This is a genomic window from Roseomonas alba (assembly GCF_019430885.1).
Taxonomy (GTDB): Bacteria; Pseudomonadota; Alphaproteobacteria; order Acetobacterales; family Acetobacteraceae; genus Neoroseomonas; species Neoroseomonas alba.
Genome location: NZ_JAHYBZ010000004.1, coordinates 169,719 through 225,826 on the forward strand (window position 1 = coordinate 169,719; position 56,108 = coordinate 225,826).

Sequence of the window (56,108 nt, forward strand, 5' to 3'; positions counted from 1 at the left end):
GCCCGCACGAAGAACGCGATCATCGTGCGCAAGCGCGACCTCGATGCCCTGCCGGCCGAATTGCAGGCCATGATCCGCAGCGCGGCCGCGGCGGCCGAGACGCGCGGCTGGGACCTGTCCGACAAGGCGACGACCGATCAGCAAGCCATGCTCGGCCAGCACGGCATGACCATCGCGACCGCGACCCCCGCGCTGATGCAGGGGTTGCGGGCGATCGGCAACACCCAGACCGACGAGTGGGTGGCCAAGGCCGGCGACGATGGCAAGCGCCTGATCGACGCCTATCGCGCCGCCATCGCCTGACACCACCGGGGCCCGCTACAAGGCGGGCCCCGTCCTGCCGCGTATCGGAGCGTGCCCGTATGACCCTTCCCGCCCCTTCCCGCCGCTCCGCCTCATGAGGCTGCTGCGTCGCGCGCTGGACGCGCTGTATCTCCTCGGTGGCATCGGTGGCGCTGTCACCCTCGCCGCCATCGCCGCCATCATCGCCACGCAGGTGATCGGCCGGCAGTTCGGCGTCGCCGTGCTCGGCGCGGATGACCTGACTGGCTTCGCGGTGGCGGGGTCGGCGACCCTGCCCCTTGCCTATGCCTTCCGGCATGGGGCGCATATCCGCGTCGACCTCATCATCGGGCATCTGCGCGGCGCACCGCGCTTCGTGCTCGAGACCATCGCGCTGCTCGCCTCCTTTGGGCTCTGCGCCTTCTTCGCCTATTCCATGCTCGACCTCGCCTCGGACAGCTTCGAATTTGACGATGTCGCGCAGGGGTCGATCGCCTGGAAGCTGTGGATGCCGCAGCTCATGGTGGGCACCGGCGTCGCGCTCTTCGCGCTCTGCCTGCTCGACGACCTGATCGTACATCTGACGGGGGGCACGCCCTCCTATCGCAAGGCGGCCGAGGCCTCGGCGCTCGAACGGGCCGGGGAGGAACTCTGATGGAACTCGCGCAGACCGAGGCCGGCGCCCTGATGCTGGGGCTGCTGTTCCTCTTCCTCGGCTTCGGCATCTGGATCGGGCTGGCGCTGGCCCTGGTGGGCCTGGTCGGCGTCACGGTGCTGCCCATCCTGATCCCGGCCATGCCGACCATGCCGCCCGAAAAGGTCATGGGCACGGCGATCTGGCAGTCCCTTGCCTCCTGGACGCTCGCCGCGCTGCCGCTGTTCATCTGGATGGGCGAGATCCTGTTCCGCACGCGCCTGTCGGAGGACATGTTCCGCGGCCTTGCCCCCTGGGTGCAGCGGCTGCCCGGTCGCCTGATGCATGTGAACGTCATCGGCTGCGGCATCTTCGCGGCGGTGTCGGGATCCTCGGCCGCGACGGCGGCGACGATCGGCAAGATGTCGCTGCCGGCGCTGACCCAGCGCGGCTACCACCTGCCGATGGCGATCGGGTCGCTGGCCGGCGCGGGCACGCTCGGGCTGCTGATCCCGCCGTCGATCGTGATGATCGTCTATGGCGTGGCCGCCGAGGTTTCGATCGTCCGGCTGTTCATCGCCGGCGTGCTGCCCGGCATCATGCTGATGATCCTGTTCAGCGGCTACATCGCGGTGTGGTCGATGCTGAACCCGGACAAGACGCCGCCTTCCGACCCGCCCATGTCCTTCGGGAAGAAGCTGCGGGAGAGCGGGCAGCTCATCCCCGTCGTGCTGCTGATCGGCTTCGTGATGGGCAGCATCTACCTCGGCTGGGCCACGGCGACCGAGGCTGCGGTCTTCGGCGTGGCCGGTGCGCTCGCGCTGTCCGCCTGGGGCGGGTCGCTGTCCTGGTCGTCCTTCACCGGGTCCCTGATGGGCGCGGTGCGGCTGTCCTGCATGATCAACCTGATCCTCGCCGGCGCGGCCTTCCTGACCCAGGCCATGGCCTATTCGGGCATTCCGGCAGCGATGGCGTCCTGGGTCGGCGCGCAGGGCTTCAGCCCCTACATGATCATCGCCTGCCTGACGGTGATCTACCTGATTCTGGGCTGCTTCATCGACGGCATCAGCATGATCGTGCTGACCGTCTCGGTGGTGCTGCCGATCATCCAGAACACCGGCTTCGACCTGGTCTGGTTCGGCATCTTCATCGTGCTGGTGGTCGAAATGGCGCAGATCACGCCGCCGGTCGGATTCAACCTGTTCGTGCTGCAAGGGCTGACCGGCAAGGGCATCTTCGAGGTGACGCGCTACACCATGCCCTTCTTCATCCTGATGCTGATCGGCGTGTCGATCGTGACGGTCTTCCCCGCCATCGTGACCTGGCTGCCGCAGACGATGCTGGCGCGCTGACGCACCGGACGGAGTTGGAGAGGGGCTCTGCCCCTCTCCAAGCCTCTCCCCGCCACAGGCCACGGGGCCTTTGGCGGACTTGGCAGCACTGCAGCCAAGGCGCGGGGAGATGCAAAGCCCTTCCCCGGCCCACCGTCGCGCGGATAAGGCAGCGCTCCGCGCAGCCCCAACCCGTGCGCAGCTCAGCGCTCAGTCCAGCCGCGCGCCCGACTCCCGCACGACACGCTGCCACTTGGTAGTCTCTTCGCCGATGAAGTGCTGGAACGCCTCGGGTCCGAGCGGCCGCGGCTCGCTGCCCACTTCGCGCAGCTTGGCCTGGACCTCGGGCTTGGCGATGGCGGTGAGCGTCGCTTCGGCCACCCGGTCGATGATCGGGCGCGGCGTGCGGGCGGGGGCCTGGAGGCCGAACCAGGCCACGGCTTCGAAGCCCGGGAAACCGCTCTCGGCGACGGTCGGCGTCTGCGGCACCGAGAACCAGCGCTGCGCCGAGGTCACGGCAAGCAGCCGGACGGCGCCGGAGGCGATGTGCGGAAGATAGGCCGGCAGGTTGTCCACCGCGATCTGCACGCGCCCGGCGAGCAGGTCCGGGATCAACGCGCCGGTGCCACGGAAGGGCACGTGCTGAATGTCGATCTTGGCCAGCGACTTCAGGTATTCGGCGCTGAGATGACCCGAGGTGCCGTTGCCTGGCGTGCCGTAGTTCAGCGCGCCCGGATCGCGCTTGGCCAGGGCGATGAGGTCGGCGAGGTTCTGCGCCTGGACGTCCTTGTTCACCATGACGCCATTGGCGACCAGGTTCACCATCGCGATGGCCGTCAGGTCATCCTGCTTGAACGGCATGCGGCTGTAGAGGAACTGGTTGATCACCGCCGTGCCGATGGTGGTCATCAGCAGGGTGTAGCCGTCGGGGTCGGCCTTGGAGACGACCTCCGCACCAATGTTGCCGCCGGCGCCGGCCCGGTTCTCGACCACCACGGGCTGGCCCAGCGCGCTGCTGAGCTGCTCGCCGATCACGCGCGCCGTCACGTCGGTGGCACCGCCGGCGGTGAAGGGCACGATCAGGCGGATGGGGCGATTGGGCCAGGCCGGCTGGGCGTGCAGCGCGACGGGAGCCGCCAGCACAGGCAGGGCGCCGAGGGCGGCGCGGCGGGTGATGCGCATCATGTCACCTTCCTTGAGCGTTGTGCCTGCGCGCTAACCTGCGCAAGCCCCGGATGCAAGCATGCGCATATATCGTTTCGAGGCCGTCAACCCAGCCAGTCGCGCGGCACATGCCGCCACGGCAGGGGATGCAGGTCGAGCGCCGCCGGACCCGGCGCGTCGCATTCGACGATGGCGACGCAACGGTCCTTGAAGGCCGCGCGGAAGTGGTTCTTGCCCTTGTTCGCGAGCAGCCGCGTCGTGCCGAGGTCGATGCCATGCAGGGTGAAGAAGCCCGGATCGACCGCGGATTCCTTCAGCGTGGTGCAGATGATGCGGAGATTGCCGACGCGCAGCACGCAGGTCGCGCCGAGGTCGACCGGCGCGCCGCGTTCCATCGGGCCTTCATTGACGAAGCGGCCATCGGTCAGGCGCTCGACGGTGACGTCGGTGATGACCGGGCGGCCGAAGGCCTCGGTGATGGTCGCGCCGAGATGGCGGGTCAGCGCCGCACCCACGCCCGCGTCCTGAGCCGCGGCGACCGAGGCCGGGTCGTGCAGGAAGGCGAAGACGGCGGGCACATCGAGTTGCGCATTCACCAGCGTGCGCAGCATCTCGGGTGTGTCCGCGATGCCGCCGGACAGCGGATTATCGGCCGGGTCGAGCAGGGCGACGAGGCCGGGCGGCGCGTTGAGCGCCTGGCGCAGCGCCGTCACCGGGTCAGGCAGGGTCACGGCGAAGCGGTCGCGCCGCGCGGCGATAGCGTCGGCCAGGCGTTCCGCCACGTCACGCGCCGCGCCGGCATCCTCCGCCCAGACCATGGCGGAGGGACCGGCATGCGGGCTGTCGCCCCAGGCGAAGCCGCCGAAGATCGAGGCGTCGAGGATCGGCGCCGTCTCGGCAGCCTTGGCCTCGGCCCAGACCTCGGCCATGGGACCGGCCTCGTGCCGCATGTGAAAGCTGTGCAGGATCATCGGGCGCTTGGCGATGAAGCCCTGTGCGCGCGGCGCCCCGCCGATCGCGCGTTCCAGCAGGTGCAGTGCGCGCATCCCCGCGGCATCCATGTCGATGTGCGGATAGGTGCGGTAGGCCGATGCGCCATCCAGCCACTCCGCGATCTCCGGCGCCATGTTGGCGTGGAAGTCGAAGCTGGCGACGAGCGGGGTGCCGCGCCCGATCAGGGAACGGACGCGCGCGATGGTGGTGGCGTCTGCCTCCGGGTCGGATTCCGTCACGCAGGCGCCGTGCAGGGAAAGGTAGACGCCATCGAAACGCTGCGCGCGCAGGCCAGCCTCGACCTCCTCCCGCCAGGCGGCGATGGCTTCGTCGGCCATGGGGCCGCCGGGCTGGGCGGCGATGCAGGGCAGCACCGTGGCGCGCCAGTCGGGGCGCTCCGCCAGGAAGGCGGCGACGGCGCCAAGTTCCGTCGCCGTGCCGGCATAGCGAGCGAGATGCCCTGCCCCGCTGCCCCATTCGCGGGATTCGAAGGCCGATCTCGGCGTGGGAACGGGGGTGAAGGAATTTCCTTCGAACCAGAGGCGGGCGACGGCGATGTGCGGCATGGGCGAAGCATAGACCCTCCGCCGGACCACAGCGAGACGAGGCCGGCGCGGTCAGAGCCGGCGAAGGGCGACCTGGCCGTCGAGCGCGAAGAGAAGCATCAGCGGCAAGGTGGCCAGCGCATCGTGAACGGCCCTGACCACGCCATCACCCCACCAGCTGCCCAGCGCATAGTCATCGAGCCCGATGACACCGCCGCTCCGGACCTTCGCGGTGGACAGCACGATGTCCTCGCGCACCGCCTCGTAATTGTGGTCGCCGTCGATATAGACGAAGTCCATCGCCCCGTCGGGCTGGCCCGCAAGCCACGGCACCGAGGCACTGCGCACCACCTCCACCCGTCCGGCGAATGGCGGCTCGCTGAAAGTCCGCAGGATCGAGGCGTGAATCTCCTCCATGTCGTTGGCGCTGCCCTGCGCATAGAGAGATTGCCCGTGCTGGGGCTGGCCGCTGTTCTGCCAGGGGTCGACCAGATACAGGCGGCGTGGCCGCGCCTGCGCGAAGATCGCTCGCGAAAAACCACCCCGGAAGACGCCGATCTCGGCGCCAACGCCGCCCCTCGGCAGCAAGGCCGCGATCGTACGACGCGCATCGACAGCAACCTGCATGATCGTGGCGGACCTTCTGGCCCACAGAATAGAGCATTAACCCCTTCTGATCCGCAACATCATCCTCGCCCGGCGAAGGTGTCGCAGGCCTCGATCCGGCCGCTGTCCAGCCCGCGCCGGAACCAGGTCGCACGCTGGGCCGAAGTGCCGTGGGTGAAGCTTTCCGGCACGACATAGCCGCGGCTTGCGCGTTGCAGGCGGTCGTCGCCGACCGCGGCGGCGGCATTCAGCCCTTCCTCGATGTCGCCGCGTTCGAGGATGCCGCGCGTCTCCTGCGCCCGCCGCGCCCAGACGCCGGCGAGGCAATCGGCCTGCAATTCCACGCGCACCTGAAGGGCGTTGGACGCCGCCTCCCCCTGCCCGCGCCGCACCTCCTCGACGCGCCCCAGCACGCCAAGCTGGTTCTGCACGTGATGCCCGACTTCATGCGCGATGATGTAGGCGGCAGCAAAATCCCCCTGCGCGCCGAGACGCCGCTGGAGGTCCGCCATGAAGTCGAGATCGATGTAAACCTTGTGGTCGCGCGGGCAGTAGAAGGGCCCGACCTGCGCCTGGGCGAAGCCGCAGCCCGACTGCGTCGCGCCGGAGAACAGCACCACCGTCGGATCCTCGTAGCGCCCGCCACGCCGGGCGAATTCGGCGCGCCAGACCTGCTCCGTCTCGCCCAGCACCTGGGCGACGAAGCGGCGGGCGGCATCGTCCTGCGGCGCCGTCTGCTGATACTGGGTCTGCGGCTGGGGGGCGGAAAGCTGGCCTTGCAGCAATTCCCCCGGATCGACGCCGAGCAGCAGCGCGATGACCAGCAGGGCGATGGTGCCGAGGCCCCCGCCCACCGCGACGCCGCGGCCGCCGATGCGCTGGCCGCGCCGGTCCTCGACATTGTCGCTCTCCGGCCCGTCCAGACGCATGATCGCCTCCTTCGCTAGGTATCGCCCCGCAGCAACGCGGCAAGGCCGGGAGAGATGCCAAGGCCCATGCGCCCCTTCGGCGGGGCATAGGACCCGGCCTGCGCTCGCGGCAGGCGCAGCGAGACCAGGAGCTCGGCCATCCGCACCCCACAGGCCATGCCGTCCAGCAGTGCGACCGGACAGGCCGCCTGCAGCCGGTTGTCGAAGCCGGCCAACGCCGCCCCAGCGAGGACCACGGCATTGGCGCCCTCGGCGGCGAGCGCCTTGGCCGCGGCCAGCACCTTTGTGCCGACGCTGTCGGGGTCGGCCACGGCCTCCGGTGCCGATGCGTTCACCGCGATGATGTCCACCAGCCGCTCGGCCAGCCCGTAGCGGGCGATCAGCTCGCGATACATCTCGAGGCTGCCGAAGGTGACCAGGCCGAAGCGGCCGCCCAGCATGCAGGCGGTCAGGCAGGCGGCCTCGGTCATGCCGACCACGGGACAGGGCATGATCTGCCGCGCGGCGTCCAGCGCCGTGTCGTGGCTGACGGCGAGCAGCACCGCATCGACCTGGCCGGCCTGTTCGGCGAGCAGGTCGAGCAGCGCATGGGCGGCGATGACGTTCTCCGCCCGCGTCGTGATCACCGCGGGGCCGAAGCGCGGCGTGGCGGGAATGATCTCCGTCCCCGGCGCGGCGGCAGCACGGGCGGCAGCAGCGCAGGCGTCGGTGATCGCCTCGGTGGTGTTCGCATTCGCGACCAGCAGCCGCATCAGCCAGGTTCCGCCACGGTGCGGCGCGAATGCGCCATGGCGATACGCAGGCGGCGAAATTCCTGCGGGGCCGCTGGCGCATCGGGCGTGGTCTCGGCCAGGCTGCGCAGCTTCCAGACAAGATGCGGGTTGAACAGCAGCAAATCCCCCGGCCGCGGCTCCAGTTTCAGCATCAGGGCCGGCTCGGCGCAGACGGCATCGAGCAGGTCGAAGGCTGGGCGCAGCCCCGCGGAGAGCGGCGCGGCGCCGGGCTGGGGCGTAGTCGCCGCCTCCTCCACCGCCAAGCGAGTGTAGCGCGCGGCGAAGGCGCCGCCGGTCACAGTGAAGACGGCGCGTGGGGTGAGTTCCCCGTCCTCAAGCAGCGGCGCCGGCTCGTAGAGCTCGGCGAGCGCGGTCCGGTCGCGGCGCATCACCTCATTGTGCACCGCACCAGCCGAGACGAGCCCGTGCGGCGGAGCATCCGGCGCATTGGCGAGGCACAGCAGCGCGATGGCGTCGCAGGCTTCGATATGGAAGCGTGGCGTGGCGGCACGCGCCCCACCCCCTTCCTCCGGCCGCCCGGTCAGGCGTGTGACGGGCGAGCCCTGCCCGTTCAGCGGCTTGCCGAGGTGTTCCCCAAGGGTCAGCAGCGCGGCATCTGCCGCCGCGGCGCCATGCCGGTCGAAGGGCAGACCCCGCAGGAGACAAAAACCGCGGCCCGTATCGAGCCGCGTCGCGACATCAGCGAGAATCGGCGCCAGCCGCGTGAGCGGCGGCGGGGGCGCGGCGGCCTCGGCCGCCGTCAGGGCGGCTTCGAGCTCGGCCGCCTCCTCGGTGCCGACAGGCACCATCCAGTCCGCCGCAGTGAGGTCGCCCGCCACCCAGACGGCAGGGCCGGTCTGGGGTGCGGGCCGCGGTCGGGGTCGCGTGAGGGTCGTCATGCACGCAAGGGTAGCACGCCGCGTGAGGCAGGCCACAATCGCGCCGCACCTTGCCGGATCGGCGCGACGGGTGGACCCTCCGCCGCGAGAGTCTGTTTGGAAAGTCCGGCACTGGCCCGCACCCCCAACCCGGCCACCCATTCCAGCATGCTGACGCGGGTGGCCGGGTTGGGGGTGCGGGCCGGTGCCGGACACGGCAACGCGCCATAGGGCGCGTTTCCAAACAGACTCTGACTGCTTGCCGGAGAGAGAGAGAGACCGCATGACCGAATACCCCGCGACCGACCTGCCCTTCGATGCGGAGGAGATCCTCGCCCGCCTGATGCGCTGGTCCGCCTGCGAGAGCCCGACCTTCGACGCGGCGGCGGTCAACCGGATGATGGACATGGCGTCGCGCGACCTGGCGCTGCTCGGCGCGCGGATCGACCGCATCCCGGGGCGGATGGGCCTCGGCGACTGCGTGCGGGCGCGCTTCCCGCATCCGGCGGGCGATGCTGCGCCGGGCATCCTGGTGCTCGCGCATCTCGACACGGTCCATCCGATCGGGACGCTGACGAAGCTGCCGATCCGGCGAGAGGGCAACAAATGCTACGGCCCGGGCATCCAGGACATGAAGGGCGGCACCGTCCTCGCCGTCGAGGCGATGCGCCAGATCATCGCCGCGGCGATGGCGACGCATCTGCCGGTCACCTTCCTGCTGACCTCCGACGAGGAGATCGGCAGCCCGTCGACGCGCGACATCATCGAGGCCGAGGCATCGCGCAACCGCTTCGTGCTGGTGCCCGAACCAGCGCGCCCGGACGGCGGCGTGGTGACCGGCCGCTATGCCATCGCGCGCTTCAACCTCAAGACGACGGGGCGTCCGTCCCATGCCGGGGCGCGGCTCGCCGAAGGGCGCAGCGCGATCCGGGAGATGGCGCGCCAGATCGTCGCCATCGAGGACATGACGACCGAGGATTGCACCTTCTCGGTCGGCGTCATCCATGGCGGGCAGTGGGTGAATTGCGTCTCCACCACCTGCGAGGCGGAATCGCTGTCGATGGCGAAGCGGCAGGAGGATCTCGACGCCGGCGTGGAGAAGATGCTGGCGCTGCGGTCGAACGCAAACGACGTGACGCTGGAAGTCACGCGCGGCGTGACGCGCCCGGTGTGGGAACCGGATGCGAAGGGCATGGCGCTGTACGACCAGGCGCGGAAGATCGCCAACGACATCGGCTTCGACATCAATCCGCAGAGCGCCGGCGGCGGGTCGGACGGCAATTTCACCGGGGCGATGGGCATCACGACGCTCGATGGCCTCGGCGTCCAGGGTGCGCTGGCGCACACGCTGGAAGAGCATGTGATGATCGACAGCCTGGTGCCGCGGGCGAAGCTGCTGGCCGGGCTGCTGACGACGCTCGCATGACGCGCGGGTGAATTCCTTCAGGCGTGGTGGCGATGGCAGGGTCGTGATGTCTTGCCATCCGCGCCCGCAGCGGTGACTTTTCAGCGACCGCGGAGCCGCCGCGGTCGTCACGAAAGGAGAAGGCCGCGATGGCACGCAGCCGGGACGTGATGAGTCTGGCAGCGCTCATCACCGGCGCCGCGATGGCGGCGGGATCGGCGTCACCCGTCACGGCCACGATGGACGCCGCCGCGCCGGTCGTGCCGGCGCAGTATTTCCACGAGGAGAGGCCGGCCTACCAGGCACCGCCGCCGCGGTATTACGCGCCGCCGCCGCCACGGCGCGTCTGCTGGACCGAGAATCGCCGCATCCTGGTGGGATACGACCGCTATCGCCAGCCGATCTACCAGACCGTGCCGCGCCGCGTCTGCGGCTATCGCTGAGGCATCCGGCGCGGTTCAGCGCGGCGGCTGGGCGGCGTTGACGGCGGCGCGGATGGCGGCGGCGGGGATCACCACGGTGTTGCTGCGCCAGCGCGGGCCGAAATTGCTGGTGTCGATCCACAGGCAAAGATCGACCGGGTCGCGCATCAGTTCCAATTCCGCGCGGGAAAACGTCACGCGGCCTTCGGAGCGCTCTTCCCTGCCCTGCTGCCGCAGGTTGATCGCGACGGTGTAGCGGTAGCGCCCATCGATCGGCTGCGGCCACGCCGCGCGCGGCTGCAGGCTGTCGTCCACAACACCAAGTGTGTCCCGCAGCCGGCCGTCAACAACAAAATCGACATTGCGCTCGCTGTCGGGGATATGCGTTCGCCCTCGGCACGTCACGATGTAGACATAGGCGGCGCTGGCATGATCGATCGCCAGGATGCGCAGGTTGCTCGCCGACGACAGTTCCACGATGATGGCCGGGCGGAAATCAGAAGGTCTGGGTGAGGAAAAGTACGGCGTGATGCGCGCGATGTGCGGTGGACTGAGCCCATCCAGCCGCAAATCGGTCACGTCAGGCACGCCGCAGGCTGCCAACAGGCAAGCCAGCGCGAGTGATGCCAAGCGCGTCATCGGCCCATAACCCGGTTGAGCAGCGTGCCGGTCGAACTTGGCAATCGCAATTCCATCATCCGCCCGAACTGCGCATGGGTGTAAGGCGCGTCGAAGTGCTGGGAGGCGAAACCCTGCGACGGGCGGCGCTTTACGGCGGCGTCCCGGTAGCGACCGCTGCGCGGATCGCAGTGGGGGGGATCATCACCGTGTTGCTGCGCCAGCGCGGAGCGTAGCCGACGGTATCGACAACCAGACAGAGATCGACCGGGTCGCGCATCAGGTCGAGTTCGGCGAGGGAGTATTCCAGGCGACCGTCGGAGCGATCTTCCCTGCCCTGTTGCCGCAGACCGATCGCGACGCTGTAGCGGTAGCGCCCGTCGATCGGAGGCGGCCAATCCGAGCGGGGCCGCCGGTTGCTGACAACTTCGAGCTCGTCCCTCAGACGGTCGATGAGGACGACGTCAAAGCGTCGCTCCTCTCTGATGATGTGCGAACGCCCGTAGCAGAGCACGACATATGCGTTCGTGCCTATGGCATGGTTGGTCGCCAGTTCGCGCAAGTCACGGGACGTCGACAGCTCCGCGACGATTGCTGCACGTATGAAGCGCGGATCTGGCGTCATGAACTCCGGCCGAAGGTTCACGATGTGCGGCGGGCTGAGCCCGTCCAGCCGCAAATCGGTCACGTCGGGCACACCGCAAGCCGTGAGAAGGCCGGTGAGGGTCAGCAATACAAGGTGCGGGAGATGGCCGATCACCTGCCCAGGATCCTCTCATACAGAGTGTTCCGCCCATCCGGCAGGATCCGCTTTATCATCGCTTCGAAGTCCCCATGCGCGAAGGGTGCGTCGAAATGCTGAGACGCGAAGCGCTGTGGACGCTGGCCATACTGACCACCCAGCTCCGCGATCTGGTTGCTCGGGTTCGATGGGTTGCGGTCCGCTGCATTCACATTGATCCATTCGCGGGCCCCGGCGCGCACCCGTCTGAAGAAGTCGTCCGACAAGAAAGGACCTACTGGATCTACGGTAACCAGCATATCGATCGGGCGGCCCTCCCTTGCCAGGCGATCGACGATTTGAGCCGCCGTATCCGCACCCCAACTATGACCCACTACAACAACGCGGGTACCGGGCGCTGCTGTCTCGATCAGCGAGCGGATGCGGGCGGGCTGATCATGCGATGCGTATTCCACCTGCGTGTTGGCGAGGCGTGCGCCCTTCGCCTCCTCAGACATATCCCTGACCAGCCCCGAAGTCCCATCGAACAATCCCCCGACAAAGACGACGAGCGCCGGCGGCCTCGGCGCCGCCGCCGGGGCGGGTGCCGGTTCCGGCGCCGCCCCCGGCCAGGCGCTTCGCGCGCCGTGCCGTCGCCCTCGCCACGCGCGGCGCGCCGCCTCTGCTGATAGGGATCGACATGCTCCCGACGGCCATTGCCGACCCTGTCATAGGCCGGCACCTGCACCACGCGCGTGCCGCCCTCGGTGGTGTCCTCCGCGCCATGCAGGCGTTGCCAGCCTTCGGTGACCCAGCCCGCATAGGCGGCACGTTCCGGATGGCCGGACTGCCAATAGTGCGGGTCCCGCATCGCCGCCCGCAGATCGCCTTCAGTCACCCGGATCGTCCGCCATCCGGGTCTCTTGCCCAAGCCTCCAGGGCTAATATTCCCGACCAACCTCGGATGTCAGGGTCCGGACGTCGTTCGCCTCCGCCCCGCCAGCAGGACGACGGCGGCAAGCCCCTGCAAACCCGCCGCCAGGATGAAGATCAGCGCCGGATCGACCGCCCGCAGCAGCCCGAACCCCGCCGGTGCGAAGGCATAGCCCGCCTGGCCGATCGCGGTGATCAGCGCCACCACCCGCGCCGTATCCGCCGGCGTGAAATCCGCCTGGGCGATCAGCGGCGGCAGCGATGTCGCATTCCCCAGCCCCAGCCCGAACAGCGCGATGCCGGCGAGCAGCCACGCCACGCCATCCGCCCCACCCGCCAGCATCAGCAGCGAGCCCAGGAGCTGCACGCCATAGTTCCCCGCCGCCGCGATGCGCCGGTCCACGCCGGGCCGCAGCAGCCAGCCCATGCCGGTCCGCCCGACGATGGCGCAGACCGTCATCAGCCCCGCGACGATGCCCGCGAGCGTCGCCCCGAGCGGCGCGACCAGCATCGAAAGCAGATGCGCGATAAGCCCGACCTGCGCGAACAACCCGATCGAGGCGCCGAGCGCGAGGGTCCCGAAGCGCCGCTCGGCCCAGGGGCTGCGCAGCGGCGCGGCGTCCTGGTTCGCGCGCACCGCGACCGGCGGCAGCGCCGCATCGCCGTCCGGGAACTGGCCGAGCGCGGCCGGGTCCGCCGCCAGGTGCCGCGCCGCGAGCCACCACAGCGCCGCCGCCATGGCGAAGCCGATCGCCCCGGCCGCCACGGGAAAGCCGAACCCAGCGATCAGCGACACCCAGAGCGGCGAGAGCACCACGCCCCCCACGCTCGCGCCGTTATAGGCGGCGCTGAGCGCGGCCGGCCGCCGCCGCACGAACCAGGGCGCCACGATGGCGTTGATCGCCGCCGCCCCCGTCATCGCCCAGCCCGCGCCGCTGACCGCCGTCGCGACGAACAACTGCCAGGGTGCATCCGCCAGCGCCCAGCCCAGCACGCCGACCCCCGACAGCACGCCCCCCAGCCGCGTCACCCCCGCCACGCCGAAGCGCCGATGGATCCTCGGCAGATTTCCCACCACCAGCGCGCCGAGCAGGAAGTGGCAGGTCACCGCCGCCGAGACGAGCGGGATCGGCCAGCCCCGCGCCTCATGCACCGCAAACAGGAAGACTGGCGGCCCGTAGAACCCCACCCCCCAGCCGAAGACGGCAACGATGAAGGCGGCGCGCACCACCCGCCATCCGGCGAAGGGTGTCGTCGTGGTGGGCGTGACAGGCAGGTCCATCGGGCGTTTCCATTGTGGGGCCCGGACACTGGGCCCGTCGATGCCCGGCATGCTGCGGTGCCGACCGAAGCATGGCATGCCTGGACGGGCCGGGGCAGCCGTCGCACTCCGCCCGCCGCGGCGCCGGGGCATGATCGGTTCACGGTCGTTCACCCACCATGCTTCAATCCAGTGTTTGATCGCGTGGTTCAGACCTCCGGTGCATTCGCACCTGCGCTCGTCACGCTCCAGGGAACAGGATACGGCAGGGCATGTCGGGCAATCTCCGCGGCGGGGCGCTGATGGCCGCGGCCGCAGTGTTCTTCGCCTCCGAGGCCCTCGCCATCCGCCTAATGACCGCGCGCGGCATCCCGGTCGAGGTGCAGGTCTTCTTCCGCGCCGCCGGGCAGTTGCTGTGGGTGGCGCCGATCGTCGCGCGGTCCGGCCTCGCCGTCTTCCGCACCGAACGGGCGGGTCTGCACCTGTTCCGCGGCGGATCGAGCCTGCTGACCTGGGGCTTCTACTTCGCCTCCTTCGCCTGGCTCGACCTCGCCACCGCGACGGTGCTGTCCTTCACCAATGTGATGTTCACGACGCTGCTTGCCGGACCGGTGTTGGGGGAACGGGTGGATGGCTGGCGCTGGGCCGGCACCATCGCGGGCTTTCTCGGCGTCGCGGTGATGCTGCGGCCGGGCACGGCGGTGTCGGGCATCGGGGTGGCGCTGGCGCTGGCCTCGGCGATGACCTGGTGCGGGATCACGCTGTCCTCCCGCGCGCTGGCGCTGACCGAGCGCAACACCACCATCATGGCCTGGGTCGGGCTGGTCACGACGGCGGGGTCAGCGCCCTTCGCGGTGTGGGGCTGGGTGCCGCTCGGGCTGGCGGATGGCGCGATCCTGCTGGCGGTGGCGCTGTTCTCGCCCAGCATCATCTGGCTGATCACCAGCGCCTACCGGCATGGCGAGGCCTCGGCCCTCGCACCCTTCCAGTATCTGCGCCTGGTCTTCGTGACGGGGTTCGGCTGGCTGTTCTTCCACGAGGCGCCGGACGGTTGGACCTGGGCCGGGGCGGCGGTGATCCTGGGCGGGGCACTGATCGTCACGATGGCCGAGGTGCGGCGGCGCTGAGGGGCCGTAACCGCCGGCGCCGGCCCGGCGTAGGAACAGGGGAGCGCATCATCGGAGGCCCCTCCATGCTTCGACGCAGCCTGTTTGCCGCGGCCGCTGCCCCCGCGATCCTGTCCCGCCCCGCCGGTGCCACGGACGGACCCGTGGTCGTCGAACTCTTCACCTCGCAATCCTGTTCGTCCTGCCCGCCCGCCGACGCGTTGCTCGGGGACCTCGCGGCGCGACAGCCGGGGGTGCTCGCCCTGTCCTTCCACGTGACCTATTGGGACCGGCTCGGCTGGCGGGATCGTTTCTCCCTGCCCGAGGCGACGGAGCGGCAGCAGCGCTATGCGCGCAGCCTGGGCCATGGGCAGCTCTACACGCCCCAGATCGTGGTGCAGGGACGGCGCGACGCGGTCGGGTCCGACCGCAGCGCGGTGCTGGGCGGCATCGCGGCCGCGGCGCCGGCGCCAGTTGCGATCGGGCTCGCCATCACGGATCAGGGGCTGCGCATCGACCTGCCCGAGGGCGCGGGCGGCGGCACCGTCTGGCTCATCGGCTATGACGCGCGCCACGTCACACGCATCGGCGGTGGCGAGAATGGCGGCCGGACGCTGTCCTACACCAATGTCGTGCGCAGCATCGCGCCGGTCGGCGCCTGGCAGGGCCGGCCGTCGCGGCTGACCGCGCCGCGCCCAGGCGGAGAGCACATCGCCGTGCTGCTGCAGGGTGCGGATGGCGCGATCCTCGGGGCGGCGCGGTCGTGAACCCGATCCTGCGGCGCCGGCGCGCGGCGCTTCTCGGCGGGGCGCTCGGACTCACTGCGCAGGAGGCGCGGGCCGCGACAGAGGTGACCCTTCAGGCTGCGGATGGCGTGCGCGTCTTCGGCACGCACCTCGCCGCCGAGGGCCGGCCGCGCGGCACGGTGCTGCTGTTCCACATGGCCGGATCGAACCGGGGCGAATACGCGACCATCGCGCCGGAACTCGCCCACCGAGGCTTCGACAGCCTGGCGATCGACCAGCGCTCCGGTGGCCCGGCCTGGGGGCGGCGCAACGAGACGGTCGCCGCCCTGGGCCACGCCACGGACTTCGCCGCCGCGTTGCCGGACCTCGACATCGCCTTCACCTGGGCTGCGGCGCGTCCGGGCCGGGGTCCGGTGCTCATCTGGGGCAGCAGCTATTCCGCAGCGCTCGTCTTCCTGCTCGCGGCGCGGCGGCCAGGCGTCGCGGCAATGCTCGCCTTCTCGCCGGGCGAATACCTGCAGGGCGTGTCGGTGCGCGATGCCGCCGCGCGCGTCACCTGCCCGGCCTTCGTCACCTCCTCCTCGGACGCACCGGAGATCGCGGCGGCCACCCAACTGGTCGCGGCGCTGCGCGGGACGCCGCGCCGACAGTACCGGCCGGCGATCGGCCAGCATGGAAGCCAGACCTTGCGCTCCGACCGCAACCCGCGCGGCGCTGCGGCGGGATGGGAGGCGGTGGGTGCCTTTCTCGATGAGGTCACGCCCCCACGCGAGTCCTGATCCTGGGTGATGGGGTCGGTCAGCAGCGCTTCGCGGCCGACGGGCGGCCTTCCTGACGGCTGGCTCGCCGGCCTTGGAGGGGCGCCGCCCCTCCAAACCACCCCGCCAAGTGCTTGGAGCACTTGGAACGCAATCTTCTGGCGCCGGTCGCGACGGGCATGCTGCCCCCGCCAACTGCGCCTGGCGTGCAAGCGCGAGTCTCGGCACCATTCCGCCCGGGGCGCCCTGCTCCAAGTTCAGGTTTCCCAAGACCTATCGGCCTTTGGCGGGTGGGGGTCCGGGGGAGGGCAGAGCCCTTCCCCGCGCCACCAGCGCCTCGTCCGACGCGTATCAGCCCCAGGCGAAACCCACGGCGAGATCGGCCGCGAAGGGATCCGGCCCATCCGCCAGCGCGCTCGCCAGCCAGGCTTCGGCCGCCAGGGCCAGCCGCGCCAGTGCCCGCCGCCATTGCGCCAGCAATTCCACATCCGGCGCGGCGCGATGCATCGCCTCATCCAGCCAGGCGCCATAGGCGGCCGGCAGCGCCGCCATCAGGCGCGCGACGAGCATCGCATCGCGCGCCGAAAGATCCACGGGCAGGGCCAGGACGCCGGCGGCGCTCAGCGTCGCCTTCCGCGCGGTCGCGCCCGGTGCGGCGAGGGTGAGTGCCAGCGCCCCCTCCTCCTCCCGCAGCGCGATGGCAACATGCGGCTGCGCCGTGGGACCGAGACGCGCCGCCTCCAGCCGCATGTCCAGCAGCCGCGCCGCGCCATCGGAGAGAAAGGCGAGGCGCGCGCGCCCGGAGGCCACGGGGAGATACGTATCGAGAAAGCGCCGCCCGGCGATCAGCGCCAGCGCGTCGCGCGGCGTCTCCGGGCCGGCCTCGGCCGGTTCCAGCACAAGGGTCGACAGGCGGAAGCCGACGCTGCGCATCCCCTGCTGGGGTGAGGGCAGATGCCGCAGCCTGGCGCAATGGAACCAGAACTCGCCGCGCGCCGCACTGACCATGGCGGCCGCGTCCCAGGCGAAGTCGAGCACCGCGCCGGTGCCCAGGCGCCGGACCGTCGCCCCCAGCCGATGGCCGTTGAGGAAGACGCTCACCTCCGGCAGCGCCTCGGGATCGATCAGGAGGCAATGCGCCTCGCCGCGCCCCGCGCCTTCGGGCAGGGCGATGCGGAGGACGGAAAGATGCCCCGGGCCGGACCAGCGGAAGCCGCCGGCCTCGCGCAGCTCGGGCGCGTACCAGCCGCTTCCCTCGATGCCGAACAGCATGTCGGTCACGATGCGCCGCCGCCAGGGCTGAGTTGCCATCCGTTCCTAATCCAGAGTCCAGGCGCTGCGCTCGGCGAGGCGCACCAGTTCGATGCCGAAGCGCGTCCCGGCCGTCACGACCAGGTCCGCGAGGGGATAACCCGCCTCGGGATCGGCCGCCACCGCGGTCAGGAGGTCGGCCATGGCCTCGGCGATGCCGCCCATCGCGAGGACCGACATCGCATCCCGCCGGGGCTGCAGATGCGCCATCAGCGCATGCAACGCGGCAAGCCAGGCTGACCGCCGCCACGCCGTCTGGTGCCACAGATGCCGCACGCCGACACATTGCACGACATCGACGGCGATGCCCTGCAACAGCGCATCAAGCAGGATCCAGTAATCCCACCAGGGCACGCCGAGCGCGAAGCCGCGCATGTCGATGCGCTGCGCGATGGCGCGCGGCATCAGGACCAGGTCGTAGCCGTAGCGGTAGAAGGGCCCTTCGGCCTGCTGCGCATGGCTGACATCCATCCGGTTGCAGGCGACGACGCGGTCCTGCGCCCGTGCAACCAGCGCCGCGCGACGCCGCATATCGAGGTCGAGCCGGATATCGGCGTTGACCAGCCCAACCACCGGCGCGCCGGTCGCCAGCGCCTGGGCCAGCGCATCAGCCACCCAGGCGCCGGGCCTGCCGAAGGCCTGGGCGACGCCTGGCTGCGCGGCGATGACGGTCACACCGTCGGGCAGCGCGCCGAGGGCGGCGTGCTCCTCCCCCGGGTTCACGCTGAGCACCTGCCAACCGGGCGCGGGCCAGGAGGCGATGCAGGCCGCGCGCCAATCCGGGCCGGCATTCCAGCCGCCCGGACCTGGCCGGGTCATGCCCGGCGGGATGGAGGTGGCGAGCGCGACGTCAGTCACGCGCATCGAGCCGCCGCGCCGCCGCGATGTTCCAGGCGATGCCGAGGGACCGGAAGGCATGGCCGGCGATGGTGCGCAGTCGCGTCTCGACCGGCGCAGCGATGTCGCGCAGCGGCGTGCCTGTGCTGGCGCGCGCCATCTCCCGCCCCAGGGCAATCGCGAGCGCGACGCCGCGCCCATTGCAGCCGGTCCAGCCGAGCACGCCGGGCGCGAGGTCGTAGAGATGCGGCAGCCGGTCCTTGGTCGCGGCGATGTAGCCCCACCAAGTGTAGTCGAACCGGATCTCGCCGATCTGCGGAAAGACGCGGCGCAGGCGTTCGGCGATGCGGGCGCGCAGGCGCGAATCCCAGGCGAACGGCAGCATCAGCGCACCGCCCGTGACGAGGCGGCCGCTCTCGTCGAAGCGGAAGAAATAGAGGTCCCCGCGGGTGTCTGACAGGGCATGGCCCTCGGGCAGGATCGTCCGGCGAATGTTGCCCGAGAGGACCGAGGTCGCCATCTGGTAGGACCGCACCGGCACGATGGTGCGCCGCAGCCCCGGCCAGAAATCGCCCGTATAGGCCTGGGTGCCGATGATGACGCGCTCAGCCGTCAGCGTGCCGCGCGGCGTCTCCAGGACCCAGCCGCCACCCGCTGCGGGACGGATGGCGCGGACGGGACTGCCGGTGTGGATCACCGCGCCGGCCTTGATCGCCGCATCCGCCAGGCCGCGTGCGAACCCCAGCGGATTGATCCGCCCGCCCGTCGTGTTGCCCCAGCCGCCATGCCAGTGGTCGGTGCCGGTCAGCGTGGCCATCTCGACACGGGAGTAGAGCCGGACCGGAGCGCCGCGGCGGGCCCATTGCTCGGCGCGGGATTCCGACAGGCGCAGGCGGGAGGCGCGATGGGCGGGCTGGATCCAGCCATTCTGGACTGCCTCGGCGGCAATGCCGTGCTTGCGGATCAGGTCGAAGACAAGGGCAGCGCTGTCGCGGATCAGGCCGACGAGCTGCTCGCCCTTGTCACGGCCGCCCAGTTCAGCCGGTGTCGCGGCGACGATGTCGTCGGGGTCGATGCGCGACAGGGTCGGGATGACCTGGCCGTTGTTGCGCCCGGAGGCCCCCCAGCCGATCGCCTCCGCCTCCAGCAGCGTGACGGGCGCGCCGGCCTCGGCCAGATGCAGCGCGGCCGACAGCCCGGTGAAGCCGCCGCCGACCACCGCGACGCCGGTGCGGGCATCGCCAGCGAGCGGCGTCGTCGCCGGCGCCGCCGGTGCGGTCGCCGCCCAGAGGCTGTTCGGCAGGGGCTCGGTCATGCCGTCCGCCGCCCGGTGAACAGCACCGCCGCCAGCATCCCGCCCGCCGCCAGCGTGGCGCCCAGGCCCTGGAGCAGCGAGATCGGCTCCTCGAGCAGGAAGGCGGCGAGCAGTAGGGCGGTCACGGGCACCATGATGGACAGGGTGGCCGCCCGCGTCGGTCCAAGCAACTCCACGGCGCGCGCATAGAGGAACATCGCCAGCGCCCCCAGTGCCACGCCCTGCGCCACGAACTGCACGATCAACGGCCCGGCGGGGATCTGCGCCACCTCAGCCGCACGCCAGGGCAGCCAGACGGGCAGCACGACGATGGCCGAGATCATGGTCACCGCCGCCGTCGCCGGGATGGCCGGCACCTGCCAGCGCCGCAGCAGCAGCGTGAAGACCGACCAGGTGGTGCCCGCGAGCACCAGCAGGATGTCGCCACGCCAGGCGCCCGGATGATTTCCCGATACGCCATCCCAGCCGATCATCAGCACCCCCGCGCCCATGATGGCGAGCGCGGCGGCGCGCCCGCGGGACGGCCATTCCCCGATCATCGGAATGGCAAGCAGCGCGCCCGCGACCGGCATGACCATCGGCGCAATCGTCCCGCCATGGGAAGCCGGCGCAAACAGCAGCGCACAGACAAACAGCAGCAGATTCGGCGCACCACCGAAGAAGGATAGCACCAGCAGCCGCCACCAGCCGATGCGCTTGAGCGCATCGCGCGCCTGCCAGGCGAGCGGAGCCAGCAGCAGCGCCGCCGGCGCATAGCGGAAGGCAGCGAGATCGATCGGATGGAAGCCCTGTCCGGCCAACGCCGGCCGCGCTACCACCGCGTGCCCGCCCCAGATGATGGAACAGGCGATCCCGACCGCAAGCCCCAGCAGGATTTTCGGATTCATCACCCCGCAGACTGCCCTGCCCCGCGGCCTTCCGATACGCCACCGCGGCGCGGATCAGTCATGCCAGGGTGCGGGGCGCCCTGAAGTCAGGCGGCGAAGACGCGGTTCAGGTCGCTGCAGAAGCGGCCGTACGGCAGGCCATAGGCGTGGATGGAGATGGCCGTCTCGGTGCCGAGATTGGCCAGCCGATGGATCGCGTCCGCCCGAGCGGGACCGTAGGTGATGTCGCCCGGCCGGCGCAGCGCGATGCCGGACAGCAGCGGCGGTGCGCCATCGTCCTGTGACGGCTCGTAGAAGGTCTCGGTCAGCACACCGCGATGCACGCCCACCGCGCACCAGGCGTTGTGCGCATGCACCGGCGACATCTGCCCCGGGCGCCAGACCAGCGCGGCGACAGCCCAACCGGCCTCCACATCCTCATGCAGCAGGTGGCGGATATAGGTCTCGGCGCGGCAGGGACAGTCACGGCCGAGCAGCAGCATCGGGTCGGCGGCGTAGTGGCCCAGCACCTCGGCCACCGCAGCGGAAGGGTCACCCTGCGCGGCACGAAGCGCGGAGGAAATCCCATCAGCCATGGCATCGAGAGCACCGCGGGCGGAAAGGACGTTCATGGGGCGGGAATCCTGCGGTCGAGCGGAGAACGTGTCTATCGCCTCAGGGTAAAGGGAGAGACAAATCTTCTTCAAGAACTTTGTTGCGAGAAAATGAAATCCCTCGTTCTGCCGCGTTGGAGATTTCACGCCTCCGGCGAAGGTTGCGCGACGTCTCGCCCGCCAGCAACGCAATCGTTAAGAGGCGCGGCCCGTCTTCAAACGTCTCCCCGCATCGACGTGGCAGGCCGCGTCACTGCCCCCCCCCTGCATAGCGGGCATCCCACGCCGAATTCATTTCGATTGAGGCGCGATCTCCATGCCAGGCGCGCTTCCGGCAGGAATGGGCCCACCGGCACTGTTCCGCCGCTGCCGCATGTCACCAACACCGGCGCACGTCATCAGGTGGAGGCCACGCTTCAGCCCTTGACGGGGTGGCTTCGAGGGATGGAGCCGCTCCAGACATCCGCGCCCCCCGCACCAATTCCCAGCGGCGCCTTCGGAGGCTTTACCCTGTTGCGCTTCGTCGCACGCACCCCGACCTCCCGGTGGCATTCTGCGCCTCTCCGCCTACAGCCGTCCCGGAGTCCTGCTTTGCTGCGTCTTGCCGTTCTGTTCGCTGTGCTTCTTGCTTCCCTTCCGACCGTGGCGCGGGAGCGTCCGCGTGACCCTGTCCCACGACGCCAGGCTGCGCCCCAGCAGATCGCTCCCCTGCCCGGCACCCAGCGCCTCGAGATCGAATTCGACGGCGCGACACGCAGCTACCTGCTGCATCTGCCGCGCGTCAGTACAGGGGATCGGCCGCTGATCCTGGTCTTCCACGGACTCGGCGGCCAGGGCGCGCAGGTGGAGCGGCTGTCACGCTTCACGACGCTCGGCGAGGAGCATGGCCTCATCATCGCCTATCCCAATGGCGCGGACGGGATGTGGCGCGTCCTGCGCGACCCGCGCACGGAAATCGCCTTCGCACGCGCCGTCGTCGCGGACATCACCCGCCGCGCCCCGGTCGATCGCCGGCGCATCTTTGCCGTCGGCATGTCGAACGGGGCCATGATGGCCGCGGCACTCGGGTGCTTCGCGCCGGACCTCGTGGCGGGGGTGGGGCTGGTCTCGGGCGGCTATGTCGCGCCGTGCCGCAATGCGCCCCACGCGCCGGCCATCCTGTTCAACGGCACGGCGGATACGATGCTGCCCATCGAGGGGCGGCGGCTGATGATGCCGGTGCGCGACTTCGCCCGCTCGCTGGGGTCAGGCCCCAATTGCCGCGCGCAGCCCGAACCGCTGGAACCGGTCTCCGGCACTCAGCCCGTGCGCTTCGCCTGCGGCGGAGCGGAAGCGGTGCTGTGGACCATCCCGGGCGGCAACCACGGCTGGCCCGGCGGGCCGGGCGGCGCGCCGCACCCGGATGCGACGCGGGAGATCTGGCGGTTCTTCGAAACCCTCAGGTGAAGAGCTTCCAGAACATCCGCAGGCTGGTGATCAACAGGAAGGCGCCGAAGGCCCGCTTCAGCCAGATCGGCGGGATGGTGTGCGCCAGGTGCACGCCCCAGGGCGTGGCGATCAGCGAACTGGGCACGATCAGCGCGAAGCCGATCAGGTTCACATAGCCCAGCGAGAAGGGCGGCAGCAGCGGATCGCCCCAGCCGCCCCAGATGAAGCCGATCGTCGCCGGTATGGAAATGATCAGCCCGAAGGCCGATGACGTCGCGACGGCGGAGCGGATCGGCACGCCGCACAGCGACAGGATCGGCACGCCGAGCGTCCCGCCGCCGATGCCCATCATGGCGCTGACGCCACCGATGCCGAGGCCGATCGCCTGCCGCCCCGCACCGGTGGGCACGCTGTCGGTGATCTTAGAGTCGACGCCCGTCAGCCCCATGTTCAGTGCCACGAGCAGAGCGACCACCGCGAAGACCGCGGTCAGCCCATCGCCATGGACATAGACGGCAAGCGCGGTACCGAGCGCGACGCCGACCAGCATCGCCGGCCAGATGGACCGGATCAGCCCGACATCCATCGCCCCCTTCGCATGGTGCTTGCGCGCCGACTGGATCGAGGTCGGGACAATGGTGGCGAGCGAGGTCGCCACCGCCAGCTTCATCTGGATCGCCTCGGGGATGCCAAACAGCGGGAAAACGTTGAACAGCAGCGGCACGATGACAATGCCGCCGCCGACCCCGAGAAGCCCGGCGAGCGTGCCCGAGACGAGACCCGTCGCCGCCATGGCGACAGCCATCCCGAGAAGCCAGAGCGGGTCGTTGAGATGTTCCATGTCGGGGAAGGTCCGGGATGGGCGGGAAGCGCTTCCCGTGGCATACACGCTGGCCCCAGCAGCGTCACCCCGCCTTGCCCTTCCTGACCGATCCCTGGTTCTACCTGCTCGCCATCCCGGCCGTGCTGATCACCGGCATCAGCAAGGGCGGATTCGCCGGCGGCGCGGGCAATCTCCTGGTGCCGCTGATGGCGCTGACCGTGCCGGCGCCGATGGCGGCCGGCATCGCGCTGCCGCTGCTCTGCGCCATGGACGTGTCAGGGTTGAAGGCCTGGTGGGGCCGCTGGGACAAGCGGGAGATGCGGGTGCTGGTGCCCGGGGCGCTGGTCGGCATCCTGGTCGGCGGCGTCGCCTTCCACCTGTTCTCCGACCGCGCGATCAAGGCGATAGTCGGGCTGACGACGCTGGCCTTCCTGGCGCGCACGCTGTGGCTGCAGCGGCATGCGGTGCCGCCGCCGGCCGCGCCGCACGACCCGGTGAAGGGGTCGATCTGCGCGGCGGCGTCGGGCTTCACCAGCACCATCGCGCATGCAGGGTCCCCGCCGCTGGCCATCTACATGTATCCGCGGCGGCTCGACCGACAGGTGATGGCGGCGACCTCGGTCGTCTTCTTCGGCATCGTGAACTACGTGAAGCTGATCCCCTATGCGCTGCTGGGGAATCTCTCCGCGGCCAACCTTGCGACCAGCCTGGTGCTGCTGCCGCTGGCGCCGGTGGGTGTCTATCTCGGCATCTGGCTGCAGAAGCACGTGCCAGATGCACTGTTCTACAAGTTGCTCTACGCGCTGCTGCTGATCACCGGCGTGAAGCTGACATGGGATGGGGTCTTCGCATGAGTGGATCCGCTCGGGTGCTGGGTGTTCTCGGCGGCATGGGGCCGCTCGCGGGGGCGACCTTCATGCAGCGGCTGACTCTGCTGACACCGGCGGAGCGCGACCAGGACCACATCCCGTCCATCCTGTGGTCCGACCCGCGCGTGCCGGACCGCACCGCGGCGCGGCTCGCCGGCGGCGAGGACCCGCTGCCCTGGCTGCTGCGCGGCATTGCGGGGCTGGAGGCCGCCGGCTGCGGCGCCATTGCCATTCCCTGCAACACCGCCCATGGCTGGTTCGAGGCGATGCAGGAAGCGACCTCCCTGCCCATCCTGCACATCGTCGAGGCGGCGGCGGATGAGCTGCTGCGCCTCGGTATCACCAACGGCACGGTGGGGCTGATGGCGACCTCGGGCACGCTGGCGATGAAGCTGTACCAGGGGCGGCTTGCGGCGCGCGGCTATGAGTGCCTGGTGCCGGCGGAGGAGGAAATGGCGCGCCTCGTCATGCCGGCGATCGAGCTGGTGAAGGCGAATCGCGTCGCCGACTCCTACGCCCCGCTGGCGGAGATCGCGCGCCGGCTGGTGGAACGCGGGGCGCGGGCGGTCGTGCTGGGCTGCACGGAGATCCCGCTCGGCATTGCGGCGGGCCCTGCCCTGCCCTTCCCGGTCGCGGACACAATCGATGCGCTGGCGCGGGCGTCCATCGCCTGGGCGAAGCCGGCGGGGTAGTCAGGCGCGCGCCTGCTCCATCTCCCGCTGGAGGAAGAAGTTCAGCACGGTGCGCAGCGCCGCGATGGCGGCGAGCTTGCCGATCTCGTCCCAGCCCGGGGCGATGGCGGTGCGCAGGATATCGGCGGCGAGGGCGAATTCCAGCGCCAGCATCAGCCAGCGCGCGAGGTGCAGCCGGACCGCATCGCTGCGGATGTCATTCGCGTGCCCGAAAAAGGCGCGCAGGAAGCCCAGCACGGCCTGGATGACGGCGAGGGACACGACCAGCACCGCTGCCGCCTCAACGGCGATGGCGGCCCATTCGGTGATGCCAAGGATCAGGTCGTGCATTCGCCGCCGGTATCACGGCCCGACATCCGTGTCGCCCGCCTATCGGCCCGATGCCCTGCATCGGGCCGGGAGCACGAAGCGCGACTGCGCCCGGACCGACAGCACGCCCCGGCGCACCAGTGCAGGGTGCGAAGGCAAGCCGCGCGGATGCGCGGCGCCCGCCGCCTGAGGGCTCAACCAAAGACTCGGATCGCGGCCTTGCCGCGATCCGGGAGCGCAGGGCGCGACCGCGCGCAGACCGACAGCGTTCCCTCGCGCATCAGCACAGGGCCGCGGATGCGGCCCGCCCACCGGCTGAGGGACGCACAAAGACCCCGTAAGAACCGCCTGCGGCGGTTCTTACGGACAGTCGCAGCCGTCGGTCGGGCCGGTGTCCTGGCGGATGATGTGATGGTCGATCCACTCGGCAACCAGGCGCTGCGCCTCGTTCACCGAGGATTCCGGATGGTGGATGCGATACAGCGCCGTGCAGGCCCGGAAGGCCGGCATGTCGCCATTGCCCTGCTCGCGCAGTTCCCGATAGGCCGTGACCACGGCGCGTTCGCAGCGTCGCGCGATGTGGCTGAAATCCCGGCCCATGAGCTACTCCTCGCGGCGGTAGTTGAGAGTCATTCGCAATTGCAGTCGAGAATCGTTCTCAAGTGCTGACATAGACTAGCGTCAGCATCCCTGCCGTTCAAGCGGCGGGCGCCTCACATGTCACCTTGTGAAGCGCCCCCTTTGCCGTCAGCCGGCCGCCACAGCCTCGGCGATGGCCTTGCCCACATCCAGCGTGCCGGCCTGACCGCCCATGTCGCGGGTGCGCGGCCCGCCCTCGGCAAGCAGCTTCTCGATGGTCTGGACGATGCAGTCCGCCGCATCCTTCTCGCCCAGATGCTCCAGCATCATCGCTCCGGACCAGATCTGCCCGATCGGATTCGCGATGAACTTGCCCGCGATGTCCGGGGCCGAGCCGTGCACCGGCTCGAACATCGACGGGAAGGTCTTCTCCGGGTTGATGTTGGCGGACGCCGCGATGCCGATCGACCCCGCCACCGCCGGGCCAAGATCGCTCAGGATGTCCCCGAACAGGTTCGACCCCACCACCACGTCGAACCAGTCCGGATGCTGGACGAAATGGGCGCAGAGGATGTCGATATGGAACTGGTCCGTCGTCACCTCGGGGTAGTTCTTCGCCATCTCGGCGAAGCGCTCATCCCAATAGGGCATGGTGAAGGTGATGCCGTTCGACTTGGTCGCGCTCGTCACCTTCTTCCGCTTGCGGGTCATCGCCAGCTCGAAGGCGTATTTCATGATGCGGTCGCAGCCGATGCGCGTCAGCACTGTCTGCTGGGACACGAACTCGCGGTCCGTTCCGGGAAACATCTTCCCGCCGATGGAGGAATACTCGCCCTCGGTATTCTCCCGGACGACATAGAAGTCGATGTCCTCCGGCCCGCGATTGGCGAGCGGCGACTTCGATCCCGGCAGCAGCTTGCACGGCCGCAGGCTGACATACTGGTCGAACTGCCGGCGGATCGGGATCAGCAGGCCCCACAGCGACACATGGTCCGGCACCCCCGGCCAGCCCACCGCACCCAGGAAAATCGAATCGCTATCCTTCAGCCGATCCATCCCGTCATCCGGCATCATCTTGCCGGTCTGCGTGTAGGTCTCGCAGGACCAGTCGTACTGGGTCAGCTCCAGTTCGAAGCCGAAGCGCCGCGCCGCGGCATCCAGCACGCGCAGCCCCTCGGGCGTCGTCTCCTTGCCGATGCCATCGCCGGGAATGACGGCGATGCGGTGCTTGCGGCTTGCCATGGGGCGCCTCCTCAATCTCTCGCCGCGCACCGTAGAAGGCCGCGGAGAGAGCGCAAGGTCACCGCGCGCGACCCATCCCTTCCGCCATGCTCGCCGCGAAGGGAGTCCCGCCATGCCCCGCCACGCCGCAGCCGTTCTCGGCCTTCTTCTCGGCCTCGCTGCCTGCGAGGAGGATTTCACCGAGACCAAGCCGCCCGAACATGACGGCAATCGAAGCCTCAGTCGCGCTGAACTGCGCTGGTGCATGTTCAACGACATCCGCATCGAGGCCGCGCGGGCTGACATGCGCACCGCCAAGCAAGGCCAGGTCCAGGCTTTCAACGCCGCCGCGGCCGAATGGAACGCATCGTGCCGGCGGTATCGCCATGCGCGGTCCGATCGCGATTCGATCCAGCGGCAGGTCGACGCTCGCCGCCAGCTTCTCGAGAACGAAGGCCGGGCGCGGTTCGCCATCGCGGAAGTGCCGTAGGCAACCACGAAGCGCGCGGGTTCCATCGCGCGCCCGGATCGGTCGCGATGTGAATTACCCCACCGGAAACGCAGGTTTCATGCGAAATTCACGAGAGCTGCCACGTCGTGACGGACGGCCGTCGCGCGGCGCTTGAAACCCTCGTGACATGGCATTGCATTTGCTTGCGTCAGGCGCCGGCGCGGGGAAAACAGCGTGCCTGCCGCTGCCGCCGGTCCACCTGTTCAGCCCGGCACGGAGCGCGTAGGAACCCCCTGCTGATTTCATGGTCATGGAGAGTGCAAGCATGCCCACCACGAAGACGATGACGTTCGCCGGCGTCGAGTTTGCCATCCAGGACGATCCGACGAAGCCACTGTTTTTCGTGCTGGGCATCCGGAAATCCGGCAGCTCGATCATGAACTCGATGGTGACGGCGCTCGCGAAACTGAACGCACTCCAGTTCGTCGATGTCCCCGGGAAGCTCTTCGAATCCGGTGTGCGCGTCGCGTCCTGGCAGCACGACGCAGGGCTGGGCGACCTGCTGTGCGGAGGCAATGTCTATGGCGGATTCCGCGATGCGCCACTCGGCATCGTCACGCATCCACTCGTGTCGCACAGCCTGAAGATCCTGCTCGTGCGCGATCCGCGGGACGCGCTGGTCAGCGAGTATTTCTCGAACGCCTACGCGCACAAGGTTCCGGGCGCGGGCGAGATGCGAGATCAGATGCTCGCGCTTCGCTCCCGCGCGCTGCGCGATTCCGTGACCGAATACGTGATGCGCCGGGCGCCGTTCCTGCTGCGCACGATCGCCGGCTACGACGCTTTCCTCGACATGCCGGGACTGCGGCTGTTCCGTTACGAGGAAGCGATCATGGACAAGCGCACCTTCTTGCGAGACATCTGCGATCACTTCCAGTGGCAGGTCAGCGATCTCCAGCTCGACCAGATCCTCGGCTGGGCGGACGTCATGCCTACCGAGGAGGATCCGCAGAAGTTCGTCCGCCGGGTGCGCCCGGGTGACCATCTGGACAAGCTCGACCCGGAAGCCATCGCCAAGCTGAATGAGATCTTCGCAGAACAATTGGACCGCTTCGGCTACGCGCGGTGAATGAGCCCGGACCGCTTACCAGGGGTTGCAGCGCACACGAATTTTCATAAACCGTTAGTTGTTCAGGGGCGGGCAGCCCGCTTAGTGCACTGGTTCTGTGAGTCATGGAGGTCGGGACGTGGGAACTGATCAGCGACGGGCAGACGAAGGTCACAGAAGGGCGGCCGCGATCGGTCGTTCCCGGCGCGCATGAACCTGCCTATCGACGATGTCGTGGTCGCCCCCGCGTCTCTGCCCCCCAAGGCGACCATCCTGAACTATCCCTCCCCAGGCGAACGCTTTGCCGGGGCGGTGGACTACCTCCGCGAGGAAGCAGGGATCTGTGGCTGGGTCATGGAACTCGCCGCCCCCGGCCGCCCGCTGGCACTCGGCGTGCGGGCCGGCGAGCGCGAGCTTGCCAGGGGCCACGCCATGCTCGCCCGCCCCGACATCGACGAGGTCGTGGGGCACCGCACGGAATGCGGCTTCATGATCGGCTGGAGCCGCTTCGATGCCGCCGCGCTTGAAGACTTGGCCGGTGAAGCGCCGGAGACGCCGCTCGAGGTCTATCTGCTCGAAACCGGTCAGCTTCTGCCGTTCTGGCGCCACACCGTGCTCGTCGGGCAGGCGCATCGGCTGCGCACCGCCTTCCCGAACGGCGATCGCCAGCCGCGCTACCGTGAACTCAACGACTACCTCGAGATCCAGGATTCGGGCCTGTTCGATAGCGCCTGGTACGAGACGCGCCATGCCTCGCAGCTGGTACCAGGGCTGCCCCCGATCCTCGACTACCTCCGCCAGGGGGAGGCGGCAGGACGGCGGCCCAACTTCTACTTCGACCCGGCCTTCTACGCACGCGCCGCCGGCCTGCCCTCGGCCGAGGGAGCGCTGCTGCACTTCATTCGGCAGGGGAACGGGCCGGCCGCCGCACCGGGCCCGCATTTCGACGCGCGTTGGTATCGCAGTGTTCACGGCGAGTTGCCTGGATCGGCCGCGCTCGCCCACTACCTGGCGCACCGGGACGCGCATGCCCCCAATGAGTGGTTCGACCGCGACCACTATGGCCGGGTCAGCGGCGCGCAGGATGTGGCCGACCTCTACGAGCATTTCGTCACTCAGGGGTTCCCTGCCGGCCTGACCGCCTCCACGCTCTTCGAACCGAAGGGAAAGCGACCGCCGAGCCTGCCCGCCGGCGCATTGCTCTTCCTGCACGCCCTTCGGAACGAGGCAAAGAGAGACGCGGCGGCGCCCGCCAAACCGACAGCATCAGCGCCGGCTTCGATGCCGAAGGCGCCCTCGCCTCCCTCCGAGAAGAAGCCAGCGGAGGAGCCGCCGCCCGCAGAGGCCACCGCGGAGCCGGTCGCAGCAGGCCCCGAAACGCCGCCTGACGCCGCTGCCGCGACCGAGTCCTCGCCGCCCGTTGCCGAGGCCAGTCCGGTGGACGGCACCCCGCCGGCCGCCAAGGTCGCGCCGCCCGCCGGCGAGACCGTCCGCGCGGAGGAAGTGACCCTGCCCGCGCTGGAACGCCATCGCGCCGGGGATACCGATGGGGCCATCGCCGCGGCCGTGGCCTATCTCACCGACACACCGTCCGGCGCTGCCGCCGGCGCGGCGAAGCCGCTCCTGACGGTCGCCCATGGCGCCTTCACCGCGCGCCGGCAGGAGGATGCGCTGCGCATCTACCGCCTGCTTCATGCGCGCGGCTGGCACGATGAACTCGCGCTGCTGCGCCTGATCGAACGCTCCGTCGACGCGCGGGATGCCGTTGCCGCCGCCCCGCTGGTCGAGGAATTCGAACGGCGCGGGCGTGGCGCCGGCAATCCGTGGGCTGCGGTCGCGGTGACGCGCTTTCACCTGCTGCGCGGCGACCGCGCGCGGGCCACTGCGATCCTCACCTCCATCCCGGTCTTCCCGGCCATCGACGCGCAGGCCGAAGCCGTGGTGCTGCATTGCCTGATGGAAGCGGGGCAGCTCACCGAGGCGGCCTCGCGTTCCTCCACTTGGCCGGAGGACGCTGCACCGACATTGTTCGGCGCGCGCTTCCGCCTCGCCGTGCGGCAGGTCGATGCGACCCAGGTGGATCAGCTCCTCGACGATCCCCGCGCCGAGGGGCTGCCGAGTTGGCAACTTGCCGAGGCGATGTTCCTCATGAGCGTTCCGGGCCAGCTGCCGATGGCGCAGCAGCACCGGATCATGCGCCGGCTCAACAGCCTGATCGAGTCACGCGGCTTCAACGACCGCAGCGTCGTTCAGGCGCGGATCCACTTCCTGCTGCAGAGCCAGTCCTGGGACGAGCTTGGCGCCCTGTTCGAATCGATCGAGGCGACACCCTTCGCGCGCGACCGCGAGACCTTGCTGCGCAAGCTCGAATACTATTGCTACGCGGACAATCCCGACGGCGCGGAGCGCATCTACAGCGAGAACTTCCAGGGCACGCCGCTCAACAAGTGGGAGAGCCTCACCATCCTGCGGCTGCTCAGCGAGCTGAAGCGCTGGGAGGATGCGGCGCAGATCCTGGTCGATCACGTCGCCAGGGGTTTCGATTTCAGCGGCGCCGGCCACATGGCGATGCGCGTGGTCCGCAAGAAGGGGCTGCACCAGGCCGTGCTCGACATGCACGGCAAGGCCGAGGTTGCCAGCGAAGCGGGCCTCGACGCCTTCATCACGCTGGTCCAGGAGGATCTTGCGATCGTGCACAGCGCCAAGGCGCTGAGCCCTCGCCCGCAGACCCTCGAAGGCAGCCGCCGCAGCTCCCGCTACCGCAGCAACTGGGTGCTCTCCTCGGGCGGGGAGGAGGATGCGGAGGACGAACAATGCATGTTCCTCTGCACCAACCAGCGCTACTTCCTCTCGCTCCTGACTTTCCTCTGTTCCTTCTTCGGCCAGGCGCCGCAGGCCGGCGGGCGCGTCTTCGTCTTCCTCGACCGCGACGTGCCGCGCCACTGGTACGGGTCGGTCGCCATGGTCGCCGCGCGCTTCAATCGCGCCGTGGAGCTGGTGCCCGAAGCGGAGTTCATGTCGGAGGGCATTGAGCATCGTGTCGAGTACGGCTTCTTCGCCGGCGGCTCGAACCTGTCCCGCGCCGCCTATTTCCGACTCTATGCGGCGCGCTGGCTGCTGGATCGCCACAGCTACAGCCGCGCCGTCTACATGGACACGGACACGATCTGCCGCGCGGACCTGTCCGGCCTGTTCGCACTCGACATCGGTGATGACCTGATCTCCGCGGCGATCGAGGACTACTCGATCGAGGTGATCAACGCCGCCGCTCGCAACAACCTGGATCCGCTCCGCTATTTCAATTCAGGCGTCCTGCTGCTGCGCATGGACGCACCCGAGATCGGTGCCCGCATCGACGAGGCGATCCGCATCTCCGAGGAGGAGCCGGAGCGGCTGGTCTTCCATGACCAGTGCGCGCTCAACATCGTCTTCCAGGGCGCGGCACGACCGCTGCCGCAGCGCTACAACTTCTTCCTCCGTCCCAGCCGGGAACGGAACGGCTACATCGAGGATGGCGCGGTGCTGCACTTCCTCGACAAGCCCAAGCCCTGGGACATCATGTTCGACCGCAACTACCGCGAGGAATGGCGCGTCTGGGCCCTGCTGCTCGGCTCGATCCTGCCGCAGGGCCTCTACGTGGACATCTTTGCCGCGGCGAACCGCGACTGAAGGCGGCGCACCGCGCGGCCGAACGCGACAGGCGCCGCGCGTCCTCCGTCAGGAGGCCGCAAGCATTCGGCGTTCCCGCTCGCCGAGCGCGTCGCGAACAAGGCACCGGGGACTGGCCGGCAGGCCCGAGACGGCAGCGACCTCTCGCGCCTCAGGATGGCGGAGGCCGCAGGCTGCGTGGCGAAGACAATCCGAAGCTATCCCGCCCCTTTGGCACGCATCGTCAACCGGCGGAGTTGATCGGGCTTTCAGGATCCGCCGATGCGGCCATCGGCAAGGTCGACAGACATGTCCCACCCACGATCCGCGGCGCCCGGAGGGTTCCTGTCGGCCGGCTGCCGGGAAGGCTCAACCGGCCGCCAGCCGGCGCAATGCGTCGATGTCGCCGATGGGGCCGAAACCAGCGTCCTCGTGGATCGTCGAGGCCAGCGTCAGGTCGTCGCGATCGCAATCCGATAGGGCCGCCACATCGGCACGGAATACCCGCCAGATCTCATCGGAGGGAACGGTGACGGATTCCAGCGGCCCGACCATCGACCCGCGCATCCTCAGGACTCGGATCCCGTTCCAGCACAGCGTCTCGCCGAGAGCGGACTCTGCAGCGTCGCCCGATGCGCCCGGAACTGTCGAAAAGCGCTGCATGCGCTCGATCTCAGGCCACATGCCGCCCACGATATTGGCGACTTCCGGCGACATGATCAGGAAGGCATCGCCAACCGCGACAATGCGGATGTGGGTGCTCATCACGGTGTGCGCCTCGGTGCAGATATTGAGATCCCGCAGGGAGAGCCTGCGCAGTGCCATGTCGGGGCGCATCCGCAACACTACGTCGAAGCGCATGTTGTTCTCGGCCTCGTAGCGCTCCTTCATCGCAACAGCAGTATGTATTCCCGCAAACATCTTCGCCTGGTTGAGCGACTTCTGCCAGGTGAGCCCTGGGATTCTTGAATAGGTTTCCTCGAAATCATCCTCGTCGCGCACGTAGACATGCGGCGTTTCAAAGAACGCCGAGCATTCCTCGGCCGTTATCGTATCCGACTCGTTGAACAAGCTAAATGTTTGCGGGTAACGCGATGCAAATAAAGCCTGCATCTGCAATGCGGCTGGGAGGCGACCGCGCAGGGATACCGGCAACTTGCGCTGAATCGTATCGGTGGTCCCAAAACCCGCCCCAGTCTTGTTCCAGGTCACGACGAAGACGGTCGCATCAAATTCCTTCAGCGTTGCGCGCGTGATCGGCCATGTTGTGCGGAAGCTGCGTAACTGGCCGGATATGCAGACAGCCACGCGAGGACGCTTCCCCGTATCCCGCGATGCAGAGCGACGCGGCTTCATCGACGCTCTACGGGCGGCGAAGCCCGCCGCGAGCATGGTGAAGTCCTTGCGATGCAGCAGAGGCCAGAGCCGTCCCGTGATGCCGGCAACGCGACATTCCTCCAGGGCACCAAACATTGCGCAACTCGTTGCCAAGCGCAGAGCCATGTCCGCGATACCAGGCTTAAGGTCCGCATCCGGCGCCAGCAGAACATCATCCAGCAATGCTCTTGCCCCGTAGGCATCGCCCCAATATAGGTGAACGTGGATTGCCTGAAGCATCTTTGCCCAATGGCTCGTGGGAAATCGTCGAAGCAGTCGCCAGCAGGCGAAGCAACGAAGTCCCACCACGTTGCCGATTGGCGCTACCACCGGTACAATCCGGACCAGTTCCTCTTCGGTGATCGTGTCGGAGCGCGCCGCCGCAGCCTTCAGATGTGCGGTATAAGGAACATCCTTGGCTGACAGCGCCGCGATCAGATCCCCGTGCGTTGGTGGAGCATCACCTCGCTCCCGCAGCCTCCGTTCCTCGAAATGGTCGAAAATTATCCGCTCTCGCGACAGTATTGCCTTGGCGTCGGCAAGAAAAGGCGATGCATGGCTATCGCTGACCAGTCGCTCCATTTCGGGGATACGGCCCACCATGACGGCCGCATGCATCACGCGGAGCAACATCGGTGTCCTTGCCAGAAGGCCGCGCCGTTGGGCGCTGTGAAAAGCCCCCATAGCAGTGTCGACATCGCCGAGCCGCATGGAGGCATCAATCTGAGCCTCCGCCAGTTCGGATGAGTTCGGAAAATTCGAGCTCGCCTCGTGAAGAAAGGCGAGGCAGTCGCTCATGCGGCCCATACCCAGCAGGACTCGGGCGAAGGCAGTCGCCTGAATCGGATCGGCGCTCGCCGCCTGCCTCGTTTCCGCCATGGCGTTTTCCACACCGGCATCGTCACCATCAAACCAGAGCGCTTCCAGCCGCCTCACCGGGGTAACCGTCATATTTCAATGCCCATCAGAATCATGGTTTGAATCAGGTACACTTGGATTCTGCACGCATCTGTCCGGCATGACGGCCGCGGCAGATGGGTCACAGTCCCAGCACACCATGAAGTGCCAGGGCGTGAGTCGAGAGGCCGCAGCATCCCCCTTGTAGCATGGACCCTTCTGGAGGCTGGCACGCGCCTAGCCTGGTCCGACAGGTTCGGCTTCCAGCGCCTCGTACTCTGCCGGCACCCCGCAGAACACCACGGCCTCCGACGGCACCACCTCGTAGTGGATGCGGCGCCCCTGCCGGATCAGATGATTGTAGATCGGCGCGACATAGAGTTCCGGCGCGCTCGGCGCTGCCCGCTCCGCTGCCAGCGCATCCAGGAAATCCCCCGCGCGCCGGAAATGATACAGCCCCGTGCAGCACAGGTCGGAGATCGGCCGCTTCTCGGCGGTCTCGACCGCCAGCGGCTCCTCCCCCGGCGCCGGCCGCACATAGGACCAGTTCGCCCCCGCGCCGCGAAACACTTCGAGATAGCCATCCGACCCCGCCCACCAGGCACCGGCCGGGAAGGTGAAGCCAGGACGGAAGGTGTCGATGTTGAAGATCGTGACGGGCGTCTCCCCTGCCACCCCCGCCGTGGCCAGGCCAAGTTCCACCGTCTCCGCCTGCCCCGCCGTCGGCGCGTCAAGCATGGCGACGCGCGCATCGCGGATGCCGAGCGCCCGCGCCTCCGCCGCCAGGAAGTCGCCGGTGCCGGCGACGTCGCGCGCGATGAACAGAAAGGGATGGCTGTCGAAATACGCCGCGAAGCTTCCCACCGCGTGCGCGAAGACCGAACGTCCATGCAGCGGCAGCATGTATTTCGGAAGCTGGTAGCCGGCCTCGGTGAAGCGGCGGCTCAGCCCCGCCATGGGAATGACGATCATGCCAGCACCCTGTGCATGGCGCCGAACAGCCGCAGCGCATTGGCCATGAAGGCCCGCTGCCGGTCCGGACGATCCGCATGCAGTGGCAGCATGGACAGGAACAGGCCCACCATGATCGCCTGCACCTCGGTCGAGGTCGCCCCGACGCCGTCCACCGTCACCTCTGCCAGCGCGGATTGCAGCCAGGCCTGCTGCGGCGTCTGTTCGAGCGTCAGGGACAACCGGTAGCCGTCGGTCGCCGACATGCTGTACCGCCCGGCCACGATCTGGTCGTAGCGGCCGAGGATGGAGTGCGCGAGCTTGGCGAGATCGTAGCGCAGATCGCCATAGAGGCCCGGCTCCCCGGCGGCGATGTAGCCACGCGGATCGATGACGCGGATGCGGCGGGCGCGCGAATCATAGAGGATGTTGCTGAAGCAGAAATCGCCATGCATCACGCAGCTTGGCCGCTCGGCCGCGCCGCGCAGTACGTCGGACAATTCCTCGGCGATGCCGAGGAGCGACGGAAAGGGCCGCCCGCCGAAGCTCAGCGGATGACGGATGTCGAAGCCGGTCGCGGCGGCGAAGGTCTCGAGCCGCTCTGCCGTCTTGTCCACCGCCAGGCGCTGCAGCAGCGCAGCCCCCTGCCCCGGCCCCCGATGGCGCGCGCAGAGGGTGAGGAACTCCTCGCAGGATCGCAGGACCTGCGACCAGACCAGATGGCCGGGCGTGCCGAAGACGAAGAGCTCCGAAAGCGTCGGCACGTGGTGATATTCGGTTTCGTAGAAGGCGCGCCCATCCACCTCGCCGCTGTCGATCAGGCGCGCGGAGAAGACCCGCAGCGGCGTCGGGATGTCGCGCAGCCAGGCGGCCTCTGCCTCCATCTTCGCGGTGTCGTCGCTGGATTTGCGAACCGTGCGGCCGTCGACGCGCAGGGAGTTGAAGCTGCGCGCTGTCGTGACGGTGCGGCGGGACCGGAAGAAGGTCTGGAGGTTGCCGAAATCCAGCCAGCCCGGCGCATCGAGCGGTGCCACGGACCGCTGCTCGGCATAGAGATTGATGCCGCCGATGAAATCGCCGCCCGCCCGCGTCAGGCTGCGCACCAGCGTGGCGCTGCTGGCAAAGGAGAAATAGCCCGTCGCCACCGGCCTCTCGGCGGACAGCGAGCCGCCCGGCGGCGTCGAATCGAGGCGCAGGACACGCCCGGACGCGACGGAGGCCACGGCCCAGCCATAGCCATCCGTCGCATGCGAGAGGGCGATGACGTCGAGCAGCGCCGGGTCGATCGCGTCGAACAGCGTATCGCCGTGGAGGATGCGCACCGGCTGGTCCGGACGGCTGATCATGTTCAGCGCGTAGATGACGGATTCGCCCAGTGTCAGGCCGACCGGGACATGGATGAGCGTCGCGTCCAGCTCCTCGAGCCGGCGGCGGTCCTCCGCCGGCGGCGTGTAGCCCTCGGGCACGGTCAGATAGAGGGGGCGGCCGATGGCCAGCCGCGTGAGCTGGTATTCGTAGAGGCGCGCCGTGCCGACCGGCAGGAAGGCCGGAGGCAGATGGCCGAATTCCGCCGCGAGCTCGCCCCCGACATAGGCCCCCGAGGTGACCAGCCAATAGCCGGCCTGCCCTCTCATTGCCCCCCCGCTTCGCCGAACAGGGCCTGGATCTCGGTCGGACTCATGCGCACGAACTCGTCGGGCCGCAGCGCCCGGTCATCGACATAGAAGCCATCGGTGCCGCACCAGGGCTTGCCGACATGGACCTCGTCGAAGGGGATCTCATGCTTGCGCAGCCAATCGAGGATGATCGGCAAAGTCACGACGTTGATTCGTCCGACCTGCCCTTCAAACGTCCGCATGTTGCGCGCGGTGTGGATCACAATCGTGAAGCCATCAGCCTTGTATCGGCGCATCTGCTCTACGACGTCGTGGATCGGCTCGAGTTCGGGATAGGCGAGAGTGGGGTCGCTTCGGGCGATCGTCCCGTCCAGATCCATGATCAGGCGTCGCATATTGGCGCTTTATCCTCGAACCTGTCGCGGAAAACTCTCTCGTGTTTGGTAAAGCGAAGCTATTCCCGCTTCAAGGGGCAGGGACATGAAACTGCGCGTGAACCCCCCGACCGCTTCTCCTCCATACCGTGCATCGGCCATCCCTTCTTCCACCGCATCCATGACGCCCCGCATGCATGTCACATGCCATCGCAAGGACGGCGCCCGGATTGGCCCCCGCCTCGCCGACGGCTGCCGGCCACGATCACCGCGGGAAGGGGACCGCACCCGATCCATCCCACCGGTTTGGATACGACCGTGACTCGGAACGCCGGATAACCTGCGGCTCTATGACCGATGATACCGCAACCCTGCTGGCCGCCGCGCGCAGTGCGCGACGGCAGCGGCGTTTCGAGGAGGCTGTCGCCCTCTTCGATCGCACTCTCGCGCTGGCACCGCAGCACCTCGCCGCGCGCATCGAACGTACGGGAGCACTGGTCCAGGCCGGCCGGGTGCAGGAAGCCGCAGCCGCGGCCGGCACCCTGCTCGCCGAGAATGCCGACCACCCCGCCATCCGCATGGAAGCGGCCGTCGTCGCGCGCGCCCTGGGCCGGCATGAGGAAGCGCTCGACCACTACGAAGTCGCGGCACGGCATGCTGCCGAACCGGGCCCCGCACTGATCAACGTCGCCAACCTGGCGCGCCAGGCGGGCCGGTTGCAGCGTGCGCTGGAAGCCGCCCATGCCGCCACGGAATGCCTGCCAGGCTCCACCGCCGCCTGGATGGCCCTGGCGCTCGCGGCGCGTGCGGCAGAGGAGACCAGCACCGAGCAGGCGGCCCTTCAGCGTGCTGCCGAGGCCGATCCTACCGATCCCGGCCCGCTTCTCGCCCTGGCGCGCGCAGCGATCGCCGCGGGTGACCCTGCGGGTGCGGCCGCGTGGCTCGACGAAGCCCAGGCCCGCGCTCCGGACAGCCCCGCCGCGGCGCTGCAGCGCGGGCATGTGGCACTGACGCTCGGTGACATGGACGGGGCGCTGGAGAGCTTCCGCCGCGCCGTCGCCCTCGACCCGGATCTGCTGGCCGCCCATGCCGGGCTGATCCACTGCCTGCTGCGGCGCGAGGAGATCGACGCAGCTGGAGCCGCGCTGGTCCAGGCGGAAGCCCGCCTGGGCATGCCGCCGGCGCTCGCCGTACAACGTGCCGCGTGGCTACAGCGCCGCGGGCGCGCGACCGAGGCGCGGCCGCTTCTGCGCAGAGCCGCGACGACACCTGGTGAAGGCCGCTTCGCGCGTTGGGAGGCGTGGTGGAGGCTGGAAGCCCGGATCGGCGATGCGGTCGAGCGCGGCGCCTGCCTTGCCGAAGCCCATCCGACAGTGCCGGCGGAGGTCGCCGCTGCGGCGCGCGCCGCCGGCCTCTCGGCCGAGATCGATTTCGACTTCGCGGCGGCTGCGACCGCCTATGACCGCGCCCTTGCCGCAATGCCCACGGACGGCACCGCGATGGACGGACAGGCGCGCCTCGCGGCACTTCGCCTCGATGGCGCGGCCGCGCGTGACTGGCTGCGCCGCCAGGCGCAGGCGGAGGTGGAACTGCGGCGCAAACAGCGCCGAGGGACCAACCCGAGCCAGACGCAGACCGGGCAGATCGCTGCCGAGTTCCGGCTCGACCGCGACGGCTGCTCCGGCCTGCGGCCCTTGCTCGGGCTGCCGCCCGCGATACGCCTGCCGCCGCTGCTGGCCCTGGTCCGCGATCTGCCGGAGTCGACCGCGGCTGCGCTGTGGCTGCTCATCTCGCTACGCCAGGCCGGCGCCCTGGATGTGCTGCCGAGCACGGCGCCAATGACGATCCCGCGGCGGCTGCTCTGGCTTCTTCCGCAGGACGCGCCGGATGCAAGTGCCGCCGTGGCACGGTGGACCGCGGTCAATCCGGGCATCGAGATCGTGCCCATGAACGCGGGCGCGGCGCTGAGCTTCCTGGAATCACGGCATGGCAGCGCCGCACGCATGGCGTGGCGCCGCGCGCGGGACAGGGCGGTGCGCGTGGACCTGCTGCAACTCGTCTGGCTCGCGGAATGCGGTGGCTGGACGGTGCCCCCGGGCGCGTGGGCCGACGCGCCGTTCGAGAGCCTCGGCATCGGCGATGCGACCTTTTGTGCGGCCCAGGAGCTGTGGGGCGCACCGGGCTTCACCCTGCTGGGGGCCGCGCCGGGGCACCCGATCGTGATGAAGGCCGCGGCATCGGTGATCGAGGCGATGGCGCGCGGCGACGAGGACATCCGGTGGCTCCGCAGCGGGCCCGGGCTGCTGGCGCGGATCACGGCCTCGTCACTGGCGGCGGACCCCACGGTGGCAGCCGGGATGCGTCTCGTGACGGGCAGCGCGGCGAACCGTGTGGCGGCGCCGGACCCGTCGCCGTGGTGGAGCAGTGCCAACTTCCGCTGACAGGTGGGCCGCCGATCGTCGGAGGGTCGCGAGCGGTTCCAGCCGGTCGACGCGGCAAACCTCGTCGCGCGCCTGACCGGTGCCGGTCAGATGCCGTCCGCGCCGGGCTCCGTCCAGGGTGCTGCCACATCCGGCCGCCCGCGCCGCATGCGACCGCGCGAGAGCTCTGTGACGACGCCATGCAGGGTGCGCAATTCCTGTTCCGTCACTTCCCCGCGCTGGAACCAGTGGCGCAGGTTGCGCACCATGCCGGGGCGCTTTTCGAGATTGTCGAGGAAACCGGTGGCGTCGAGTTCGCCGACCAGCCGGTTCAGGAACATCTCGAGTTCACCCTTGGTGGCTACGCGCGTCTCGTTGGTCATCAGCGCGCGTGGCGGGGTGACCTCGGCAGCCGTCCACCATTCATAGGCGAGGATCATCACCGCCTGGGCAAGATTGAGCGACATGTGCTCCGGGTTGAGCGGATAGCGCACGAGGGTATCGGCGCAGGCCATGTCCTCATTCTCCAGCCCCGCGCGTTCGGGGCCGAACAGCACCGCGGACCGCAGACCGCGGGAAGCGATCTCGCGCAGGTCCTCGGCCGCGGCGCGCGCAGTGCGCACAGGGATGACAATGTGGCGCGGACGCGGGCAGGTCGCGAAGACTCGATGGCAGTCGGCGACCGCCGCCTCCACCGTGTCGAAGACCTGCGCGTCATCCAGGATGACGTCCGCGCCCGACGCCGCCGGATAGGCGTCCGCCTGCGGCCAGCCGTCGCGCGGGGCGACGATGCGCAGGTCGTATAATCCGCCATTGGCCATGGCGCGCGCCGTGGTGCCGATGTTGCGCGCCATCTGCGGCCGGACAAGGACGACGACCGGTGTTGCGCCCTCCGGCCGCGTCAGTCGCGCGCGGCCGTCCTTGCGGCCGCCGGTCATGCGCGGCGCCAGGTGGTGCCGCCGGGACCGTCCTCGAGCAGGATGCCCTGGGCCTTCAGCTCGTCGCGGATGCGGTCGGCCTCGGCCCAGTTGCGGTCCTTGCGGGCCGCGAGGCGGGCCGCGATTGCGGCCTCGACCGCGCCGGCCTCCCCGGCATCGCCCTGGAGCCAGACGGAGGGATCGCCCGTCGCGACGCCCAGAACGGAAGCAACCTCACGGAAGGCCGTGGCGGCCACGCCCGGCGCGGGCGGCGTCGTCAGTCCCGCGCGTTCCATCGCGACGGCAGGGGAACCGCCGACGGTCACCGCGTTCTCCAGCGTGCGCAGGTCTCGCAGGCGCGCGAGTGCGAGCGGGGTGTTCAGATCGTCGAGCAGCGGCGCGATGGCCCAGCCCGCAAGCTGCTCCACCGCAGGGCCGCCCGGCGCAGCCGGCGCGCGCGACAGCATGGCGTAGTGGTCGTCAAGTTCCGCCTTGGCCTCGCGCAGCGCCTCGACGGTGAAGTCCAGCGCCTGGCGGTAATGCGTGCGCAGCAGCAGCAGGCGGAAGGCCTCGCCGGCCCAGGGGCCCTCGGCGAGGATGTCGCGCACCGTGCGGAAATTGCCGAGCGACTTCGACATCTTCTCGCCGTCGACGAGCAGCATGCCGTTGTGCATCCAGTAGTGCGCGAAGTGATGCCCGGGGAAGGCGCAGACGGATTGCGCGACCTCGTTCTCATGATGCGGGAAGATCAGGTCGTGCCCGCCGCCATGGATGTCGAATTCCTCGCCGAGATGCTTCCACGACATCGCCGAGCATTCGATGTGCCAGCCCGGACGCCCGCGGCCCCAGGGGCTGTCCCAGCCCGGCGTGGCGTCGTCGGAGGGCTTCCACAGCACGAAGTCGCCCGCATCGCGCTTGTAGGGCGCGACATCGACGCGCGCGCCGGCGAGCAGTTCATCCGGCGTGCGGCCCGACAGCTTGCCGTAGTCGGCGAAGGACGGGACGGAGAACAGCACATGCCCATCCGCGGCATAGGCGTGGCCGTTCGCGATCAGGCGCTCGATCAGCGCGATCATCTCATGGATATGGCCGGTCGCGCGCGGTTCCACGTCGGGCGGCAGCGCGTTCAGCGCGGCCATGTCGCGATGGAAGTCTTCCGTGGTGCGGGCGGTGATAGCGCCAATGGTCTCGCCGGATTCCCGCGACCGCGCGTTGATCTTGTCGTCCACATCCGTGATGTTCCGGACGTAGGTGACCTTCGGGTAGAGCCGCCGCAGCAGCCGCGCCAGCACGTCGAACACCACGACCGGCCGTGCATTGCCCAGATGCGCAAGGTCATAGACCGTCGGCCCGCAGACATACATCCGCACATGGCTGGGATCGATCGGCACGAAACGGCGTTTCGTGCGCGCGGCGCTGTCGTGAATGAGAAGATCGGTCATGGCGGTGTCCGGCAGATCAGGGGACGTCGTGCAGGCGCGCAGGGAAGGAGATTCCCCGGGAGGGCGGTTCAGCGACAGAGCGCGCGCGCGCGGAGCCTGGACACGGACATGGCGTTCTTATGGCGCGGAACCCGGCGGGGGTTCAAGGACCCAATACGGTGGACAACCGGGGCAGTCCATGGCGGGAGCCTGGGCATGGCTGCCTCATCGGGCGCCCGAGGTTTCATGCGCCGTCAGGCCGGCTGCAGCGGCGCGCCATGGCGGCCGCCGCGATCACCACGCAGCGTTCGAACAATTCCAGCGAGTCGAAGGGCAGGCTGCCCTGGTCTGGCAGCAGGATCGGATGCCCGCCGGTCTGCTCCACGGCGCCCGCGATCATCAGGTTGTCGGGCAGGCCGAAGCCGCCCACGGTCAGCCCCGCCACGGGGTCCGGCACGGCCTCGATCTGGCTGGCGCTGCGCGCTGCGAAGCCTTCGGCGCTGTTCGAATAGGCGAAGACAGGGCGGTTGCGGCCCAGGAACCAGCCGAGTTCCACCAGCGTCCCCGCATCGGCCGAGGCGCCCCGGAACGGCGTGAGATTGACGATGGCGAGGTCGCTCGCCTCCATCATCGCCATGTCCTTCGCGAAGATCGCCCGCCAGGCGTCCTGCGCCGGCATCGCGGCCAGCGTCGCGATGTCCTCGTTCAGGGGAGGCCGGGCGTGCAGGCCGTGGCGGGCGCAGATCTCGGCCTTGCGCCGCGCATGCGCGGGCGCGTCGGGCAGGAAGACATCAGGGCCGGCAAGGTAGGCGATGGGACGCATGGCCCATCATCGCATGCCGGCATTGCCGCGCCACCTGGGCGTCGCCCCCGCCGGCAAGCGCGGATCCTACGCTTCGGCGCTGCCCGCCAGGCGCAGGCGCAGCGCCGCGCGCTCCCGCCCGATCAGCGGCAGCAGGGTGGCGAGGTCCGGCCCGTGATCCTCCCCGGTCAGGGCGAGGCGCAGGGGCAGGAACAGCGCCTTGCCCTTGCGGCCGGTGGCGATCTTCAGCGCCTCCGTCCAGTTGCGCCAGGTGTCGCCGTGCCAGGGTTCCGGCGGCAGGGCGGCGAGCGCCTCGCGCAGGAAGGTCCCCTCCCCGTCCAGCACCGGCGGGACGATGGTGCCACGCACGATGTCGAACCAGGGCCGCGCCTCCCGCATCAGGTCGAGGTTGCCGCGCACCGCGAGCCAGAATTCCTCGTCGGCCTCCTCGGGCAGGCGGTCGCGCACGTCCTCGAAGGACGCCTCGTGCAGCACGCGCCGGTTCAGCGCGAGCAATTGCCGCGTATCGAAGCGCGCCGTGGCATGGGAGACGCGGGTGATGTCGTAGCCCGGCGCCAGATCGGCCGGCATGCCCGGCACAGGGTCCGCCGAGGTGCCGAGTGCCGCCATGTAGCCCACCAGCGCCGCCGGCTCGATCCCGTCCTTGCGCAGATGCCGCAGCGAGATCGACCCCAGCCGCTTCGACAGCGGCCCGCCATCCTGGTCCGTCAGCAGCGGCATGTGCCCGAAGGCGAGCTTGTTCGGATGCCCGCCCAGCGCCTCGAACAGGTCGAGCTGGATGCCGGTGTTGGTGACGTGGTCCTCGCCGCGGATGATGTGCGTGATGCCCATCTCCAGATCGTCGACGACCGAGGTGAAGGTATAGAGCGGCGACCCATCCGCCCGCACCAGCACGGGATCGGAGATCGCCTGGAGCTTCACGCTGCGATCGCCCAGCACCAGGTCGCGCCAGGCCACCGACCGCGACGACAGCTTGAACCGCCAATAGGGCTGCTTGCCATTCGCCAGCGCGCGGTCGATCTGCTCCTGCGTCATCTTCAGCGCCTCGCGGTCATAGACCGGGGGGCGGCCCTCGCGGCGGCGGCGTTCGCGCTTGTAGGCGAGTTCCTCCTCCGTCTCGAAGCAGGGATAGAGGCGCCCCGACGCCTTCAGCGTTTCGGCGGCAGCGGCGTAGCGGTCCAGCCGATCGGACTGCGACACGCGCTCATCCCAATCGAGGCCGAGCCAATGCAGGTCTTCCTCGATCGCCGCCGCATATTCGGGCTTCGACCGTTCGAGGTCGGTGTCGTCCAGGCGCAGGATGAAGGCCCCGCCATCGCGACGCGCGACGAGCCAGTTGGCGAGCGCCGCGCGCAGATTGCCGACATGCAGCAACCCGGTCGGCGAAGGAGCAAAGCGGAGTTTCATCGGTTCGGATCAAGCGCCTGATAGTCGGTGTCGGCCTTGCGCGCGGCCGGATTGGCGATGCAGTGGTCTAGCCAGGCCTGCAATTCGAAGCCCGGCGCGATGGCGTATTCGCCGAAGGAGAGATACGCCTCGCGCAGTTCCGCCGCATCGGCGTATTCGCCGCGCAGGCCCTCGATCTGGTCGCGCACGAAGCGGCGGGCGTATTCGGTGGCGGCGTCAGCCGTGCGGAAGCCGGGGACTTCCCACTCCTCGTCCGGGTCCTGGTAGTGCGCGAAATCGCCGCAGAGGACGGTGTGAGTCATGGAGCAGTCGATCGGAGAAGCGTTGTCCCTCCAAGCCACACCATCGGCCTGATTGCACTGTTGCAGTTGGAGGGGCTCTGCCCCTCCAAACCACCCCGCCAAGTGCTTGGAGCACTTGGAACGCAATCTATTGGCACCAAGCGCCATGGTCGCGCCGCCCCCTCCGAACACTCTTCGTGCGCAAAGGCGGGCTTCGGCACCATTCTGCCTGCGGTGCACGGTGCCAAGTGACGGTTTCCAAAGGCCCTGTGGCCTTTGGTGGGGTGAGTCCGAGAGGGGCAAAGCCCCTCTCGGTTCCACAGCGAAAGGCCAGGAGCCCGTCGGCGCGTCACGCCTCGTCCTCCTCGTCGTCCTCATCCTCGTCGTGCCGAGGATCGAGAACGCGCCAGTTGCGTTCCTCCGCGTCACGCACGGGGCTGTCGGCGAAGTCCTTCAGTTCCGAGCGGCTGACCCAGGCATCGTCACCGGCGCCCAACACCTCGGCGTCCTCGCCAAACGCGAACCAGGCATCCAGCACGGCCTTGGCGTCCGCACCCGGCGCGCGGCAGCGTTCGACGGAATCGCGCACGTAGCGGCGGGCGAAGGCGTTGGCGTGCTCGATGCTGAGGAAGCCCTTGACGGTCTCGACCGGCTCGTCGCCGTTCGCGCCGGACATGTCCATGATTTGCACCGCGAATTCGCCTTCGGGGAAGACCTGGGCTTCGAATTCCTCGCTCATCGGATCAGCGCCGTGAAGCCGTTGGTGATGGGATAGCGCCGGTCACGGCCGAAGGCGCGGGCGGTGATCTTCACCCCCGGCGGCGCCTGGCGGCGCTTGTATTCCGCGCGGTCGAGCAGCTTCCACACGCGCAGCACGGTCGGGCGGTCGAAGCCTTCCGCGACCACGGCGTCGACGGATTTCTCGCCCTCGATCAGGGCTTCCAGGATGGCGTCCAGCACCTCGTAGGGCGGCAGGCTGTCCTGGTCCTTCTGGTCAGGGCGGAGTTCGGCGCTGGGCGGCTTGGTGATGACACGCTCGGGCATCACGGCGCCGGCGGGGCCGAGGCCGCCTTCCGGGAAGTGCGCGTTGCGCCAGCGGCACAGCGCGAAGACCATGGTCTTGTAGACATCCTTCAGCACGGAATAGCCGCCGGCCATGTCGCCATAGATGGTGGCGTAGCCGGTCGACATCTCGGACTTGTTGCCGGTGGTCAGCAGCATGTCGCCGAACTTGTTCGACAACGCCATCAGCGTGACGCCGCGGATGCGCGACTGGATGTTCTCTTCCGTGATGTCGGGGGCGCGGTTGCCGAAGACCGGCGCGAGCATGCCGGTGAAGGCGTCCATCGCCGGGCCGATGCCGATGGTATCGTAGCGGATGCCGAGGAGCCGCGCGCACTCCGCGGCATCCTCCAGGCTCTCCGGGCTGGTGTAGGGCGAGGGCATCATCACGCAGCGCACGCGGTCCGCGCCCAGCGCATCGACCGCGACGGCGGCCGAGATCGCGGAATCGATGCCGCCCGACAGGCCCAGCACCACGCCCGGGAAGCCGTTCTTGTTCACATAATCCCGCAGGCCCAGTGTCATCGCGCCATAGACCTGCCCGAGCGTCTCCGGCGGCGGCACCACCGCGCCGGGCTTGCAGACGAGGCGGTCGCCCTCGCGGTGCCATTCGGTCAACCGCACTTCCTCGGCGAAGGACGGCAGCAGCGCGGCGAGCGACCGGTCGGGGTTCAGCACGAAGGAGGCGCCGTCGAAGACGATCTCGTCTTGCGCCCCCACCTGGGCGAGGAAGACGAAGGGCAGCCCCGTCTCCACCACCCGCGTCACCGCCAAAGGCAGGCGCTGTCGGTCATGCTTGTCCGCCTCGAAGGGCGAACCGTTGATCGACAGCAGGATCTCCGCGCCTGTCTCGCACAGCGTCTCGGCGCAGGTGGGCAGCCACCAATCCTCGCAGACCATCAGGCCGAGCCGGAAGCCGCGGAAGGCGATCGGGCCCGGCACCGGGCCGGCATCGAAGACACGCTTCTCGTCGAAAACGCCGTAATTCGGCAGCTCGTGCTTGGCCCGCCGCGCGACGATCTTCCCGCCATCGAGCAGGAAGGCCGCGTTGTGCAGCTTCTCCCCATCCTGCCAGGGGCCGCCGACGATGAGCGCCGGGCCACCATCGGCGGTCTCGGCGGCGAGGGCCGCGATGACCTCGGCGCAGGCGGCGACGTAAGCCGGCTTGCGGACCAGATCCTCGGGCAGGTAGCCGCCGACGGAGAATTCCGGCGTCACCACCAGGTCGGCGCCGAGGCGCGCCCCTTCGGCGCGGGCGGCGCGGATGCGGTCGGCGTTCTTTGTGAGCGCCCCCACATGGGTGGTGTTGATCTGCGCAAGCGCGATCTTCAGCGTGTCGGCCATGATGGGCGGAACCTAGGGATGCGGGTTCGGGGGGTCAACGCGATGCCGCGACGCCAAGCACCATTCCGGCCGTGACCACTGCCAGCCCGGCGAGCCCCGCCGCGCCCAACGGTTCCCCCAGCAGCGGCCAGGCGGCAAGCGCGGTCATCCCCGGCACCAGGGAGGTGATGGTGCTGGTGGTCGCCGCCCCGATGGCATTCATCGCCCGGGTGAACAGGAAACCGGCCAGCAGGACCGCGAAAAGCCCCTGATACAGGGTCTGGAAGATCACCGGCCCGATCGGCGCGGCCACGAGCGTGTCGCCCCCGAACACCCACCACAGCGGCAGCGTCACCGGCGCGCCGAGCAGCATGACGGCCAGCGTCGAATCCAGCGCCGTCAGCCGCCAGCGCCGCACGCACAGCATGTAGATCGCCCAGGACAGCCCCCCGATCGGAAACGCCAGATCCCCCCGCCACGCCCCCGGCCAAGCGCCGAAGGTATCCCAGGCGATCAGCGCGATCCCGGCCGCGACCAGGACGAGGCAGACCAGGCGCCGCCTGCTCCAGGCCTCGCCGAAGGCCACCCACCACACCACCGCGATGATGAAGGGCAGCAGCCCGGGCAGCAGCACCGCCCCATGCGCCGCGGGCGCCTGGGAGAAGCCAAAGAAAGCCGCATAGGGAAAGCCGAAGCCGGCAAAGACCGTCAGCACCGCCGCGCGCTGAAGCGTCATGCGTGGCCAGCCGCGCCAGGCGAGGATCGGCAGCGCCGCGGCGAAAGCCCCAACATGGCGCAGCATCATCATGTCGAAGGGCGTCAGCCCGATCGAGGGCGACAGCCGCGCGCTGAGCAGGAAGCCCGACCAGACGAACAGGACGCCGAAGGCGCAGGCGAAGCCGATGCGGCGCTCGCGCGCCTCGGCACTGTGGGGGATGGCCGCAGCGGCCCGCGAGGTCTCGGCCATGTCCCGCCCAGACTAGGGGGCGGGACCGACGCGTCAACAGCGGCTCGGCCGTCAGCCCCCGCCGTTCTTCTTCCGCCGCTCCTCATGCCGCAGCAGGAATTCGCGGCCGACCTTCACGCGCGGCGTGCCGTCGTAATCGACGATATCCGCGGTCGCGTAGGTCTCGGACCAGGCATCGGGGATGAAGGACCCCGTGCCGACCACGTCGATCGGCGCCTTGGCCTCGGCCATGACGCGGCACTTGCCCACTCCGAAGCCGGAGGAGGCGACGATGCGCACCTTCGGGAAGCCGGCGGCATCCAGCTTCTCCCGCATGCTCCACACGGCGGCGGCGGACACCCCGGTGCCGACCAGGTGGCGAAGCTCGGTCTCGGACCGGTAGCGCCGGATCGCCCCCGGCGCGTGGCGTTCCAGCACGGCATAGGATTCCGCCGGATCGAGCCCTTCGAGAAACCGCCCGCCATGGGTGTCGAGCCGCATGGCCAGCCGCCCCTCGGCCGCCAGTTCCGGAAAGCGGCGGGCGACGGCGAGGCCATCCGTCACCTCCCGCCCGAAATAGTCCACCAGCACGGTCAGCGGCTCGGTCGCATAGGTTTCGTGGAACATCTCCGCTGCGCGGACGGTCGACCCCGCATAGCCGATCAGGGCGTGCGGCATGGTCCCGTAGCCGGATTTCTGGCCGAACCAATGCGCCGTCGCGTCATTGGCATTGCCGATGAAGCCCTTGGCACCCTCCGCCTGCGCCGCGCGCGACCCGACGGCGGCCGCATAGGCCATCATCTCCTGCATCTCGGCCCCGGCGCAGTGCCGCGCCTCCATGGCCAGGAAGCCGACATTCGGCAGCTCCAGGCACATCTGATAAGCGTTGTGGGCGGCGACACAGGCCGCGCCCAGCTTCTGCAGCAGCAGCGTCTCGAGGTCCGACAGCGCCACCAGCGATCCGGTGATGTAGAGCAGCGGATCGCCCGCGCCGACCCACTGCCCTTCCTCATGCATCAGGTCGATCTGGAATTCGGCGCCGCGCGCGGCACCGACCGCGCGCAGCCAGTCCAGCATCAGCCGCGGTGCCGAGACCACCGGCCGGCGCAGGAAGACCGCATAGGTCACCCGCGTATCCCCGAACCGCGCGACGATCTGCTTGGTCCGGTTGAAGTAGGAATCCGTCCAGGCCGTGATCAGCGCATCGGCCTCGGGCGGCACGCCGGCGGCCGGCGCCTGATCCGCCCGCCGCTTCACCCCCGGAGCGAGCGCCGCGCCGAGGGTGGTCGCGCCGAGCGCCGGCGGCTTGTTCACTGGGCCGCCTGCGCCGGGGGTGCCTGGATCCGCGCCTTGCGGGCCTTCAGCTCCTCGGCGATCAGGAAGGCGAGGTCGAGGGACTGCTCGGCATTCAGCCGCGGATCGCAGGAGGTCGCGTAGTTCGCCGCGAGATCGGCTTCCGACAGCCGATGCGCGCCGCCAAGGCATTCGGTGACTTCCTGCCCCGTCATCTCGACATGCACGCCGCCGGCGACGGTGCCCTCGGCCTCATGCACGTCGAAGAAGCCGCGCACCTCGCCGAGGATGGAATCGAAGGCCCGGGTCTTGTACGCGCCCACCGTGGTGGTGTTGCCGTGCATCGGGTCGCACAGCCACACCACGTTGCGCCCGGCGCGCGCCACCGCGCGCACCAGCGGGGCGAGCTTCGCCTCGACCTTGTCATGCCCCATGCGGGAGATGAGGGTCAGCCGCCCCTTCTCGTTCGCCGGGTTCAGGATCTCGGTCAGGCGGACCAGTTCCTCGGCCTCCATGGACGGGCCGACCTTCATGCCGATCGGGTTCTTCACGCCGCGGAGGAACTCCACATGCGCGCCTTCCGGCTGCCGCGTCCGGTCGCCGATCCACAGGAAGTGGGCGGAACAGGCATAGGCATCGCCTGTGGTGGAATCGACGCGGGTCAACGCCTGCTCATAGGGCAGCAGCAGGCTTTCGTGGCTGGTGTAGAATTCCGTCTCATGGACCTGCGGCAGGTCCGACATGCCGCAGGCGGCCATGAAGTTCAGCGTCTGGTCGATGCGCGTCGCGAGATCGGCATAGCGATCGCCCATCGGGCTGCGCTGCACGAAGCCGAGGTTCCAGCGATGCACATGATGCAGGTCCGCGTAACCGCCGGTCGCGAAGGCGCGCAGCAGGTTCATCGTCCCTGCCGACTGCATGTAGGCGAATTCCATGCGCGACGGGTCGGGTATACGGGCCTCGGGCGTGAAGTCCGGCCCGTTGATGATGTCGCCACGATAGGAGGGCAGCGTGATGCCGTCCTTCGTCTCGGTGTCCGAGGAGCGCGGCTTGGCGAACTGCCCGGCCATGCGGCCGAGCTTCACCACCGGCACCGACCCGCCGAAGGTCAGCACCACGGCCATCTGCAGCAACACGCGGAAGCTGTCGCGGATAACGTTGGCGGTGAAGTCGCCGAAGCTCTCGGCGCAATCCCCACCCTGCAGGACGAAGGCTTCACCATCGCCGGCGCGTGCAAGCGCCGCCCGGAGGCGCCGGGCCTCGCCTGCAAAAACCAGCGGAGGAAATCGCGCGATCTTCCCTTCCATCGCGGCAAGCGCCGCCTGGTCCGGGTAGTCCGGCACCTGCCGGATCGGCATCGCCCGCCAGGAATCGGGGCTCCAGCCTCGCGCGGTCATTGTCTGGCACTCTCCTCCATGAAAGTCGCGCACCTTAGCCTTGTGCGGCGGGCTGGGGGAAGCGGCCCGGCCGTGCGAGGCTGACAAGGCGGCCATGTCCGGCCAGATGGGGAGAAGCGCCGATGAAGGGAAGTGACGCGATCGCGCTGCGCATGCAGGGCGCGATCCAGGCCGGGGAGCTGGCCGGCCTGGTGGTCGCCGCCGCAGGCCGGGAAGAAGCCGGCTTCGCCCGGGGCTTCGGCGTGCGGCGCCTGGGCGGCACGGAACCCATGACCCCGGACACGGTGGTCTGGATCGCCTCCATGACCAAGGCGGTGACCGCGGTCGCCGCCATGCGCCTGATCGAGGCGAAGCGCCTGGCGCTGGACACCCCGGCCACCGAACTCCTGCCCGAGCTGCGCGACATCCAGGTCCTGGACGGCTTCGACGCCGCCGGCCAGCCCATCCTGCGCGCCCCGAAGCGCGCCCCGACCCTGCGCCACCTGCTGACCCACACCTCCGGCTTTTCCTACGAAATGTGGAGCCGGGAGACGATCGCGGCCCGCAAGGCGCTCGGCCTGCCGCCCATGCCCTCCGGCAAGCGCGCCGCGCTGATGCTCCCCCTGCTCTTCGATCCCGGCGAGGCCTGGCACTATGGCATCGGCATGGATTGGGCCGGCCGGTTGGTCGAAGCCGCGACCGGCCAGACCCTCGGCGAGCACTTCGCGCAGACGATCTTCGCCCCCCTCGGCATGACCAGCACAGCCTTCCGCCTGACCGACGCCATGCGCGCGCGCGTCGCCCCCATCCATGCCCGCGGCGCGGACGGCGCCCTGACCCCCATCGACATGATCGTCGAGCAGGACCCGGAATTCGAAAGCGGCGGCGGCGGGCTCTACTCCACGGCTCAGGACTACCTGGTCTTCGCCCGCATGATCCTGAACGGCGGGCGGCACGGGTCCGAGCGCCTCCTGAAGCCCGAGACCGTCGCGATGATGGCCCAGGACCAGATCGCGCCGCTGTCCGTGCAGCCGATGATCTCAGCCATGCCGGCGGCGACCAACGACGCGGATTTCTTCCCCGGCCTGTCCTGCGGCTGGGGGCTGTCCTTCCTGGTGAACCGGCGCCCGACGCCGCAGGGGCGCTCGGCGGGCGGACTGGCCTGGGCAGGGCTGGCGAACACCTACTACTGGATCGACCACGGGCGGGGGACGACCGGGATCTTCCTGTCCCAGGTGCTGCCATTCTTCGATGCGAAGGCCGTGGGGCTGTATCGGGAATTCGAGGCGGCGCTGAACGGGGACTGACGGCGATTGGAGGGGCTCTGCCCCTCCAAGCCACCCCGCCAAAGGCCACAGGGCCTTTGGAAACCGATACCTGGCGCTGGGCAGAAAAGAAGCTCACGCACCGGGATAGCCGCGCTGCGCCCGGCGCTCAGCGGGTGTTACGACGTTCAGCGCAACCTGCTGCCCGGCACGAAGTTGAGGTTTCCAAAGGCCTTTCGGCCTTTGGTGGGGGGAGGTTTGGAGGGGGGCAAAGCCCCTCTCCGACCTTACTCCGCCGCCTGCGACGCCGCGCTGAAGAAGCGGTTCTCCGGCCGCGGCAGGCCGAGATGCTCGCGCAGCGTCGTACCTTCGTAATCCGTGCGGAAGATCCCCCGCCGCTGCAGTTCCGGCACCACCTGGTCGACGAATTCGTCGAGCCCCGCCGGCACGAAGGGGAACATCACGTTGAAACCGTCGCAGGCGCGGGTTTCGAGCCATTCCTGCATCTCGTCCGCGATGGTCTGCGCCGTGCCGACGATGGCCGCCCCGCCATAGCCGCCGAGCCGCTGGGCGAGCTGCCGCACGGTCAGGTTCTCCCGCCGCGCGATGGCGATGGCCCGTTCCCGGCCGCTCTTGCTCGCTTCGGTCTCCGGGATCTCGGGCAGCGGGCCGTCAGGGTCGAAGGCGCGGGCATCGACGCCAAGCGCGATCGACAGGGAACCGATCGCGCTCTCGTAATGCACCAGGCTGTCGAGCTTCGCGCGCTTCTCCTTCGCTGCCTCGACCGTGTCGCCGACGACGACCAGCGCGCCGGGCAGGATCTTGATGTGGTCCGGGTTGCGCCCGACCGCCGCGGCGCGCCCCTTCACATCGGCATAGAAGGCCTGCGCATCGGCGATCGGGCCGCCGGCGGCGAAGACCATCTCGGCCGTTTCGGCGGCAAGCTGGCGCCCGGCATCGGAGGCACCGGCCTGTACGATGACGGGCCAGCCCTGCACCGGCCGCGCGACGTTGAGCGGCCCGCGCACCGACAGCTCCGGCCCGACATGGTTCAGCACATGCATCTTCGCGGGGTCCCAGAAGATCCCGCTCTCCGCATCGCGGATGAAGGCGTCGTCGGCGAAGCTGTCCCACAGACCGGTGACGACCTCGTAGAATTCACGCGCGCGCTTGTAGCGTTCGCCATGGGCCATGTGCGCGTCATGACCGAAGTTCTGCGCGGCATCCGGGTTCGCCGTGGTCACCACATTCCACCCGGCACGCCCTTCCGAGATGTGATCCAGCGAGGCGAACTTCCGGGCGATGTGATAGGCGTCGTTGTAGGTGGTGGACGCCGTCGCGATCAGCCCGATGCGCTCGGTGACCGCGGCGAGTGCCGGCAGCAGCGTCAGCGGATCGAAGGAGGTGACGGTGTGGCTGCGCCGCAGCGCCTCGATCGGCATGTTCAGCAGCGCGAGGTGGTCGGCCATGAAGAAGGCGTCGAACTTCCCCGCCTCGAGCTTCTGAATGAGCTGCTTCAGCTTCGGAAAGGAGAAGTTCGCGTCGGGCCAGGCGCCCGGGTAGCGCCAGGCCCCGGTATGGATGGAAACGGGGCGCATGAAGGCGCCGAGATGCAGGCGACGCTGGGTGGGCATGAAATGCTCCTGTGCGGGATGCGGCCGAGGACGGCAGCGCACCGGTCTTGAGGAGCAAGATCGGCATGCCCGCGACGGCTGCAAGACGCAGCCGGCAAGGCTTCCACAATGATCGTCGGCTCGGAAAAGCCGGCCTCGGGAAGCGCGCCGTCGTGAACGGCCATTCCCCGCAGGCCGCGCTGCGACGAAGCATCATCTCCACCTCTGCCCGCACCTCCGCCGCGCGCAGGCTCACGCGGACCGCTCGCGCCGCGCCCGCCCGTCCTGACACCGGTGGAGCGGCGGAGAGACGTCTCCACCCCCCCTGGCATGAAGATCGCCTCAGCCCGCCGGCACCAGGCGCAGCGTCGTCCCCCACGGATCGGCCGCCGCGATGCCACCGCCCTCGAGCGGCCGCACGCGCGCCCCGGCGCGCTCCAGCCGCGCGGCCTGCGCGTCCAGCAGCGCCGGATCGGCGACAGTCAGCGAGAACCAGTCGAGCCCCGTCCGCTGCAGATCGCGCGCACCCGCGCCCGCGCTCTGCCAGGTGTTGATCGCGACGTGATGGTGATACCCGCCCGAGGAGAGGAAGGATGCCCCTGCCCGTTCCCGCGTCGGGTCGAGGCCCACCATCTCGCGATAGAAACCGCGCCCGCGCGGAATGTCGCCGACGCGCAGATGCACGTGGCCGACGCGCAGCCCCGCCGGCGCGCCCTGGTATCGTGCGCCATCGGCGCGGGCGAGCGTCAGCAGCGCATCGACGTCGAGGCGATTGGTGCCCATGGTCACCACGCCGTTCGACCATTGCCACCGTTCGCGCGGACGGTCGCCATAGACTTCGATGCCGTTGCCCTCGGGGTCGTCGAGATAGATCGCCTCGCTGACCGAATGGTCCGAGGCGCCCGTGACCGGGATGCGCGCGGCCGCCACATGCATGACCCAGCGCGCGAGATCGCCGCGCGTCGGCATCAGGAAGGCGGTGTGGAAGAGCCCTGCCTGGTTGGGCGGTTCATAGGGGGCGCCAGGGCGGGCGTTCAGATGCAGCAGCGCGACACCACCGGCGCCGAGGGCGATGCTGTCGCGCGTCCGGTCCATCACCTCGAGCCCCAGCAGCGCGCGGTAGTAGTCGGCGACGCGATCGAGGTCGCGCACGCGCAGCGACACCGCGCCGCAATGCATCGGCGTCTGAAGGGCGAAGGGCAGGTCGGGCCCGGCCTGTTGGGCCCGGGCGGCGGCTGGCAGGGTGGCCATGGCGGCTAGACTCATGAGGCAACGGCGCCCGGAGGAGCCCTGGTGACGGGTCATGCTGACAGGATTCCCGGCCTTGTCGTGGTTCTGCAGGATATGGGGCGAGCGGCCCGTCCGGAAACGCGCCAAACGGCGCGCTCCGGCCTCCGCCAGTCAGATTTCCTTGCGCATCAGCGCGCGGTCCAGGGACAGCGGGCCTCCGCCGAAGGCGGCGAAGAACGCCGCGCCGCCAGTCCAGACAATGGACAGAAGCTCCGCCTTGCCCTGCACCTGGTGCAGGAAGGCTCCGCCGCCATCGGCCAGGCGCCGCAGCGCCGCCGGGGTGAAGATCTCGGCCCCACGACTGCGCAGCAGCTCGAGCCCCGCTTCGGTCAGGAAGGCGTCGCCATAGGGGCGGCTGTAGTGGAACCAGAAGGTCACAGCGAGCATCACTGCATTCGCGAAGGCGACCGGCCGCGTGACCAGGCCCAGCGCAAGCATGATGCCGCCGAAGAACTGCATCGCGGCGAGCAGCGGGGACCACAGCCAGCCGGGATAGAAGCCGAGCATCTCGACGAAGCCGACCTGGGCGAAGGGCGCCATGATCTTGGGAAAGCCCTCATAGACCAGCAGACCGCCGACCAGGACGCGGAAGCCGACCCAGGCGAGCGGTTGCGCGAAGGCCTCGTAGAAGGGGGCGAGGAAGGGGAGGAGAAGCCGCTCGCGCGGCGTGCTCAGGTTCATCGTGTCGGTTCCCGGCAGAGGGGGGGTCGCGGGCACCGGGCTGATCCGTCGGACCCGGTGCCCGCCTTCGGGGATCAGGCGTCGAGGAGATAGACGCCGCTCACCCCGGTCGGGTTCGGGCCCTAGGCCGGGCCGATGATGTGTTCGAACTGGGTCTTCAGCCGTTCGATTCGCGCGCGGTCCTGCATGAAGACGCGGAAGGCGAGCGGTGCCGTGTTGTAGGACCAGATCGGGTTGATCCCCTGCGGCCCCGGCACGTCGCGCCGCGCCGACCACTGCGCGGTGCGGGCGATGGTCGCGTCGCGCGATGCCATCCAGGAGAGGAACAGCCGCGCCGCTTCCTTGTGCGGCGCCTCGGCGAGGATGGCGGCGGTCTGCGGCCAGCTCAGGAAGGGTTCGCTGCGCGGCAGCTGGAAGCGCAGCGGCGTGGCGGTGTTGTGCACCAGCGGGCCGGAGGAGGTGAAGCTCGCCGCACGGTCGCCACGCTGGACAGCGATGCGCGCGGGCACGGTGCCGCGAATCCACATCACATCCTGGGCCATCAGCCTGTCCATGTAGTCCCAGCCATGCAGGCCGACGATGCGGTCGAACTGGAACAG

At 69.3% G+C, this 56,108-nt stretch carries 53 protein-coding genes (2 of these 53 cut by a window edge); 16 read left to right on the forward strand and 37 right to left on the reverse strand.

Annotation, left to right across the window (positions count from 1 at the left end):
• The 3 genes from KPL78_RS12530 to KPL78_RS12540 form a co-directional block, all read left to right on the forward strand.
• Window positions 1-303 carry the final stretch of a TRAP transporter substrate-binding protein gene (locus KPL78_RS12530; RefSeq protein ID WP_255568945.1) on the forward strand. 687 nt of this gene lie to the left of the window's left edge, so the window shows 303 of its 990 coding nt (coding positions 688-990); its start codon lies off the left edge, out of view; the stop codon is at window positions 301-303.
• Between the two features lie 94 nt (window positions 304-397).
• Window positions 398-937, forward strand: a complete 540-nt coding sequence (locus KPL78_RS12535) for a TRAP transporter small permease (protein WP_219763301.1) — start codon at window positions 398-400, stop codon at window positions 935-937.
• Complete coding sequence (locus tag KPL78_RS12540) at window positions 937-2,268, forward strand: TRAP transporter large permease (protein ID WP_219763302.1); 1,332 nt, start codon at window positions 937-939, stop codon at window positions 2,266-2,268. Before KPL78_RS12535 ends, KPL78_RS12540 begins: the two co-directional genes overlap by 1 nt.
• A 189-nt stretch (window positions 2,269-2,457) precedes the next feature.
• On the opposite strand, the gene KPL78_RS12545 is transcribed toward KPL78_RS12540, so the two are convergent.
• The 6 genes from KPL78_RS12545 to KPL78_RS12570 all read right to left on the reverse strand — a co-directional run bounded on the left by KPL78_RS12545 (window position 2,458) and on the right by KPL78_RS12570 (window position 8,156).
• Window positions 2,458-3,432 (reverse strand): Bug family tripartite tricarboxylate transporter substrate binding protein, encoded by a 975-nt coding sequence (locus KPL78_RS12545; RefSeq protein ID WP_219763303.1) that lies wholly within the window; start codon window positions 3,430-3,432, stop codon window positions 2,458-2,460.
• 83 nt (window positions 3,433-3,515) lie between these two features.
• On the reverse strand, window positions 3,516-4,970 hold the full coding sequence (locus KPL78_RS12550; protein WP_219763304.1) for a M81 family metallopeptidase: 1,455 nt from the start codon (window positions 4,968-4,970) through the stop codon (window positions 3,516-3,518).
• 51 nt (window positions 4,971-5,021) lie between these two features.
• A complete protein-coding gene (locus KPL78_RS12555; protein ID WP_219763305.1) occupies window positions 5,022-5,576 on the reverse strand; it encodes a class I SAM-dependent methyltransferase in 555 nt (184 codons plus the stop codon).
• A gap of 59 nt (window positions 5,577-5,635) precedes the next feature.
• Window positions 5,636-6,484: a KPN_02809 family neutral zinc metallopeptidase gene (gene ypfJ, locus KPL78_RS12560; protein WP_219763306.1), complete on the reverse strand. Its 849-nt coding sequence runs from the start codon at window positions 6,482-6,484 to the stop codon at window positions 5,636-5,638.
• A gap of 14 nt (window positions 6,485-6,498) precedes the next feature.
• Window positions 6,499-7,236: an aspartate/glutamate racemase family protein gene (locus tag KPL78_RS12565; RefSeq protein WP_219763307.1), complete on the reverse strand. Its 738-nt coding sequence runs from the start codon at window positions 7,234-7,236 to the stop codon at window positions 6,499-6,501.
• Complete coding sequence (locus KPL78_RS12570; RefSeq protein WP_219763308.1) at window positions 7,236-8,156, reverse strand: TauD/TfdA family dioxygenase; 921 nt, start codon at window positions 8,154-8,156, stop codon at window positions 7,236-7,238. Before KPL78_RS12570 ends, KPL78_RS12565 begins: the two co-directional genes overlap by 1 nt.
• A 262-nt stretch (window positions 8,157-8,418) precedes the next feature.
• Here KPL78_RS12570 and KPL78_RS12575 point away from each other — a divergent pair, with 262 nt between their 5' ends.
• A complete protein-coding gene (locus KPL78_RS12575) occupies window positions 8,419-9,561 on the forward strand; it encodes a M20/M25/M40 family metallo-hydrolase (RefSeq protein WP_219763309.1) in 1,143 nt (380 codons plus the stop codon).
• A gap of 128 nt (window positions 9,562-9,689) precedes the next feature.
• Window positions 9,690-9,983, forward strand: coding sequence for a hypothetical protein (locus tag KPL78_RS12580; RefSeq protein ID WP_219763310.1), 294 nt, complete (start codon window positions 9,690-9,692; stop codon window positions 9,981-9,983).
• A 15-nt stretch (window positions 9,984-9,998) separates the two neighbouring features.
• Here KPL78_RS12580 and KPL78_RS12585 read toward each other — a convergent pair whose 3' ends face one another.
• The 4 genes from KPL78_RS12585 to KPL78_RS12600 all read right to left on the reverse strand — a co-directional run bounded on the left by KPL78_RS12585 (window position 9,999) and on the right by KPL78_RS12600 (window position 13,516).
• A complete protein-coding gene (locus KPL78_RS12585) occupies window positions 9,999-10,601 on the reverse strand; it encodes a hypothetical protein (RefSeq protein ID WP_219763311.1) in 603 nt (200 codons plus the stop codon).
• A gap of 130 nt (window positions 10,602-10,731) precedes the next feature.
• Complete coding sequence (locus tag KPL78_RS12590) at window positions 10,732-11,340, reverse strand: hypothetical protein (RefSeq protein ID WP_219763312.1); 609 nt, start codon at window positions 11,338-11,340, stop codon at window positions 10,732-10,734.
• Window positions 11,337-11,819: an alpha/beta hydrolase family protein gene (locus KPL78_RS12595; RefSeq protein WP_219763313.1), complete on the reverse strand. Its 483-nt coding sequence runs from the start codon at window positions 11,817-11,819 to the stop codon at window positions 11,337-11,339. Before KPL78_RS12595 ends, KPL78_RS12590 begins: the two co-directional genes overlap by 4 nt.
• A 449-nt stretch (window positions 11,820-12,268) precedes the next feature.
• Window positions 12,269-13,516, reverse strand: coding sequence for an MFS transporter (locus KPL78_RS12600; protein ID WP_219763314.1), 1,248 nt, complete (start codon window positions 13,514-13,516; stop codon window positions 12,269-12,271).
• Between the two features lie 251 nt (window positions 13,517-13,767).
• Between KPL78_RS12600 and KPL78_RS12605 the strand changes: the two genes are divergently transcribed.
• The 3 genes from KPL78_RS12605 (at window position 13,768) to KPL78_RS12615 (ending at window position 16,126) form a co-directional block, all read left to right on the forward strand.
• Window positions 13,768-14,622, forward strand: coding sequence for a DMT family transporter (locus tag KPL78_RS12605; RefSeq protein WP_255568946.1), 855 nt, complete (start codon window positions 13,768-13,770; stop codon window positions 14,620-14,622).
• A gap of 65 nt (window positions 14,623-14,687) precedes the next feature.
• Window positions 14,688-15,368, forward strand: a complete 681-nt coding sequence (locus KPL78_RS12610) for a DUF1223 domain-containing protein (protein WP_219763315.1) — start codon at window positions 14,688-14,690, stop codon at window positions 15,366-15,368.
• Window positions 15,365-16,126 (forward strand): alpha/beta hydrolase, encoded by a 762-nt coding sequence (locus KPL78_RS12615; RefSeq protein WP_219763316.1) that lies wholly within the window; start codon window positions 15,365-15,367, stop codon window positions 16,124-16,126. Before KPL78_RS12610 ends, KPL78_RS12615 begins: the two co-directional genes overlap by 4 nt.
• 330 nt (window positions 16,127-16,456) lie before the next feature.
• Here the strand turns inward: KPL78_RS12615 and KPL78_RS12620 are convergent, their stop codons facing one another.
• The 5 genes from KPL78_RS12620 to KPL78_RS12640 form a co-directional block, all read right to left on the reverse strand.
• Complete coding sequence (locus KPL78_RS12620) at window positions 16,457-17,416, reverse strand: hypothetical protein (RefSeq protein WP_219763317.1); 960 nt, start codon at window positions 17,414-17,416, stop codon at window positions 16,457-16,459.
• A gap of 6 nt (window positions 17,417-17,422) precedes the next feature.
• Window positions 17,423-18,274, reverse strand: coding sequence for a hypothetical protein (locus KPL78_RS12625; RefSeq protein WP_219763318.1), 852 nt, complete (start codon window positions 18,272-18,274; stop codon window positions 17,423-17,425).
• Window positions 18,267-19,568 carry an NAD(P)/FAD-dependent oxidoreductase gene (locus KPL78_RS12630; protein WP_219763319.1) on the reverse strand — a complete coding sequence of 434 codons (1,302 nt, stop codon included), beginning with the start codon at window positions 19,566-19,568 and terminating at the stop codon, window positions 18,267-18,269. Before KPL78_RS12630 ends, KPL78_RS12625 begins: the two co-directional genes overlap by 8 nt.
• Complete coding sequence (locus KPL78_RS12635; protein ID WP_219763320.1) at window positions 19,565-20,455, reverse strand: DMT family transporter; 891 nt, start codon at window positions 20,453-20,455, stop codon at window positions 19,565-19,567. Before KPL78_RS12635 ends, KPL78_RS12630 begins: the two co-directional genes overlap by 4 nt.
• A gap of 86 nt (window positions 20,456-20,541) precedes the next feature.
• The gene (locus tag KPL78_RS12640; protein ID WP_219763321.1) at window positions 20,542-21,066 is read right to left on the reverse strand and encodes a cysteine dioxygenase family protein; all 525 of its coding nucleotides are present in this window, start codon (window positions 21,064-21,066) and stop codon (window positions 20,542-20,544) included.
• 573 nt (window positions 21,067-21,639) lie between these two features.
• Between KPL78_RS12640 and KPL78_RS12645 the strand changes: the two genes are divergently transcribed.
• The gene (locus KPL78_RS12645) at window positions 21,640-22,494 is read left to right on the forward strand and encodes a CE1 family esterase (RefSeq protein WP_219763322.1); all 855 of its coding nucleotides are present in this window, start codon (window positions 21,640-21,642) and stop codon (window positions 22,492-22,494) included.
• Here the strand turns inward: KPL78_RS12645 and KPL78_RS12650 are convergent.
• A complete protein-coding gene (locus KPL78_RS12650) occupies window positions 22,487-23,317 on the reverse strand; it encodes a sulfite exporter TauE/SafE family protein (RefSeq protein WP_219763323.1) in 831 nt (276 codons plus the stop codon). The genes KPL78_RS12645 and KPL78_RS12650 overlap by 8 nt on opposite strands.
• 74 nt (window positions 23,318-23,391) lie before the next feature.
• Here KPL78_RS12650 and KPL78_RS12655 point away from each other — a divergent pair, with 74 nt between their 5' ends.
• Together KPL78_RS12655 and cuyB are read left to right on the forward strand one after the other, a co-directional pair.
• On the forward strand, window positions 23,392-24,153 hold the full coding sequence (locus tag KPL78_RS12655; protein ID WP_219763324.1) for a sulfite exporter TauE/SafE family protein: 762 nt from the start codon (window positions 23,392-23,394) through the stop codon (window positions 24,151-24,153).
• Window positions 24,150-24,860: a cysteate racemase gene (gene cuyB / locus KPL78_RS12660; protein ID WP_219763325.1), complete on the forward strand. Its 711-nt coding sequence runs from the start codon at window positions 24,150-24,152 to the stop codon at window positions 24,858-24,860. Before KPL78_RS12655 ends, cuyB begins: the two co-directional genes overlap by 4 nt.
• Here cuyB and KPL78_RS12665 read toward each other — a convergent pair whose 3' ends face one another.
• The 3 genes from KPL78_RS12665 to KPL78_RS12675 form a co-directional block, all read right to left on the reverse strand.
• A complete protein-coding gene (locus KPL78_RS12665) occupies window positions 24,861-25,190 on the reverse strand; it encodes a DUF1622 domain-containing protein (RefSeq protein WP_219763326.1) in 330 nt (109 codons plus the stop codon). It lies immediately after the preceding gene.
• Window positions 25,191-25,529: 339 nt separating this feature from the next.
• A complete protein-coding gene (locus tag KPL78_RS12670) occupies window positions 25,530-25,769 on the reverse strand; it encodes a hypothetical protein (RefSeq protein WP_219763327.1) in 240 nt (79 codons plus the stop codon).
• Window positions 25,770-25,916: 147 nt separating this feature from the next.
• Window positions 25,917-26,990 (reverse strand): tartrate dehydrogenase, encoded by a 1,074-nt coding sequence (locus tag KPL78_RS12675; RefSeq protein ID WP_219763328.1) that lies wholly within the window; start codon window positions 26,988-26,990, stop codon window positions 25,917-25,919.
• Window positions 26,991-27,102: 112 nt separating this feature from the next.
• Here KPL78_RS12675 and KPL78_RS12680 point away from each other — a divergent pair, with 112 nt between their 5' ends.
• From KPL78_RS12680 to KPL78_RS12690, 3 genes are all read left to right on the forward strand, one after another.
• Window positions 27,103-27,459 carry a hypothetical protein gene (locus KPL78_RS12680; protein WP_219763329.1) on the forward strand — a complete coding sequence of 119 codons (357 nt, stop codon included), beginning with the start codon at window positions 27,103-27,105 and terminating at the stop codon, window positions 27,457-27,459.
• A gap of 286 nt (window positions 27,460-27,745) precedes the next feature.
• Window positions 27,746-28,549 (forward strand): sulfotransferase domain-containing protein, encoded by an 804-nt coding sequence (locus tag KPL78_RS12685; RefSeq protein WP_219763330.1) that lies wholly within the window; start codon window positions 27,746-27,748, stop codon window positions 28,547-28,549.
• A gap of 189 nt (window positions 28,550-28,738) precedes the next feature.
• Complete coding sequence (locus KPL78_RS12690; protein WP_219763331.1) at window positions 28,739-32,197, forward strand: glycosyltransferase; 3,459 nt, start codon at window positions 28,739-28,741, stop codon at window positions 32,195-32,197.
• A 348-nt stretch (window positions 32,198-32,545) separates the two neighbouring features.
• Here KPL78_RS12690 and KPL78_RS12695 read toward each other — a convergent pair whose 3' ends face one another.
• The 4 genes from KPL78_RS12695 to KPL78_RS12710 form a co-directional block, all read right to left on the reverse strand.
• Window positions 32,546-34,504 (reverse strand): tetratricopeptide repeat protein, encoded by a 1,959-nt coding sequence (locus KPL78_RS12695; RefSeq protein WP_219763332.1) that lies wholly within the window; start codon window positions 34,502-34,504, stop codon window positions 32,546-32,548.
• A 183-nt stretch (window positions 34,505-34,687) separates the two neighbouring features.
• Window positions 34,688-35,422, reverse strand: coding sequence for a glycosyltransferase family 2 protein (locus tag KPL78_RS12700; RefSeq protein ID WP_219763333.1), 735 nt, complete (start codon window positions 35,420-35,422; stop codon window positions 34,688-34,690).
• Window positions 35,419-37,035: an aminoglycoside phosphotransferase family protein gene (locus KPL78_RS12705; protein WP_219763334.1), complete on the reverse strand. Its 1,617-nt coding sequence runs from the start codon at window positions 37,033-37,035 to the stop codon at window positions 35,419-35,421. The genes KPL78_RS12700 and KPL78_RS12705 overlap by 4 nt, the downstream gene beginning before the upstream one ends.
• Window positions 37,032-37,412, reverse strand: a complete 381-nt coding sequence (locus tag KPL78_RS12710; protein WP_219763335.1) for an HAD family hydrolase — start codon at window positions 37,410-37,412, stop codon at window positions 37,032-37,034. Before KPL78_RS12710 ends, KPL78_RS12705 begins: the two co-directional genes overlap by 4 nt.
• Before the next feature lie 329 nt (window positions 37,413-37,741).
• Here KPL78_RS12710 and KPL78_RS12715 point away from each other — a divergent pair, with 329 nt between their 5' ends.
• On the forward strand, window positions 37,742-39,832 hold the full coding sequence (locus KPL78_RS12715; RefSeq protein ID WP_219763336.1) for a tetratricopeptide repeat protein: 2,091 nt from the start codon (window positions 37,742-37,744) through the stop codon (window positions 39,830-39,832).
• An 86-nt stretch (window positions 39,833-39,918) separates the two neighbouring features.
• On the opposite strand, the gene KPL78_RS12720 is transcribed toward KPL78_RS12715, so the two are convergent.
• From KPL78_RS12720 to KPL78_RS12765, 10 genes are all read right to left on the reverse strand, one after another.
• The gene (locus tag KPL78_RS12720; protein WP_219763337.1) at window positions 39,919-40,749 is read right to left on the reverse strand and encodes an RNA methyltransferase; all 831 of its coding nucleotides are present in this window, start codon (window positions 40,747-40,749) and stop codon (window positions 39,919-39,921) included.
• Window positions 40,746-42,170, reverse strand: a complete 1,425-nt coding sequence (gene cysS, locus KPL78_RS12725) for a cysteine--tRNA ligase (protein WP_219763338.1) — start codon at window positions 42,168-42,170, stop codon at window positions 40,746-40,748. Before cysS ends, KPL78_RS12720 begins: the two co-directional genes overlap by 4 nt.
• A gap of 223 nt (window positions 42,171-42,393) precedes the next feature.
• Complete coding sequence (locus tag KPL78_RS12730; RefSeq protein ID WP_219763339.1) at window positions 42,394-42,972, reverse strand: nucleoside 2-deoxyribosyltransferase; 579 nt, start codon at window positions 42,970-42,972, stop codon at window positions 42,394-42,396.
• Between the two features lie 66 nt (window positions 42,973-43,038).
• Window positions 43,039-44,379 carry a glutamate--tRNA ligase gene (gltX, locus tag KPL78_RS12735; protein ID WP_219763340.1) on the reverse strand — a complete coding sequence of 447 codons (1,341 nt, stop codon included), beginning with the start codon at window positions 44,377-44,379 and terminating at the stop codon, window positions 43,039-43,041.
• Window positions 44,376-44,681, reverse strand: coding sequence for a hypothetical protein (locus KPL78_RS12740; RefSeq protein WP_219763341.1), 306 nt, complete (start codon window positions 44,679-44,681; stop codon window positions 44,376-44,378). The genes gltX and KPL78_RS12740 overlap by 4 nt, the downstream gene beginning before the upstream one ends.
• Before the next feature lie 328 nt (window positions 44,682-45,009).
• Window positions 45,010-45,399 carry a hypothetical protein gene (locus KPL78_RS12745; protein ID WP_219763342.1) on the reverse strand — a complete coding sequence of 130 codons (390 nt, stop codon included), beginning with the start codon at window positions 45,397-45,399 and terminating at the stop codon, window positions 45,010-45,012.
• Window positions 45,396-47,066, reverse strand: a complete 1,671-nt coding sequence (locus KPL78_RS12750; protein WP_219763343.1) for an NAD+ synthase — start codon at window positions 47,064-47,066, stop codon at window positions 45,396-45,398. Before KPL78_RS12750 ends, KPL78_RS12745 begins: the two co-directional genes overlap by 4 nt.
• A gap of 34 nt (window positions 47,067-47,100) precedes the next feature.
• Window positions 47,101-48,012, reverse strand: a complete 912-nt coding sequence (locus KPL78_RS12755) for a DMT family transporter (RefSeq protein ID WP_219763344.1) — start codon at window positions 48,010-48,012, stop codon at window positions 47,101-47,103.
• 51 nt (window positions 48,013-48,063) lie between these two features.
• Window positions 48,064-49,212: a beta/alpha barrel domain-containing protein gene (locus tag KPL78_RS12760; RefSeq protein ID WP_219763696.1), complete on the reverse strand. Its 1,149-nt coding sequence runs from the start codon at window positions 49,210-49,212 to the stop codon at window positions 48,064-48,066.
• Window positions 49,213-49,301: 89 nt separating this feature from the next.
• On the reverse strand, window positions 49,302-50,681 hold the full coding sequence (locus KPL78_RS12765; RefSeq protein WP_219763345.1) for a class II 3-deoxy-7-phosphoheptulonate synthase: 1,380 nt from the start codon (window positions 50,679-50,681) through the stop codon (window positions 49,302-49,304).
• Window positions 50,682-50,803: 122 nt separating this feature from the next.
• On the opposite strand from KPL78_RS12765, the gene KPL78_RS12770 reads away from it, so the two are divergent.
• Window positions 50,804-51,967 carry a serine hydrolase domain-containing protein gene (locus tag KPL78_RS12770; RefSeq protein ID WP_219763346.1) on the forward strand — a complete coding sequence of 388 codons (1,164 nt, stop codon included), beginning with the start codon at window positions 50,804-50,806 and terminating at the stop codon, window positions 51,965-51,967.
• Between the two features lie 245 nt (window positions 51,968-52,212).
• Here KPL78_RS12770 and KPL78_RS12775 read toward each other — a convergent pair whose 3' ends face one another.
• The 4 genes from KPL78_RS12775 to KPL78_RS12790 form a co-directional block, all read right to left on the reverse strand.
• Window positions 52,213-53,559, reverse strand: coding sequence for an LLM class flavin-dependent oxidoreductase (locus KPL78_RS12775; protein ID WP_219763347.1), 1,347 nt, complete (start codon window positions 53,557-53,559; stop codon window positions 52,213-52,215).
• A gap of 321 nt (window positions 53,560-53,880) precedes the next feature.
• Window positions 53,881-54,789 (reverse strand): VOC family protein, encoded by a 909-nt coding sequence (locus tag KPL78_RS12780; RefSeq protein WP_255568947.1) that lies wholly within the window; start codon window positions 54,787-54,789, stop codon window positions 53,881-53,883.
• Window positions 54,790-54,939: 150 nt separating this feature from the next.
• Window positions 54,940-55,545, reverse strand: coding sequence for a DoxX family protein (locus KPL78_RS12785; RefSeq protein WP_219763348.1), 606 nt, complete (start codon window positions 55,543-55,545; stop codon window positions 54,940-54,942).
• 86 nt (window positions 55,546-55,631) lie between these two features.
• Window positions 55,632-56,108 carry the 3' portion of an ABC transporter substrate-binding protein gene (locus tag KPL78_RS12790; protein WP_219763349.1) on the reverse strand. Its footprint extends 618 nt past the window's final position, so 477 of the gene's 1,095 nt are visible here — the last part of the coding sequence; its start codon lies off the right edge, out of view; its stop codon occupies window positions 55,632-55,634.

Coding starts and splice junctions, on each gene's coding strand:
- KPL78_RS12700 (WP_219763333.1), bottom strand. CDS start 35,422: ATGATCGTCATTCCCATGGCGGGGCTGAGCCGCCGCTTCACCGAGGCC.
- KPL78_RS12570 (WP_219763308.1), bottom strand. CDS start 8,156: ATGACGACCCTCACGCGACCCCGACCGCGGCCCGCACCCCAGACCGGC.
- KPL78_RS12695 (WP_219763332.1), bottom strand. CDS start 34,504: ATGACGGTTACCCCGGTGAGGCGGCTGGAAGCGCTCTGGTTTGATGGT.
- cuyB (WP_219763325.1), top strand. CDS start 24,150: ATGAGTGGATCCGCTCGGGTGCTGGGTGTTCTCGGCGGCATGGGGCCG.
- KPL78_RS12565 (WP_219763307.1), bottom strand. CDS start 7,236: ATGCGGCTGCTGGTCGCGAATGCGAACACCACCGAGGCGATCACCGAC.
- KPL78_RS12585 (WP_219763311.1), bottom strand. CDS start 10,601: ATGACGCGCTTGGCATCACTCGCGCTGGCTTGCCTGTTGGCAGCCTGC.
- KPL78_RS12650 (WP_219763323.1), bottom strand. CDS start 23,317: ATGGAACATCTCAACGACCCGCTCTGGCTTCTCGGGATGGCTGTCGCC.
- KPL78_RS12765 (WP_219763345.1), bottom strand. CDS start 50,681: ATGACCGCGCGAGGCTGGAGCCCCGATTCCTGGCGGGCGATGCCGATC.
- KPL78_RS12545 (WP_219763303.1), bottom strand. CDS start 3,432: ATGATGCGCATCACCCGCCGCGCCGCCCTCGGCGCCCTGCCTGTGCTG.
- KPL78_RS12635 (WP_219763320.1), bottom strand. CDS start 20,455: ATGAATCCGAAAATCCTGCTGGGGCTTGCGGTCGGGATCGCCTGTTCC.
- KPL78_RS12680 (WP_219763329.1), top strand. CDS start 27,103: ATGCCCCGCCACGCCGCAGCCGTTCTCGGCCTTCTTCTCGGCCTCGCT.
- KPL78_RS12580 (WP_219763310.1), top strand. CDS start 9,690: ATGGCACGCAGCCGGGACGTGATGAGTCTGGCAGCGCTCATCACCGGC.
- KPL78_RS12720 (WP_219763337.1), bottom strand. CDS start 40,749: ATGACCGGCGGCCGCAAGGACGGCCGCGCGCGACTGACGCGGCCGGAG.
- ypfJ (WP_219763306.1), bottom strand. CDS start 6,484: ATGCGTCTGGACGGGCCGGAGAGCGACAATGTCGAGGACCGGCGCGGC.
- KPL78_RS12605 (WP_255568946.1), top strand. CDS start 13,768: ATGTCGGGCAATCTCCGCGGCGGGGCGCTGATGGCCGCGGCCGCAGTG.
- gltX (WP_219763340.1), bottom strand. CDS start 44,379: ATGAAACTCCGCTTTGCTCCTTCGCCGACCGGGTTGCTGCATGTCGGC.
- KPL78_RS12780 (WP_255568947.1), bottom strand. CDS start 54,789: ATGGCCACCCTGCCAGCCGCCGCCCGGGCCCAACAGGCCGGGCCCGAC.
- KPL78_RS12595 (WP_219763313.1), bottom strand. CDS start 11,819: ATGTCTGAGGAGGCGAAGGGCGCACGCCTCGCCAACACGCAGGTGGAA.
- KPL78_RS12675 (WP_219763328.1), bottom strand. CDS start 26,990: ATGGCAAGCCGCAAGCACCGCATCGCCGTCATTCCCGGCGATGGCATC.
- KPL78_RS12610 (WP_219763315.1), top strand. CDS start 14,688: ATGCTTCGACGCAGCCTGTTTGCCGCGGCCGCTGCCCCCGCGATCCTG.
- KPL78_RS12540 (WP_219763302.1), top strand. CDS start 937: ATGGAACTCGCGCAGACCGAGGCCGGCGCCCTGATGCTGGGGCTGCTG.
- KPL78_RS12755 (WP_219763344.1), bottom strand. CDS start 48,012: ATGGCCGAGACCTCGCGGGCCGCTGCGGCCATCCCCCACAGTGCCGAG.
- KPL78_RS12665 (WP_219763326.1), bottom strand. CDS start 25,190: ATGCACGACCTGATCCTTGGCATCACCGAATGGGCCGCCATCGCCGTT.
- cysS (WP_219763338.1), bottom strand. CDS start 42,170: ATGACCGATCTTCTCATTCACGACAGCGCCGCGCGCACGAAACGCCGT.
- KPL78_RS12685 (WP_219763330.1), top strand. CDS start 27,746: ATGCCCACCACGAAGACGATGACGTTCGCCGGCGTCGAGTTTGCCATC.
- KPL78_RS12775 (WP_219763347.1), bottom strand. CDS start 53,559: ATGCCCACCCAGCGTCGCCTGCATCTCGGCGCCTTCATGCGCCCCGTT.
- KPL78_RS12550 (WP_219763304.1), bottom strand. CDS start 4,970: ATGCCGCACATCGCCGTCGCCCGCCTCTGGTTCGAAGGAAATTCCTTC.
- KPL78_RS12620 (WP_219763317.1), bottom strand. CDS start 17,416: ATGGCAACTCAGCCCTGGCGGCGGCGCATCGTGACCGACATGCTGTTC.
- KPL78_RS12600 (WP_219763314.1), bottom strand. CDS start 13,516: ATGGACCTGCCTGTCACGCCCACCACGACGACACCCTTCGCCGGATGG.
- KPL78_RS12575 (WP_219763309.1), top strand. CDS start 8,419: ATGACCGAATACCCCGCGACCGACCTGCCCTTCGATGCGGAGGAGATC.
- KPL78_RS12745 (WP_219763342.1), bottom strand. CDS start 45,399: ATGAGCGAGGAATTCGAAGCCCAGGTCTTCCCCGAAGGCGAATTCGCG.
- KPL78_RS12750 (WP_219763343.1), bottom strand. CDS start 47,066: ATGGCCGACACGCTGAAGATCGCGCTTGCGCAGATCAACACCACCCAT.
- KPL78_RS12670 (WP_219763327.1), bottom strand. CDS start 25,769: ATGGGCCGGGATTTCAGCCACATCGCGCGACGCTGCGAACGCGCCGTG.
- KPL78_RS12630 (WP_219763319.1), bottom strand. CDS start 19,568: ATGACCGAGCCCCTGCCGAACAGCCTCTGGGCGGCGACCGCACCGGCG.
- KPL78_RS12555 (WP_219763305.1), bottom strand. CDS start 5,576: ATGCAGGTTGCTGTCGATGCGCGTCGTACGATCGCGGCCTTGCTGCCG.
- KPL78_RS12730 (WP_219763339.1), bottom strand. CDS start 42,972: ATGCGTCCCATCGCCTACCTTGCCGGCCCTGATGTCTTCCTGCCCGAC.
- KPL78_RS12535 (WP_219763301.1), top strand. CDS start 398: ATGAGGCTGCTGCGTCGCGCGCTGGACGCGCTGTATCTCCTCGGTGGC.
- KPL78_RS12715 (WP_219763336.1), top strand. CDS start 37,742: ATGACCGATGATACCGCAACCCTGCTGGCCGCCGCGCGCAGTGCGCGA.
- KPL78_RS12710 (WP_219763335.1), bottom strand. CDS start 37,412: ATGCGACGCCTGATCATGGATCTGGACGGGACGATCGCCCGAAGCGAC.
- KPL78_RS12705 (WP_219763334.1), bottom strand. CDS start 37,035: ATGAGAGGGCAGGCCGGCTATTGGCTGGTCACCTCGGGGGCCTATGTC.
- KPL78_RS12740 (WP_219763341.1), bottom strand. CDS start 44,681: ATGACTCACACCGTCCTCTGCGGCGATTTCGCGCACTACCAGGACCCG.
- KPL78_RS12640 (WP_219763321.1), bottom strand. CDS start 21,066: ATGAACGTCCTTTCCGCCCGCGGTGCTCTCGATGCCATGGCTGATGGG.
- KPL78_RS12770 (WP_219763346.1), top strand. CDS start 50,804: ATGAAGGGAAGTGACGCGATCGCGCTGCGCATGCAGGGCGCGATCCAG.
- KPL78_RS12690 (WP_219763331.1), top strand. CDS start 28,739: ATGAACCTGCCTATCGACGATGTCGTGGTCGCCCCCGCGTCTCTGCCC.